Here is a 57,671-nt window from a genome sequence, read left to right as displayed (position 1 = left end):
GAGCCCCCACGAGCTCTGCGCCGACGAGTCTCAGGACGCCGATCGGCGCACCATGCACCGCCACGCGGTGGAAGAAGCCCTCCGACCTACCTACTGTAGGTTCCCGCTCGAGATGGCGAGGAATGCCGCGATTCCACGGTAGTTGGCTGGGGTTTCGGGTTCAGGATTCCGCGAGTAGTGGCGGATTCTTACAAGAGCTCATGGCCGTCGCGGCGATCGGCTACACACCATGCAGCGTGTCCGAACCGGCAGCGACGCGCTCTCCCCGGCCGCAGCAGCGCCCCCCGACGTGAACGGGAATACTCTCGTCAATCGGGGAGCTCCGGCAGGCGTCATCCTCCGCCGGGCAGATGCTCGAGGTGCCCGATGGCCTCCTCGAGCAGTTCGGAGACGTGGTCGTCGAAGAGCGAGTAGTGGATGTGCCGGCCGTCGCGCGTGCCAAGGACCAGGCTCAGATGCCGCAGCAGCCGCAAATGGTTCGATGTGGTCGTCTGTCCGATGTGCAGCTGTTCGCTGAGGTCGGTCACGGTGCTCGGCTGAACACTCAGCGCGCTCAGAATGCGCAGCCGCACAGGTGACGCCAGTGCCTGCATGATCTCGGCGAGACGCTCAGCATCCGCTACGGACAGGGTGCCTGCTTCCCGACGCGTCTCAGTACCGGCCATGCTCACCATTGTGCCCTCCGACCACGATAATCATTCACAACTACAATATATCATGATCTTGTGATGTATCCTGGTCGCATGACTGCTTCTTCCCCGACGACTACCGCGCCCGCTGCGGAGACGCACGACCATTCCCACGGTTCGGCCCGGTGGGAGCTGTGGTTCGCGATCGCCGCGGGCGTGACCTACGCCGGCGGGATGATCGCCGAGTTCGCGTTGGGGCTGCCGATGGTCGGGTGGCCGTTGGTGTTCTTCCTCGCCACCTACTTCTTCGGTGGGTTCTTCACGTTCCGCACCGCGATCGCCTCGACGATGCGAGGGAAGTTCGAGGTCGACTTCCTCATGCTGGTGGCCGCGATCGGCGCCGCCCTCATCGGCCGGTGGGCGGAAGGGGCGGTGCTGCTGTTCCTGTTCAGCCTCGGCCACGCGCTCGAGGAATACGCCCTCAGCCGTGCCAGCAAGTCCATCGAGTCCCTGGCCGAGCTCGCTCCCCGCAGCGCCCTGGTGCGCCGCGGCGGGGACGAGCCGGTGGAGGTGCCGGTGGAGGAGATCGTCGTCGGCGACATCGTCGTCATCCGCCCGAACTCCCGCATTCCCTCAGACGGGTTCGTGATCTCCGGGGTGTCCGCAGTGGATCAGTCCGCGGTCACCGGGGAGTCGATTCCGGTGGAGAAGGAGCCGGTGGCCGACCCGGAGCGGGCGATGCGCACCGTCGACACCCTGCCCGCCGCCAACCGTGTGTTCGCCGGCACCGTGAACGGGTCCGGCGTGCTCGAGGTCGAGGTCACCGCGACCTCCGCGGACTCGACGCTCAGCAAGGTCGTCGAGCTCGTCCGCTCCGCCGACCAGGCCGCCTCCCCCACACAGCAGTTCATCGACCGGTTCCAGCGTTGGTACGTGCCCGCCGTGATCCTCGGGGTCGCCGTCACCCTCCTGATCTCCTGGCTCGCGTTCGCGCAACCGTTCCCCGACGCGTTCTACCTCGCCATGACCGTGCTCGTCGCCGCCAGCCCCTGCGCGCTCGCGATCGCAACCCCGGCCGCGGTGCTGGCAGGGGTCGCCCGTGCTGCGCGTGCCGGGGTGCTCGTCAAGGGCGGCGCCCCGCTCGAGACGCTCGGGCGGGTCAAGGCGATGGCGTTCGACAAGACCGGCACCCTGACCTGGGGTGCCCCCCGGGTGACGTCCGTCACCCCCGCCGCCGACGTGCCCGAGTCCGAGCTGATCCGCACTCTGGTCGCTGTCGAAGCGCTCAGCGATCACCCGCTGGCCGAGGCGATCGTCCGCGACCTCGAGCCCCGCGTCCCCCAGGCCGAGCGCCTCACCGCGACAGACCTGAACGCGGTCGTCGGGCGTGGCGTCACGGCGACGATCGACGGCGAGCGGGTCGACGTCGGCAACCTGCGCATGTTCGACGAGCAGCAACTCGCGCTGACCGGCACGCTCGCCGACGCGTACACGCAGGCGCGGGACTCCGGGCAGACGCTGATGATCATCCGCCGTGGCGACCGGTTCCTCGGCATCGTCGGCGTGATGGATGCGTCCCGCGCGGAGTCCGCCCAGGTGCTCAGCGCGCTCCGGGGCGCGAACGTGGGGCAGCTCGTGATGATCTCCGGCGACAACCAGCGCGTCGCCGACGCGGTCGGCCGGGAAGTCGGCGTCGACACCGCGATCGGCGAACTGCTCCCCGAGGACAAAGTCGCTCAGATCACCCGCCTCGCCGAAACCCACCGACCGATCGCGATGGTCGGCGACGGCGTCAACGACGCCCCCGCGATGGCCCGCGCCGACGTCGGCATCGCGATGGGCGCCGCCGGCTCCACCGTCGCGTTGGAAACCTGCGACATCGCGCTGATGAGCGACGACCTCGGCCGCGTCCCGTTCGCCGTGCGGCTCAGCCGCGCCACCAGCCGCATCATCCGGCAGAACCTCATCGCCAGCCTCGCGATCGTCGCGTTCCTCATCCTCGCCACCTTCCTCGGCCTGAACATCGGCGCGGTCGTACTCATCCACGAAGGCTCCACCCTGATCGTCGTCGGCAACGCACTCCGCCTGCTCAACTTCGAGCGCGGCAAAGAGCACCACGGCATCGACCACGAAGACAGGCCCACCGCTTGAGAGACTCAGCCGGCGCAGGCGACGGCCTCCCTTGCGCGGCTATGTGGCCCAGCAGGATTGCACGGTGCCGGTCGTTGCCTGCGCGACGGTCGGGATGGTCTCCACGAGTGCTCGTGTGATCTCCTCGGACGCGGGGTACTCGATGACCCGCCAACCGACGATGCCGAAGTCCTCATCCAATGCCTGCACCGCGCATGCGAACGACGTCCCAGCGGGTGGCGTGGCTTGGAAGGATACGGTCACGGTGCGCGCATCGACCAGCTCGTATCCGGTCTCGTCGAATCCGACGTCGTCGAGCGAGTTCGAGACAGTCAGCCACGAAAGCCCGGCGACAGACAGGATTGCCGCCGTCGCGACGGTGACCCAGAACACGCGGCGGCGGATGGGCCGCGGTCCCCGACCGTAGCGGTCGGCGAGCTCCTCTTTCGTCGTCACGTAGTGCGCCCTATCTGCGGCTGCGAGCATCGCGGTCGGCGAGCTCGGTGAGGCGTGCGTTGTAGGCCTCGAGCTCGGCTTCGCCGGTGCGGTCGGCGTGCCGGTCTCGCCGCTTGGTCTCGCGGTCGTCGCTGCGACTCCACTGAATCGCGACCGTGATCGCGAGGATCAGGGTGGGGATCTCACCGATCGACCACGCGATACCGCCGCCGGTGTACTGATCCTCGAGCGGTGTGACACCCCAGGTGCGACCCATCGACCCGAACCAGTCGGCGACCATCAGCCCCGACTGCATCATGATGGCGATGCCGAAGAACGCGTGCATCGCCATCACACCGATGAGCAGCAGCAGCCTGCCGGCGTAGGGAAGCCGCCACGGCACCGGGTCGATGCCGATCAGGGAGAGCGCGAACAGGTAGCCGGTGATGAGGAAGTGCGCGATCATCCACTGGTGGCCGAGGTGGTCGTACAGCGACCAGCGGAACAGGTCGGTGTAATAGAACACCCACAGTGAGCCGATGAACAGGGCGGCCGCGACGAACGGGTTCGTCAGGATGCGGGCGACGGGCGAATGCACCGCCCACAGGATCCACTCCCGCCCGCCGCGGGTGCCGTCGTCGCGTTTGCGGATCGCCCGGGCGGCGAGGGTCACCGGGGCGCCGGCGACCAGCAGCACCGGGATCGCCATCGTGAGCAGCATGTGCCCCACCATGTGCATGCTGAACAGGTAGTCCTGGTAGACGTTGACGACGCCGCCGGTGACCCAGACCAGCAGCACCATGCCGGCGACCCACATGATCGTGCGATACACAGGCCACGCGTCGCCGCGCCGGCGCAGCCGCCACACCCCGGCGAGATAGAAGAAGATCGCGAACCCGGCGAGCACCGCCCACAACATGTCCACGTTCCACGCGGTGACCCACCGTTCGATCGTGAGCTCCGGGGGCAGCGGGGCACCGGTGAGGCGTTCTGCCGGCGAGGGGATCTCGGGAAGCGGGGCCGGGTTCGGTGGCGGAGTGCGGGCCAGCGCTGCGGCGGCGCCGCTGGCCACACCCATCAGTGCCAGCTCGAACGCGATGAGCATCCAGAAAGGGCGGGATGCCGCGTCGGAGCTGCGCATCCTGCCGATCAGGCGGGTGCGGTACCACGCCCCGAAGAGGCCGAGGCCGACGAGCGCGACGACCTTGATGCCCAAGATCGCGCCATAGGGCGAGAGCAGATCGGACCACTCCTGCAGGCCGATGGCGGCGCGCACCGTGCCGGACACGGCGACGAGCACGAACGCGGCCAGAGCGATGCTCGAGTAGCGGGCGACGAGATCGGGGATGCGGCGACGGTCGAGGGCTGGACGGACGGCGATGAGCAGCAGGAGCCCGCCGAGCCACACCGCGGCGCCGATGATGTGCAGGATGAGCGCCATCATCGCCTCGTGGTGGAAGGCGTCATCGCCGGAGTGCCCCTGCGTGCCCATCGGCACGAGCGAGGCCACCGCCACCAGGGCGACCAGAAGCGTCCCGACCCAGGACCGCACGGCGAATGTCAGGACGGTGAGGGCGGCGCCGGCGACCGTCGTGATCAGCCATGTCCTGCCGACCTCGAGCTCGACGAGGAACCGGCCGAGCTGGGCACCGAACTGGGGGCCTGCGTCGATGGCCGGGTTGAACACGCTGAGAAGCGTGAGGAACCCGGTCGCGCCCGCGGCCACGGTGAACAGGGCTGCAGAGATCGACGCGGTATCGAGGGCGACGTCGAACTCGCGCTCACCGGCCCGCAGCGTGAACAAGGCGGTCACGAGCACACCGACCATGCCCGCGGCGGCGAGATTCACGACCAGTTTCGTGACCGGAAGCCCCCAGCGCACAACAGGGCCGGCGTCGCCGAGTGGGATCTGCGCAGCACCCCCACCGAACCACAACGCCCCGACCAAGGCGATGAGTGCGACCCCGCCGAGGATCGCAGGCCCTGCGACCCGCAAGACGCGAGGAGTCATTCCTGTCGCGGTCGGAGTGACCGCTGTCCGCGTTCAGTGGCATCCGCACCCGTGGTGGCGGGAATCGAGAGTATCGGGGTCATGTGCGTGCTTTCGGCTCGGGCAAGAGGGCGGGGCAGGGGTGCGGGGTCATGTGAGCCCGGAGTAGGAGTGGAGGCCCTGGAAGAACATGTTCACGATCGTGAAGTTGAACAGCACCGCGACGAACCCGATGATGGACAGCCAGGCGGAGCGGGTGCCGCGCCAGCCGCGGGTCGCGCGGGCGTGGATGTAGCCGGCGTAGAGCACCCAGATCACGAACGTCCACACCTCCTTGACATCGAAGCCCCAGTAGCGACCCCAGGAGTCGTTGGCCCAGATCGCGCCGGCGATCAGGGTGAACGTCCAGAACACGAACCCCACGATCGCGAACCGGTACGCGAGGGACTCGAGCACGTCGGCGGCGGGCAGAGTGCGCAGAAACCCAAGACCGTCGGCGCGGGCAGTGTCCGAGGATGCTCGGGTGCGGCGCTCCCGGCGGGCCTGCAGGAGCTGGGTGATGGAGATGCCGCAGGCGATCGCGAACAGGGCGGTGGCCAGGGACGCGACGAAGACGTGGATGACCAGCCACACGCTCTTGAGCGGATCCATCAGCGGAACGACCTCGACGTAGAACGAGACCGTCGCGCCACCCAGCAGCAGCACCACCATGCCGATCAGGAACGCACCGAGGAAGCGGAGGTCGTAGCGGCGCAGCACCAGCAGGTAGACGGCCACGATCAAGACCGTGCCGGTCAGCGCGAACTCGTACATGTTCGCCCACGGCACCCGCTCCGCGGCGATGCCGCGCAGGATGGTGCCGGCCAGGTGGAACAGGAACGCGAGGACCGTCAGCGACGTCCCGATCCGCGCCCACAGCAGCCGTTGACGCTGCGCGGGCGGCGTGCGAACACTGTCCACCGACCCACTCTGGGCGTTGTCCGTCTGCTGGCCCGCCCGTGCGGTAGCGCCGGCCAGGACCGGCTCCCGCTGCGGGACGCTGGCGGGGACGGAGCGCCCGGCCAGGTCGATGGTGTACGCGATGAACGCGAGCAGGTAGGTGGCGATCGCCGTCCACACCAGCAGCAGTGAGATGCCGTCGAGGGAGAGCGCGTCGGTTCCGGTCATGGCAGGGTCGTCCTCTTCGTCGTTGCGGTCAGGGGGTGCCCGCGAGCGGGGTGGCGCGGTAGATCCGTGCACATCGGTCAGCCCGCGTTCGCTTCCAGCCAGGCCAGCGAGTCCACGGCCGCGCTCAATGTTCCCGCCGTCAGCAGAGTGCGCCGGCTCACCCCGGCCCGGAATGCGCGGCTCTCCGCGGGCGTGGGCGCGCACCCACACTCCTCCGCCGTCAGGTCACCAGGAAGGGTGAGATCGCTGCCCGTCGCCAGCGTTCGCAGCGACCAGGCCAGTCGACCTCCGGCAGGCCTCATCCGTGGCGTGTTCATGGGTGCCTCCCCGGATCAGTCGAACGATCTGCGGCGGCCGCACGCGTGCGGGCACGGTGGGAGAACCCCGCCGCGGTGAGAGCGCCGGCGGCAGCGAGGACGATGAGAGCGGTGAGCCAGGGACCGAGGATCACCGCCGGGGTGAGTCCGGTGCGCAGCGGGACGGTGGTGATCGACGCGTCAACGGTGTCGACGCCGATGCTGTCGACGGTGGTGCCGTCCGGGGTGATGACCTGGCTGGTGCCCACCGTGGAGACGTTGACGACCGCGCGGCCGGTTTCGATGGCGCGCATCCGGGCGAACGCGAGCTGCTGCAGGTTCTCGTCGGTGCCGCGGAAGTCGGCGTTGTTGGTCTGGAACACGAACACCTCTGCGCCGGCGCGGGCACCGTCCCAGATCACGGCGTCGTAGATCACGTCGAAGCAGATCGCCAACCCCACCCCGACGTCGCCGACCTGCACGAGCGGCGGGTTGCTGCCGGGGGTGTATTCGCGTTGGATCAAGCCCACCAGGTCGGGGACGATCAGCTCGTAGAACCACCGGTCCGGCACGTACTCGCCGAACGGGACCGGGTTGACCTTGTCGTGCCACTGCCGGCCCGTGGGATCCGCGGTCCACAGCAGGGACGTGTTGAAGACATCGTCGCCGCGGGTGGTGGCGGCGTTCATCAGCAACGGCGCCCCGGCCGAGCGCACGACCCGGTCCAACGCCTCGGCGGCGGCGGGATCACTGAGCGGGTCGGCGTCGACGCCGCCCTCCGGCCAGGCCAGCAGATCCATCGGCTGCCCGTACAGCGGCACCGTGGCGGCGGTCTGCGCGGCCAGGACGTCGCCGGGCACCTTGTCGTCGAAGTACCCGGTGGGGCCGTTGCCCTGCACCCATCCCACGCGGAACTCCCCGGCCGGCGCGGTGGGGAACTGCGGCGCTATCACCAGGAGAGCGGCGACGCTCACAGCAGGGTGCAACCCGAGCATGAAGCGGATGCCGCCGGCGCGGATCCACTGCACCACAGAGGCGCACAGAATGACGATCAGCAGGGACAGGCCGGTCACGCTCGTCCACGACACGGCCTCCGCGAGCGGGCCGCCCACCTGGGTCATCCCGAGGCGCGCCCACGGGAACCCGGAGTACGGCCACGCACCCATCACCACCTCACGGGCCGTCCACAGAACCCCGATCAGCGGCGGTACCGCGAGCAGCTGCACGAGGCCGCGGGCCGGATAGCGGGCGGTCCACCGGTAGGCGAGCGCGATCGGCACCGCGCCCGCGCCGAACAGGACCGCTTCCAGCCCGGCGAGGGCAAGCCACGGCACCGGGCCGAGGAACTCCCCCACCCACACCAGATGGGTCGTGTAGAACACGGCGCCGAACACAGTGCCGACCAGCAGCGCCCCGCCGATGCTGCGGCCGATCAGGGCCACCAGGGCGACCGTGACACTCACGAACGTCAACGGCCACCACCCCACCGGTGCGGAGGCGAGATCCAGCAGCAGGCCGGCGGCCGCGGATGCCAGCACCGCCGCCCACACCGGCTGCGACCATGCCGCCACGGTGCGGCGCGGCGTCTCCTGCTCCGGCGCGGCGGCCGGGGCGGGTGTCGGCAAAGGCGTGCGCATCGGTCAGGTGTCTTTCTGGTGGAGTCGGGTGAGGTAGTCGTTGTACGCGTCGAGCTCAGGGTCGCCGTGTGCGTCGGCGCGACGGTCGGCGGCGACCGCTTGGGCGGTGTCGTCGCGGAACCAGCGGTGCATGACGTAGATGAGCATCAGCAAGGTGGGGGCCTCGCCGTAGGACCAGGCCAGCCCGCCGGCGAGGCGCTGGTCTTCGATCGGGTCGATGCCCAGCGCGCTCGTCGGGCCGGCGAACCCGTCGATGAGGGTAGTGGTGGCCATCATCAGGAAGACGCCGAAGAAGGCGTGCAGGGCGGCCTCGGCGAACACGTCCAGGGCGCGGCCGCCGTGGCTCATCCGCACCGGCAGCGGGTCCGACGACAGGATCGGGATGGTGAACAGCATCCCGGCGACCAGGAACCCGACCTCGAGGAGGGTATGGCCGGTGACGGTGGACAGGATCGGATCGGCGAAGTTCGCCAGGTACAGACCGTAGAACGCGGCCAGGTATAGCGGCACCGCCAGCCACGGGCTGAGCAGCCACCGTGCGGTGCGACTGCGTAGCCCGGCGTGCGCGGCGCGGAGCACCAGGAGACCTGGGCCGTGGTGCGGGGTGGCGCGCAGCAGCAGGGTGCCGGGAGAGCCGAGGACCAGCAGCGGCGGGATCGCCATCATCAGGGTGAGCTGCTGGAACATGAACACCGAGAACAGGGCGTACCCGAAGTTCTCCACCGCCAGGCCGGTGACCGCGGCGAGGGCGACGCAGCCGAGCAGGAAGCTGACCGTCCGCCACACCGGCCAGCCGCGGCCGCGGACCCACATCCGGATCGCACCGGCCAGGTAGGCGACCGCGAGGAGTCCCGCGAGGAGCGGTAGCACCGGAGCCGGAAGCGGGGCCGGGGTGAGGAACCCGCCGAGGGTCGGCGGGGCGTCCGGGATCCACACGGTCGTCACGGTGTGTCCTTCGCAGGCTGGTCTACGCCGAGGGCGTGCGCGTGGCGGGTCGCGAACTCGTCGACGGCGCGCGCCAGAGCGGGGTCTTCGCCGCGGGCCAGTCCCGCGTACTCGACGTGCACACCATCCGGGGTGGTGCGGGCTTTCACCCAGAGCCGGCGGCGGGGCACGAACAGGCCGGCGAACAGGCCGAGGGTGGCGAGCACGGAGAACGCGAGCACCCAGCCGCTGCTGGGGTCGCGTTGGATCTGCAGCGACGCGAACCGCTTCACCGGCTCCTCCGCCGTGACCTCCTCCCAGGTGATCGTGCCCCACCCGTTCGGCAGGTCGACGGTGGCGCCGGGGGTGAGCTCAAGGGAGTCGGCGGCGGTGTCGCCGCCGGTGTGCTGGGTGAGCCCGTCGACCTCGAGCGTGTACACCGACCTCGGAGTGCCGTCGTCGATGCCGAGATCCCCGCTGAACACGTTGAGAGTCAGCACCGGATTGACCACGTCCGGGTAGACGGAGGTGAACGCGCCGGAGGGCAGCACCCCCTGGGTGGGGTAGAAGAACCCGACCAGCCCGACCTGTTCGGGCAGCCCGTCCGGGATCTTGATGATGCCCAGCGAGGTCATGTTGGAGTCCTGCGGCAGGAACGGCTGCGACTCGCTGTACACCACCTCGCCGGCGGCGTCGCGGATCGTGAGGGTGGGGGCGTAGCCGTTGCCGAGCAGGTAGATGCGATCGCCGTCGACGGTGATCGGGTAGTTCACGATCACGCTCTGCGCCCGATCGTCCTGCCCGGGTTGGCGGATGGTGATGTCGGCGGAGAAGTCTCCGGCCTGGCCTGCGCCGGGGGTGCCGGGCAGCCGGTAGGAGACCTGGAAGTCGTCGAGGGTGAGCGAGTAGGGGGCAAGGCCCGTGCCGTCGACGAAACGGCCGGGGTTGAACGAGGAGTAGTCGCTGAGCGCGTTCACGAACGTGGTGCCCTCCACCACCACCCGCTGCCCGGTATACGCGAACGACCCGCCGATCGCGACCGAGACCAGCACGCCGACGAGGGCGACGTGGAAGATCAGGTTGCCGGTCTCGCGCAGGTAGCCGCGCTCGGCCGACACCGACGCGGCTCCGCGGGCGTCGTATCGCTCCACCCGGTATCCGGCCTTGCGCAGCTGCTCTGCCGCGACGTCGATCGCGTGCGCGGCCGGGTCGGTCCTCCCTTCCTCTCTCGGCAAGGTCAGTTCCCGGTACTCCGAGAGCCGCGACAGCCGGGCCGGGGTGCGAGGGGGGCGGGAGCGGAGCGCCTTGTAGTGGTGCTTGGCGCGCGGGATCACGCAGCCGATCAGGGAGGTGAACAGCAGCAGATAGATCGCGGAGAACCACGGCGACAGGTACACGTCGAACAGGCCGACCGCATCGGCGAGGGGGAACACGTCAGGGTTGTCCCGCTCCCACTGGATGACACCGTTGGGGTCGGCGCTGCGCTGCGGGAACAGGGACCCGGGGACGGCGGCGATCGCGAGGAACAGCAGCAGGACCAATGCGGTGCGCATGCTGGTCAGCTGCCGCCATGCCCACCGCAACCACCCGGTGATGCCCAGCGCCGGCTGGGTGATCTCCGTCGCGGATTCGCTGTCGGCGTGGTCGCCGGGGCGTAGCGGGTCGGCGGTGACGTCGATGCCGGTGTCAGAGCGGGAGGGGGACATTGATCACCACCTGTTGCAGCTGCGACATCAGTGCCGTCCACAGCCCGGTCACCATCAGCAGGCCGAGGGCGATGAGCATGGCCCCGCCGATGATGTTCAGGGCGCGGATGTGGCGGCGCAGGAACGTCACCGATCGGGACGCCCACCCCCATCCGGCCGCGAGGATCAGGAACGGGATGCCCAGGCCCAGCGAGTACGCGAGCCCGAGCAGGCCCGCGCGGGCGGGGTCACCGAGGTTCCACGACATGGAGATGATCGCTGCGAGCGTCGGGCCGATACAGGGGGTCCAGCCGACGCCGAGCGCGAACCCGAGAAGCGGCGCCCCGATCAGCCCGGTCCTACCCTGGGCGCGAGGGCGGAGGGTGCGCTGGGCGATGCCGAAGAAGCCGAGGAACACCAGGCCGAGGGCGATGATGACGACCCCGAAGACGCGAGTGAGCACATTGGCGTATTGCAGCAGCAGGTACCCGAAGGTGCCGCCGAGGATCGTGACGGCGACGAACACCACGGTGAACCCGGCGATGAACAATGTCACGCCCAGCAGCAGCCGCGCGCGCTCCGCCGTCACCGTGCGCCCCCCGTCCAGCGTGGGGGCCGCGGTCGTCGTGGTGGTGCTGCCGAGGTAGCCGAGGTAGCCAGGCACCAGCGGCAGCACGCACGGGGACACGAACGACACCAGCCCGGCGAGGATCGCGACCGGGATCGCGACCCACAGGGCGCCGTCGACGATCACCGCTCCCGGATTCATGAGCTGTCCTCGGCGAGGGTGTCGGCGACCAGGGTGGACAGGATCGACGCGCTGGCCAACTGCCCGATGATCCGCGCCGCGACCCGCCCCTCCTGGTCGATGACCAAGGTGGTGGGGGTGGCCTGGATCGGAGTGACCTGCGCGAACGCGAGCTTGACCCGTCCGTCGTTCACGTCGATCACGCTCGGGTAGGTGACGTTGTTGTCACGGGCGAACGACAGTGCGGTGGCTGGCTGGTCGTAGGTGTTCACCCCGAGGAACGCGACGCTCTGGTCCTGATACTCCTGCCAGACCTCCTCAAGCATCGGGGCTTCGACGATGCACGGCCCGCACGCGGCGTACCAGAAGTTCACCACCAGCACCCCGCCGCGGTAGTCGTCACTGGACACCGTCTCCCCGGTCTCGGTGACGCCCTCGAACACCACCGGCTCCCCGCGGTCGGCATCCGGGATCTCGACGATCTGGAAGTCACCGGCGATGTAGCCCTTCTCGCTTCCGTCCCGGTACTGCTGCGCGAGCGAGTCGCTGGACGTGCACCCGGCCAGCAGCAGCGCCGCGACCAGCGTCATGGCGGCAAGGACGGGGCGGCGGATCATGCGCGCTTGACCTTGATCAGGGCGCCGGCGACCAGGAACACGACCGCGGCGACCGGCTGCGCCGCAGTCCACACCGGGCCGGTGAACGGGAACGGGAACACCGGGTTCCAAATCACGGCGATCACGACGAACACAGGCAACCACCACCACTGCCGCGCCTGGATCGCGAACCACCCCACGATGACCGCGAAGATCGCGGCGACGAACAGCACAACGGTGAACCAGTCCCCGCCCATCAGTACCGGCGCGAGGAACAACACCGCCGCCGCGAGCAGCCCCGGCGCGAACGCGTTGCGCTGGTATACGGACGGGGTCCGCTGCTTCGCCATCATGACCCGCTCACCACGGAGCCCGTCGCAGGCGCCGCGCTGTCCGCGCTGACGCGGGAGCGGCGGTGTCGGGTCCACAGGCTCAGGCCGAGGACGATGACGCCGGCACCGAGGGCGACGTCGGCGAGGTTGCCGATGAACAGGTTCCCGTAGGCGAGGAAGTCGGTGACGTGCCCGACCCCGAACCCAGGGGGGGAGAACAGCCGGTCGATCAGGTTCCCGATCGCGCCCCCGAGGATCAGGCCGATCCCCATCGCCCACCATCCGGTCCGCGCCCGCGCGGCGGCGACGACCAGCAGCACCACGGCACCGACCCCGAGGAGAGTGAGCAGCCCGGTGACCCCGGCTCCGAGGGAGAGGATCGCGCCGGGGTTGAACGCGAGCTGCAGCCCGAGCAGATCCCCCAGCAGCGGGATCCGCTCCTCCTGACTCAACCCTCCCAGTGCGGCCGCCTTCGTCGCCTGGTCGACCAGGACCACCACAGCGGCGGCCAGGCACGCGACCGCGAACCGCCGGGTCTGCTCACGAACCATCAGCGGCTCCTCCTGCGTTCGCGAGGGCCGCTGATAACCCGGTCATCAGACCGGCTATCAGGAAGAGGTTTTTGGTGTCAGAAGTCGAAGAGGTCACCGAGGAACCCTTCCTTCCGCCGACGCCCGGAGCGACCGTGATGATCCCTGTCGCGGTCAGAACGGTGGTCGCCCTCGCGCGGATAGGGGGCGGTGCTGGTTTGCCGGCCGCCGCCGGCAAGGTCGGCGGCGCGGTCGATGATCTTGTCGAGCTCGCCACGGTCCAGCCAGACGCCCCGGCACTGCGGGCAGTAGTCGATCTCGACCCCGGAGCGTTCCGTGATCAGCAGGGCGGTCCCGTCGACCGGACATTTCATGAGGGGTTCTCCTTCTGTTGCTGGTCGTCGGCGGTTCCACCATCCGCGGCGGCCGCGGCCGCGGCTGCTCGGTCGCGGCGACGACGCTCTCTGGCCACCATGAGCACGACCACCAGCGCGCCGCCCAGCACGATTACGCCACTCAGGACCGCAAGGACGGGGAGGAGTTCCCAACCTCCGGATGGCCCGTTGTGAACCTCTCCGGACGTATTGGCGGCAGATGTGGGAGACGGGTCGGGTGTCTGCTCCTCGGTCGCTTCGGGGGTAGGGGCGCTGGTGGGGACGGTGACCGCTTCGACGGTGTACTGGTACTCGTTGCTGATCGGGTGCCCGTCGCTGGACACGACCCGCCACCGCACCGTGTGCACGCCCGCCTGACCAGGCGTCACCGCCTGGGTGACCGTGGTCCCGTCGATGACCGGATCCCCCGATGCGATGTTCTGCCCGTCCGGGGCGACCACCTCAATGATCACGGCGCTGAAATCGGTGAGGATCTCGCCGCTGAACGTCAGCGAAATCTCCTCCGGGACCACGCTGACCGTGGATCCGGCTTCCGGGGAGGAGGAGACGATCTCATCGTGCGCGGCTGCGGGCGCCGCGGTGGCGAACAGGAGCCCGGCGGCCAGCAGCAGCGTCGTCAGAGTGGACAGGAGGAGGATGCGTCTCCGTGAGCCGGATCGGTGCGGGTGTTCGTGGTCGGTGACGGTGGTCAAGGCGGTGGTCCTTTCAGGGCCGGTTGATGATGTGCTGGGCGATCGTCGTCGCGTCTTTCCAGACCCCGGCGAGGGTGTCGGAGCCGCGGCCGCCGTACTGCGGCATCCCCGCCACGAACAGCCCGGGCAGGCCGGTCAGGGTGCGCCGCGGCCGGTCGACGCGGGCCGGTTCCGGGAGCCAGTCGTCGCCAGGGGTGTAGCCGGTGGCGAGGATCACCGAGCGGGGGGATGCCTGCGTGCCATCGGCGAAGGTCACCCCGGCGCCGGCCGCGTCCTGCACCGCAGCTGCGATCGTGACCCCGACGCGGCGCAGCTGCTCATAGCTGTCGCCGAAGATCGGCTCGGGGCGACGCTCCCGCGAGAACAGCGGCACCCTCTCCCCCGCCGCGGCGGGATAGCTCATCGCGGGGCGATGCTGCCGCCGGGTTCGCACGGACAGCGTCACGGTGTGCGACGCGGACAGTTCGCGGGCCAGCTGCACACCGCTGTTCCCGCCGCCCACGATGAGCACGTCGCCGACGGGGATCTGCTTCGGGTACAGGTACTCGCTGCTGTGCAGCACCACCCCGGGCATCGTCAGCAGAGACGCCCACTCCGGAATCCGCGGGTGCGCGGCCGCGCCCGTCGCGCAGATCACGTTGCGGGTCTGCACCTCCCCTGCCGTCGTCGACAGCAGCAGAGTCGAGCCGTTCCCGCGATGCTCCACCCCGGTCGCCTGGATGCCCCAGACCGTCTCCACGCCCAGCCCGGCTTCCACGAAGGTGAGGTAGTCGGCCATCTCGTCCACTCGCGGATGCCGGCGCTGGTCACCCAGCAGCCGCCGCGGAGACAGCGCGCTATGCCGGGCGTCGCTGAGAAGCTCCATCGAATGCCACCGTGAGGACCAGGAACGCTGCCCCGTGCTGGCGGCGTCGATCACCACAAACTCGTGCTGCGGCCGCAGCCCTTCCGCGCTCAGGGCCGCGGCAACCGCGAGCCCAGACTGCCCGGCGCCGACGATGATCGCCCGCCGATGCGTCAAACCCGCCCGCATCACCGGCCACCGTTCACCGCAGCCTGGATGGCGTTCTCGAGGTCGTCCCACTCCTGCAGCTCGAGCAGCTCACCGTCGAGGAAGAACGTCGGCGTGCTGCTCACCCCGAGCGCCTGGCCCTCCTCGAAATCCAGCTCCACCCGCTCCGCCGTAGCCGGGTCCGCCACGGCGGCGTCATAGGCGGCCATGTCCAGACCGATCTCCTCCGCGAAGCCACGGAACAGGTCGGCGCGAGACTCCTGCGCCTCACCCCACTCCGCCTGCGTCTCGAACAACCGGACATACATGTCCTCGAACCGGTCCTGCTGCGCGGCCGCTTCCGCCGCGACCGCCGCGTTCTTCGAATTGAAGTGACCGGGCAGCGGGAAGTAGCGGACCACATACGTGATCTCCCCAGCGAACTGCTCCCGCATATCCTCCACGATCGGGAAGAACGCGCCACACGCCTCGCACTCGAAGTCGAGGAACTCCACCAGGGTGACAGCGCCCTCCCCGCCGTCGTCGAGGACATGCGAGCTCTCCCGCACCACCTGCGGGGATGCGTCACCGCCCCCAGATGAAGGTGGAGCGGACTGGCTCTGATTGACAAGGACATAGATCAACGCGGCGATCACCATCACCACCACAACGGCAATGGTGACGAGCGTCGCCTTCACAGGGGTTTTCATCGGGTACTCCAAACCAAGACACGGCACAGGACAGAACCCGGGCACGCAGCCCGGGACGAAGCGCCACCCGGAAAGGGTGGCGTGCCACAATGTCAGGTTCGGGAAAGACCCAACTGCGTCAACGAAAAGACAATCGGGTGAGCACGGGCAGCCGGCGCCGGAAGCAGCGAAGGCATCCGTGGCCCGTCACCGAGAACCGGAGGCATCCGCCGACGCCACAACCCCCGCAGCACCACCATGAACGTCAGCCCGCACAACACGCCCAACATGCACAGCGCAGCGCCCACCAACGCGTTCGGCCCAGAAACGACGCCACCGGCGACCGCCTCATGCTCGACTGGGGCGTCTGCCACGGGCTCGACGTGGGGGTCCATGAACCCAGAAATCACCAGCGGAACAGGAGTCGAACCGTCCGCCTCTGTGTGACCCGTCGCTGCCAGACCCAACATCAGCAGCAGCGCCAAACCGACGCTGGTAATGAGCCTCATTATCAACAATTGCTCATTCAGCGTCGTGGAGCGCGGAGTCCGGGCCGAAGAGACCATCGCCCACAGCCTACCGTGCGCACCTAAACCCATTCGGAGCCCGGTTCACCCGAGCACGGGAGCGCCGGCAGCGCCGGCCGGGTCCGGCGCGGCTAGCCGGTCAACCAGGACGATGACGACGGCAACGGTGGCGAAGGTGGCTTTGATGGGGGTCTTCACAAGGGCCGGTTCCAAGTCGGGCGGTGTTCTGCCACCGCGGGGCGAGGGGTCGGTGGTCAGGCGTGGGCGGGTTCGGGCTGGCGAGCGGGCACCGTGGCGAGTTGCCGTAGCGCAGCGGGGCGACGGGCGGCGCGGACGCCACGAGCAACAGCGACGATACTCACTCGACGTACCAGGAAGCCGCGGCTGCACCGTGGGGACTCGAACTGCGAACGGTCTGGGCGAAGTCCGAGGGGTATAGCTATCCCGCTGCAGTCGAGCTGCTAAGCCTCGATCCACCGATGTGGTGGGGTGAGGAACGGGCGTCGTGACACGGAAATGCCCCTCGGATCAGGGAAAATAGAGCTTGTCAAGGTTCTAAGTCCCAGAAACGAGAGGCATCTCGTAGATGCAATTCAAGCACGCTCCGGCCGCGGTGTCAGCGGTCTTCGATGACCCGAATCTCGTGTCCGCGGCCGGGCTGGTCCCGATGCTCCGGCTCGCGCAGCGCGCGGGGCTCGCGCAGCTGGCTCAAGTCCGGTTGAGCGTCCCGACGGACAGAGGCGCCAACGCCGGCTCGAAGGTGATGGCGCTGGTGGCGGGGATGCTCGCGGGGGCGGACTCGATTGACGACATGAACCTGATCCGCCATGGCGGGATGGGCCGCCTGTTCGACCGGACGTATGCCCCGTCGACACTCGGGTCGTTCCTGCGGGAGTTCCGGTTCGGGCACGTCCGACAGCTCGACGCGGTCGCCTCCCGGGTCCTCGCCAATCTCACTGTCGACACGCCGCTGCTCCGAGCGAACGATGACGCACGGGTGATGGTCGATCTGGACGACACCATCATCGAGGTCCACGGCTACCAGAAGCAGGGCGCCTCGTTCGGATACTCCGGCGTCCGCGGCCTGAACGCGCTGCTCGCGACCGCGTCGACGACCTCGTCGGCGCCGGTGGTCCTCGCCCAGCGGCTGCGGCAGGGGAAGACAGGATCCCCGAAAGGCGCCGCACGGATCGTCGGCGACGCCCTGGCGACTCTGCGCCGCACCGGCGTCGCCGCCGGGGCTCGGCCGTTACTTCGTGCGGACTCTGCCTTCTACGGGTACGCCACCATCGGCACCGCGATCACGGCCGGCGCCGACGTGTCGGTGACTGTCCGGATGGACCCTGCGGTGAGGGCCGCGATCGCGACGATCCCCGAGGATGCGTGGACGATGATCGAGTACACCGACTCGATCCGTGACGAGAGCACCGGGCAACTGATCTCCAAAGCCGAGGTCGCCGAGGTTCCGTTCACCGCGTTCCGATCGAGGCGCAAGGCTGAGCGCATCGAAGGGCGGCTGGTGGTGCGCCGTATCCCCGATCTGAACCCGAACAAGGTGGAGCAGCCGACACTGTTCGACGTCTACCGGCACCACGCGTTCTTCACCACCACCAGCAACGACGACATGGGCACCGTCGTCGCGGACAAGACTCACCGCGGTCACGCGATCATCGAACAGGTCCACGCCGACCTCAAGAACGGCCCGCTCGCGCACCTGCCCTCCGGGGTGTTCACCGCGAACAGCGCCTGGCTGGTCCTCGCCGTGATCGCCTTCAACCTCACCCGCGCCGCCGGCGTGATCGCCGACCACACGGGACGCCTTACGAGAGCCACGACCGCGACCATCCGCCGCACCCTCATCCACGTCCCCGCACGGCTGGCGCGGTCCGCGCGCCGGATCACGCTACACCTCCCGAAGGCCTGGCCATGGCAGACAGCGTTCGCGCGGCTCTTCGCGATCACGCACGCGCCGCCACCAGTCGCTCTCGCCTGACCACCGCCGCGACCGCGGCACGACCGAGGACCACGTGGACGACCGGGATGCGACGCCCGGAACTCACCCCTGCCCCCGACACATCACCGCCCGCCGACCACCCCGGCCCGGGCCGCCCGAGGCTCATCGGTGGATCGAGGCTAAGCGTGGGCCCCCACGCAGTCCCCGCCGGGGTCGCCGTTATCGCGCGTACGTATCGCTCAGTGCCCCCGTTGACCGTCGACATCGATGGCAACCAGGTCAGCGCCGACCCTGAGACCCCGCAGAATCGCATGATCGATCGCGTGTTCAACCTGAATGCAATGCTCCCGGCAGGTGAATGACTCGCCCCGGCGTGTCCGGAGAGCGTTTTACTGGTGTCAGCCGGCTTTTCCGACCGGTTCGTTGCGAGCGTAGTCGAGCTGCTCGACCTCAAGGGGTGTGAGGTCGTCGATGGAGCCGTGGGTGCGCTCCGTGTTGAACCACAGCACCCAGGACGCGGTTGCCGCCTCGACCTGGTCGATGTCGCGCCAGGGCCCGTCGTGGTGGATGAGCTCGGACTTGTAGAGCCCGATCTGCGATTCCGCGAGGGAGTTGTCGTAGGCGTCGCCGACGGACCCGACCGAGGGGTCGATGCCTTCGTCGACGAGCCGGTCCGTGAAGGCAATCGAGGTGTAGACCCTGCGTTCAACCGGTCGTTGCAACACCGGGTTGTTGAAGCGAGCGTAGCTGCTCTTCGAACACCTCGGCGGGTGTCTTCCAGTCGAGGGCCTTGCGTGGCCGGTTGTTCAGCGCGAGAGCGACTGCTTCGAGGTCTTCCGCGGACCACCGTGAGAGGTCGGTGCCCTTCGGGAAGTACTGTCGCAGCAACCCGTTGGTGTTCTCGTTCGTCGGGCGTTGCCAGGGCGAGTGGGGATCAGCGAAGAACACCTTCGTGCCCGTCTCGAGCGCGAACTGGGCATGCGCTGAGAGTTCCTTGCCGCGGTCCCACGTGAGCGTCTTCCGGAGCTGTTCGGGGAGCTTGGTCATCGTCGCGATGAGCGCGGCGTTCATCGCGACGGCGCCGTAGCCGCCCAGCGCAGGACCGTTCTTGACCGGTGGGATCTCGCCATAGCCTTCCAGCCGCGGCAGATGCACCAGCAGGGTCGAGCGGCTCTTGCGCTCGACGATCGTGCCGATCGCCGACCGGCCGGTGCCGATGATCAGGTCGCCTTCCCAGTGCCCAGGGACGGCGCGGTCCGCAGCCTCTGCGGGGCGTTCGGAGAACACGACATCGGCGGTGACGTGCCCTTGCGGGCGGTTCTGCGTTCGAGCCCGTGGCCGCCGGAGCGCACGGCCGGTTCGCAGGCAGGTGACGAGCTCGCGTTTGAGCGCGCCACGGCCTTGGATGAACAGCGACTGGTAGATCGCCTCGTGGCTGATGCGCATGGACTCATCATCCGGGAAGTCGATCTCCAACCGATGCGAGATCTGCTCCGGGCTCCACGCGATCGCCCACCGCCTGTCCTGCCGGTGCGGCTTGTTCCGCCCCTTCCATGCCAGCGGCTCCGGGCCAACGACGACGCTGCCATCAGGCCGGCGAACGTTGCCGGCGAGACGGTCCTGGACGTACTCGCGCAGCCTAGCGTTGGTCACCAATCTCGCCGCCTTCGGTCGTTTCGCCGCCTGCTGCGCCTTCCACTGCGCCACCAGCGCCCGGTATTCCTGCTTGCCGCTGCGCGTAGCGGCATTGCGGCGTAGCTCGCGGGAGATCGTTCCCGGGTCGCGGCCGATCCTGCGTGCGATCTCACGCACCCCGACATCCTTGGCGCGTAACAGCGCGATCTCCTCGCGCTCTTCGAAGGACAGGTAGCGGCCGGTGGGCTCGGCCAGTGAGATCGGTGGCATGCCGCCAGCGTGACGAAACCAACGGGTCCCGACCGGCACGGACACGCCCACCTTCAGCGCCGCCTCGGCCGAGGTGATGCCCGTCGCGATCAGACACCAGAACTGCCGCTGCACCGCCCGCGAGGGCTCAGGTCGTCCAGGCGAACGCATCGGCGGCCGCAACGCTCGATCCGCACGCCACTGCCGACGCGCACCCTCAGGAACCTCGCTCGTCTTCGCGAGCCAATCCTTTGTCGCCACTGCTGAACACCTCCACGATCAAGGTGTTGCGACGACCAGTTGAATTCGCCGGGTCTGTGGTGATTGTAGTGATGCAGCCAGGTCTCGTATGCCGCGGCTCGCTCTGCTTCGCTGGCGTAGGGCTTGGCGTAGGCCCATTCGGCGGCGAGGGTGCGGTTGAAGCGTTCGACCTTCCCGTTGGTCTGCGGCCGATACGGCTTTGTCCACTTGTGCTTCACACCGTCGCCGAGCGCGTCCGCGAACGCGTGTGACCGGTAGCACGCGCCGTTGTCTGTCATCACGGCGGTGACCGTGACTCCGAGGCTCGCGAAGAACGCGTTCGCGCGGGTCCAGAACCCTGCCGCGGTCTCCTTACGTTCGTCGTCGAGGATCTCCGAGTACGCGACTCTCGAGTTGTCGTCGACGGCGTGGTGCAGATACCGGTAGCCGCGGGAGCCGGCCGCTCCTGCCCGTGCGGCCTTGTCACGGACGGATCCCGCGGCACGGTCCTGCGCCGATCCGCGGCCGAAGGCGCGCCAGCCGCCGCCATCAGGGATCCGGCCCTGCTTCTTGATGTCGACGTGGATCAGCTGGCCCGGTCTTGCGACCTCGTACCGCTTCGGCGTCGGCTTGCGGACTGGCAGCCCGGTGGCCTGATCGATGTTCACGAGCTTCGGCATCCCATACCTGGCCAGCACCCGGCCGACCGTCGAGCGGGCGAGGCCCAGGTGATACGCGATCCGGTGCGGACCCCACCGGCGGGTGAACCGCAACGACACGATCCTCCGCTCCGTCTTCCGCGGGAGCCGGTTCGGCGAGGTCTGCGGCCTGAAGCTGCGGTCCGTCTGTCGACGGCGCTTGAGAACTGATCGATAGCGGCGCTCGAAAAGTGGACACTCAACGATTGGAGAGTGATCACTTTGGAAGACTGGGCGCTGATCAGGAGGCTGGCTTCGGACGGGGTTCCGAAAGCGCAGATCGCGGCGCGGTTGGGGATCTCGCGGACGACCGTGATCAAGGCGGTGAACTCCGACGGGCCGCCGAAGTATGAGCGGTCGCCGCGGCCGACGTCGTTCACGCCGTTCGAGGTGCGGGTGCGGGCGTTGCTCGCCGAGCATCCGCGGATGCCGGCGACGGTGCTCGCGGAGCGGGTTGGTTGGGAGGGCTCGATCCGCTGGTTCCGGGACAATGTCGTGAGACTGCGACCTGAGCATCACCCGGTCGACCCGGCGGATCGGCTCTCGTGGGCGGCGGGCGATGCGGCTCAATGTGATCTCTGGTTCCCGCCGCGGAAGATCCCGCTCGAGGACGGCACGACGGCGCTGTTGCCGGTGTTGGTGATCGTCGCGGCGCATTCGCGGTTCGTGACTGCGCGGATGATCCCGACCAGGAAGACGGAGGATCTGCTGCTCGGGCACTGGGATCTCATCCAACGGCTCGGCGCGGTCCCGCGGCGGCTGATCTGGGACAACGAGTCCGGCATCGGGCAGCGCGGCCGCCTCGCGCAAGGTGTTGCGGCGTTCGCGGGGACCCTCGCGACGAAGGTCGTGCAGCTGAGGCCCTACGACCCGGAATCGAAAGGGATCGTGGAGCGCCGCAACGGCTGGCTCGAGACCTCGTTCATGCCCGGCCGCACGTTCACTTCCCCGGCGGACTTCAACGCCCAGCTGGAGGGCTGGCTGGAGAGAGCGAACGCGAGGGTGGTGCGGACGATCAAGGCACGCCCGGTCGATCTGATCGGCCACGACCGTTCACGGATGCTCCCGTTGCCGCCGATCCCGCTGCAACTGGGCTGGCGAGAACGAGTCCGCCTCGGGCGGGACTACTACGTCCGCCTCGACGCGAGCGACTACTCCGTCGATCCCGCCGCGATAGGCCGGTTTGTCGACGTAATCGCCGATCTCGACCGTGTTCGGGTGCGCCTGGAGGACAGGCTGGTCGCTGACCACGCGCGGGTCTGGGCGCGCGGCTCCACGATCACCGATCCCGCACATCTGGAGGCCGCGAAACGGCTGCGGCAACAGTTCCAGACCCCACGTCCTGATCCCGTTGATGACCTGGCGCGTGATCTCGCGGACTACGACCGGGCGTTCGGGATCGAAGGAGTCGCCTGATGGCTACCTCGAAGACCAGCGAGTCGGTGAAGCAGATCACCTACCTCGCCGGCGCACTCAAGGCACCCCGGATCACGGAGGCCGCAGCCCGGATGGCGGACCAAGCACGCGACGCCGGGTGGTCGTTCGAGGACTACCTCGCCGCCGTCCTCGAACGCGAAGTGAGCGCTCGCAACGCTTCCGGCGCGGAGCTGCGGATCAAAGCGGCCGGGTTCCCGAGCCGGAAGACGCTCGAGGACTTCGACTGGGACGCGCAACCAGCCACTCGGCAGCAGATCGCGGCGCTCGCTTCGGGAGGGTTCCTCCTCGAAGCGCAGAACGTGGTCCTGCTCGGCCCTCCCGGAACCGGGAAGACCCACCTCGCGACCGCGCTCGGAATCGTCGCCGCCCGCCACGGGCACCGAGTGCTGTTCGCGACCGCGACCGACTGGGTCACCCGCCTCACCGACGCCCACCGGCAAGGCAACCTCCCGAAAGAGCTCGCCCGGCTGCGGCGTTACGGGCTGATCATCGTCGACGAAGTCGGCTACCTCCCGTTCGAACAAGACGCAGCGAACCTGTTCTTCCAACTCGTCTCCAGCCGCTACGAGCACGCGTCACTGATCCTGACCTCGAACCTGCCGTTCTCCAGCTGGGGAGGGGTCTTCGGCGACCAGGCCGTTGCCGCCGCGATGATCGACCGCATCGTTCACCACGCCGACGTCCTCACCCTCAAAGGCGCCAGCTACCGACTCCGCGGCCGCGGCATCGACAGCCTCCCCAGCATCCGCACCACCACCGACGAAACACCTAGCTAGACTGCCCGCAACCGTTCACTTTTCGAGCGCCGAAAGCGTCCAGAGTTCGAGCGCCGCCGACACCGTCAACGGCAGCCCAGCCCGATACCGGTCGACCCACCGTTTCGCCGTCGCGGGCGAGCACTGGAACCGTTCCGCTACCCGCCGCAACGACCAGCCCCGATCCACGACGAGGACAGCAAGACGACGACGCCCTTCCGGCGTCAAAGGCGCGTTAGCGTGAGACACGAAGACCTCCGTGGTCAGGATGCGAGTGTGGTAACCCACATCCTGCCCGGAGGTCTTCGCCTACCTCACCCGTTCACAACCTCCCGGGGAAGTACAGTTAGCTCGTCGGAAAGTCGGGTCCGAAGACGACGGCCCATTGGCGCTTAGCCTCCGCGTGGTCCGCACGCTGCTCCGCCGCAATCGCATTCGCCGCGCGTACCCGCGCCGACTCTAGGGCTTGCACGACGTCCTGGTGCGCAGTCCATGACAAGTAGCCGCTCAGGTTGCCGCTCTGCCCTCCCGGATCCGCCACTGCCAACCTCGTCTGTGACCACTCGAAGAAGCGCAGCACCGCGACGCGATGATCAGTCCCGAGCTGCCCGAAGACCGTCGCGGCTACCGTCTCGAGATGGAACGACCGCAGTCGTCGTGAGTGTGCGCGATTCCACGCCTTCAGGAGCCGAATCACGGGCGACAACTGGTAGCCAAGATCACGGTGGCGATCCGCGTACCAGTTGGAAGCGACGAACGGAGCGGTGCTAATCCATGTGCCGTCACCCGCAGGCAGCTTGTAGACCCCGCCGCCGACCTCGAATACGGGAGCGATGTCAACGTGACCACCTCCCTCATAGAACACGCGCACGGCCTGCCCCCGAGTCCCGACCTGTTGAACTGAAAGCCCACTGTAGGCCGCACGGATGCGATAGATGAAGCTCTGCGAGTCCCACTGATACGTGTTCCACGCGTTCTTCACGTTCGAGAACACTGCCAGGACGTCGACATCGTCAAATGGTCGGATGATCGTGCCCTTCGCGGCAGAACCCATCATCTTGCACTCGGAAAACGGAAGATCGGACGAGGATGGGAAGGCTCCACTCAAGCGCTCCTCAACGCCTCGCCTCCTCGCCGGAATCAACGTTCCAGTCTGGTAGGCCGTGGCCGTCAGGCTCTCCTGAAAGCTCGCGAACGCCTGGGCTGTCGTCAGCGTCACACATCCTCCTCGTTTGGCCGCCCCATGGTCAGATCATCAGCGGCGGCATACATCGCCGCTTCGTTCCTCGGCCTCAACAGTCGGTAGAGCCAGTTGGGGATCTGCGGCGTGGTCTGGCGGAGCTCGTAGATCCGTTCCTGCCAGACCAGCAGCTCCTGACCATCCACAGGAGCTGCTCCGGTAAGCAGGCGCGACTCGATGGTCGCGGCGAGATCCCGGCGATCTCGGGCAGCCAGGAATGTGCTGCGGATGTACTCAAATGCATCGAGGCACGCTGGCAACACGGGGAGAAGCACTCCCACGAGGAACGTACCCAAGCTGAGTCCCGCCGCCATGCTCACGATCGTCATCAACAACGCCCACCCGAGGCTTGCGCTGGCCCAGACGGCCACGGTGGCACGAAGTAGACGATCGGAGTACGCAGCGTTTGCTCGCTGGGACACGGCGACCGACGTGGCCCCTGACGCGCCGGGACTGATCGGATACCAGTCGAGAAGCTTCTCTCGTCGCGCGATGGCGAGGGTCTGTGCACGATCTCCGGCTATGGCGGCGATGTCCTCGCGGGTTGGCGCTGTCGTTCGGGCAATCGTCACGGGCATGGCGAAGACGTAGCGATCGAAGTCCTCCTGGACCGCAGCTGCCCTCCCCATCTTCAGGGTCTCACCCCACGCGAATGCTGTCCGTCCAAAGAAGAGCCAAGCTCCCGCGACGGCGCCGACGACGACCGCTGCCTGTGGGACGATGATGGCCAGCACGGGCGCTGCGATGCCAATGATCATCACGCCGACCCATCGAGCGGACTGCCATCGCTTCGCGACGCTGTATATGCGACGTTGCGCGATCAGCAAGCGGAGCGCGTCCATGTGATTCTGCCGCTCGCGCATCGTGGCGCTCGTTGGCGGCGTATAGTCGCGGCCCGCGTGCGAAGCCGTCATTGGTTGAATAGAAGTTTGAGATCGTCGATGGACTCGGCGCTCTTGCCGGCGACCCAGTGCGCCTTGGCACGACCCGCGCGCGCTACTGCTGTGTTCAGTTTCGAGAGAGCGTCCGCCGTGTTCGTGTCGGATGAGCACGCGGTGAAACGCGAACCCAGTCCTGTCGGATCGTTCATCGCGGCCAGCCCGACATCCTGGAGATGCTTCAGCGCGCCATGGAGATCCCAGACCGCCGAATACGTGTCCTGCCCATCCATGTACTTCGCGGCCCGCATCTCCAGGTAGCACGAAGAGATTGGAACGTTGCGCTTGTACTTCCAGACCTTCAGCTCGCGCGCCAGCTTCTTGACGGCACCACTGTGCCGACTGTTCACCCCGTTGACGTACGCGTTGTGGTCCTTGGGATGTGTGAGCATCCACCCCCCGGAAGGATGCGCGATCCAGTGGCCGGTCGTTGCCGGGTAGCCCGGCACGACTTCGACGGTTCCATCCGAGAACTTGCATACGACGGCGGGTCGACGCGTACTGATTGTGGTGCTCGGAAATCGCCTCTCCAGACTGCTCTTCACCTTCTCGAGCATGGTCCAGATCGACTCCGGACGGATCCCCTTGAGCGACACCAGGTAGTCCGCATCGCTGTAGATCCAAACGCCGGTCCCATGTCGTAGCGATCCAATCTCAAACATCTCGCGCACGCCAAGGTCGCTGTCGAGCCGCGACTCGATGGACGCGCGATGCCCTCGGGCCGCGTCGAACTGGGTCGAGCTCGGCGTGTACTTCGCGTTGAGGTCAGAGAGCCAACCGATGGGGGTGTCGCCCACCTATCAATCCTTCCGTCCACAGCAAATGGCAGGGATGCCAAGTGCCTGCCAACTACCCGTGGAATATGTCATTTCGGCGTGGAACCTACACCTACCCGAAGTCCCCTGGCGCCATGTCCGTGAACCGGGAGAAGTGTCCCTGGAACGCGACCGTGATCGTGTCTGTGGGGCCGTTGCGGTGCTTGGCAACGATGAGGTCGGCCTCGCCGGCGCGGGGGGAGTCCTTCTCGTAGGCGGCCTCGCGGTGCAGCAGGATGACCATGTCGGCATCCTGCTCGATCGAGCCCGACTCGCGCAGGTCGCTGATCGCCGGCTTCTTGTCGGCGCGCTGCTCGGGTCCACGGTTCAGCTGCGACAGCGCGATGACCGGCACCTGCAGCTCCTTCGCGAGCAGCTTGAGCGCGCGCGAGAACTCCGAGACCTCCTGCTGTCGGCTCTCGACGCGCTTGCCCGACGTCATGAGCTGCAGGTAGTCGATCACGACCATCTTGAGCCCCACCCGCTGTTTGAGCCGGCGACACTTCGCGCGGATCTCGACGAGCGTCATGTTGGGGCTGTCATCGATGAACAGCGGCGCGTCGTTGATGCGGCCGCGCGTCATCGCCATCGTCGTCCAGTCGCGGCTGTCGAGCGAGCCCTTGCGCATCGACTGCAGCGGCACCGACCCTTCGGCACTGAGCAGGCGCATCGCGATCTCGCTCTTGCCCATCTCGAGCGAGAAGAAGATCGTCGGCATGTTGTGCTTGATCGCCGACGCGCGTGCAAAATCGAGCGCGAGGGTGGAGTTGTGAGTCGGGATCATCGACCGTCCCGCGAGGTACATGTGGTCGTCGTTGTCGACCTGCACACATCGCACCGGCACGCTCGCGATGGGGCGAACTGCGGTGACGTAGCGCTTTCCGATACGCACCGTGCCGGTCGGCCGCTCCTGCTCGTGCAGCGCACGTTTGCGCTCAAGCCAGAAGACGTCGTCCGTTGCCGAGAAGTTGAGGATGTAGCACGTGGATGACGCCTCGGATCGCCCGTTCACGCGCTTGGTCGTACGCCCGCAGCGATAGCCGAGGCTGACGATCAGCTCGTACACCGAGTCGGCCAGGCGCTTGTTCGTCACAGCAAACTGGCATGAGCCGACACCCTTGACGACGGTGCCGTCGGTGTCGAGAAGGCCGGCCAGCAACTCACGGCGCTGCGCCTCAGACGCCCGCAGATACTGCGCGGGCACATGCTTGTCGCCCAGCACACCGACCTTGCGCAGAAGCGCCGTGAACGATCCGTGGTCCCTATGGCAGGCGGCGCACCGCTGCGCTTCGCCGGAGTACGGTTCGCCGCAGTCGGGGCAGGACAGACGTTCGGGATGCGCACCCTTGTTCTTCGGACCGCAGGTGCGACCACAGGTCCGCACGTGCGGGTGGCGAGCCGTGAACGCGGAGCCGCACACTTCGCACGCGCGCACCGACTCCTCCCGCTCAAGGAGCTGAATCGAATACAGCATCCCTCCGCGGGCCTGGGTCCGCAGGCCTCCACGCGCGATCAGCGACGGGATCTCGTCGGTCTCGCTCGTCATCCTGGCACTGTCGCTGTGTCCGTCGCCCAACCAGGCCCCGAGAGCGTAGGGGGCTATGGGCAGATCTGCCTCGGGCGCCTGCAGCGCCTGAGCGTTGCACACCGCATGGTTGGCGCGCGCCTCAGAGCCCACCGTGAGCGTCGCGTGCATCTGCTCCGTCGTGACGATGGACGCCCCGACCCGACCGCCCCGCCGGGCGGCTCGCGTCTCGGTCAGCCACTGGTGCTCGGCATCGGCGATGATCACCGAGCCGTCGGAGAACTCGACCTCATAGCAGGGCCTGTCGTACATGACCTCCGTCGTTGCGACCACCCGCGTAGGGCGACCGTCCGCGCCATACAGCTCATCGCCGACCTCGACCGCTCCCATCGTCGTCCAGCCGGTCGGCGTCGGCAGCGGTGTGTCCAGGGCGAGGGCCTTACCCATCGCAGGCCGCGCCGCGACGACGATCATCTGCCCCGGGTGCAGGCCGTTGGTGAGCTGGTCGAGACCCTCGAAGCCGGTGGGGATGCCGGTCATCTGGCCGTCACGTCCGCGCGCGGCCTCCATCTCCTCGACGGCCGAATCGACCGCGATCTGCAGCGGCACGTAGTCCTCTGCCTGTTCCTCGCCCGTGACCGAGTAGATCTCGGCCTGCGCGTTGTTGACGAGGTCGACGGCGTCGCCCTGTCCGTTGTAGCCCATCTGCACGATGCGCGTGCCGGCCTCGACGAGGCGGCGCAGCAGCGCGCGCTCGCTGACGATCGACGCGTAGTAGCCCGCGTTCGCGGCCGTCGGCACGATCGACGTGAGCGAGTGCAGGTAGTCCACGCCACCGGCGCGCATGAGGTCGCCCGACTTGATGAGCTCGTCGGTCACGGCGACGACGTCGGTGGGCTCGCCGTGCGAGTACAGCGACAGGATCGCCTCGAAGATCAGCTCGTGCTTGGGGATGTAGAAGTCCGTGCCGCGCAGCGTCTCGATGACATCGGCGACAGCGTCCTTCGACAGCAGCATGCCGCCCAGCGCGCTCTGCTCCGCGAGCAGGTCGTGGGGCGGTGTGCGCTCGTGCTCCCGACGTCCTTCGAGCGGCCCTCCGAGTCGCTCCTCCGAGATGTCGGAGATCGACATGGCTCCCCCTTCCCCGGCCCTGCGTGGAGGCCTCCCGACACGTTAGGTGGGGGTTCCGACACCCGCAAACACCCCTGTGGATAACCCTGGGGAAAACGTGCGAGAAACGCCGCCCTCCCTGTGCAAAGCTCCTGTGGAAAACTACCCTCTCGCAGGGAGATGAGAGAAATTAAATCCCTTACGACCTGGGGTTCCTGTTTCCACACCCTGTGGATGGGAAACCTGCTTGAAGTACCACTTGAGGGTTGCGTGGGTGTGGATCAAGCTGGGGAAAATGTGACGTTTGTCAAGTCCTGCAACGACGAATGCCGTGAACCCCCGGAGAGGGTCCACGGCATTCATGTGAGGGTGCGGCGGAGGCTTCGATACGCCGCCTGCGGCGGCTGCTCAGCCCCAACGCGCGTCTACTTGGCGGCGACCACCTGAAGGGTGATCACGGCGGTGAGGTCGTCACGCAGGCGAACGGTCGCCTCGTGCTCGCCGACGGCCTTGATGACGGCCGGGAAGTGCACCTTGCGCTTGTCGATCTCGCCGAGACCGGCGGCCTTGACGGCATCCGCGACGTCGGCGGTCTTGACCGACCCGAACAGGCGGCCTTCCTTGCCGGCCTTGACGGCGACCTTGACCTTGGTGCCCTCGAGGGTGTTCTTGAGGGCCACGGCCTCTTCGTGGTCGTGGATCGCACGGGCCTCGCGGGCGGCGCGGATCGACGCCACCTGCTTCTCGCCGCCGCGGCTCCAGGCCACGGCGAAGCCCTGCGGGATGAGGTAGTTGCGGGCGTACCCGTTCTTGACCTCGATGACGTCGCCGGCGCTACCGAGCCCGGCGACCTCGTTCGTGAGAATCAGCTTTGCCATGTCGGTGCTCCTTAGCGGCCAGCGCCGGAGTAGGGCAGGAGCGCCATCTCGCGGGCGTTCTTGATCGCCTTCGCGATCAGACGCTGCTCCTGCACCGAGACACCGGTGATACGACGGGCGCGGATCTTGCCGCGCTCCGAGATGAACTTGCGAAGGGTTGCGACGTCCTTGTAGTCGATGACGCCGACGCGGATCGCCTTCGCGGGGGCCGCGTTCTTCGCGCCCTTCCGCGGCTTGCGGCGATCGCCGGTTGCCTTTCCAGCCATGTGTGTTCCTTAGATAGAAGAAGTGGATGCCGGTGTTGCTGGCATCTGCAAGATTGAGGGTTTCGATACGCCGGGCTTGCCGGCTGCTCAACCGAGGTGACGAGGTTTCGATACGCCGGGCTTCGCCCGGCTACTCAACCTTGAGCCGCAGTCGCATCAACGCCGCTACGCGGCATTGATCCGCCTCGGCTCAAAACGGTGTGTCGTCGCCGTAGGCGCCGGGCGCGGCCCAGGCGTCGGGCGCGGCGGAGCCAGGCGTCGACCAGGGCTCGTCCTGAGCCTGCGGACGCGCCTGCTGGCCGCCACCGTAGTTGCCGCCGCCGACCTGACCGCCGCCGCCGAAACCGCCGCCGTAGTTGCCACCGCCGCCGCCGCCCGAGGCCGCGCGCGTGACCTGTGCGGTCGCGTAACGCAGCGAGGGGCCGATCTCGTCGACCTCCAGCTCGATCGCCGTACGGTTGTTGCCCTCACGGTCCTGGTAGGAGCGCTGCTTGAGGCGACCGGTCGCGACGACCCGCATCCCCTTGGTCAGCGAGCCTGCCACGTGCTCGGCGAAGTCGCGCCACACGCTCGCGCGGAGGAACAGCGCTTCGCCGTCCTTCCACTCGTTCGTCTGACGGTCGAAGTTGCGCGGCGTCGACGCGATGGTGAAGTTCGCCACGGGCAGGCCGTTCTGCGTGTACCGCAGCTCGGGGTCTGCCGTGAGGTTCCCCACGACGGTGATGATGGTCTCACCGGCCATGAGCGCTACGCCTTCGCGGCCTTGCGGGCGGCCTTCGCCTCGGCGCGCTGCTTCTCAGCGGCGACCAGGGCGATGGCCTCTTCGGCGCGCAGGACCTTCGTGCGCATGATGCGCTCGTCGAGCTTCAGCTGACGGTCGAGCTCCTGCGTCGCAGCGCTCGTCGCGGTGAAGTTGACGACGGCGTAGATGCCCTCGGTCTTCTTCTGGATCTCGTATGCCAGGCGACGCTTGCCCCAGACATCGACGTTATCGATCGTGCCATCACTGTCGGTGATGACCTTCAGGAACTTGTCGAGGTTGGGGGCGACCTGACGCTCGTCGATCTCAGGGTTGAGGATCACCATGAGTTCGTACTGGTGCGTGTGCGTCATTGACCCACCTCCTTCGGACTAGAACGGCTGCCGGGCGTTTCCCGGCAGCAGGAGGGTTGATGCACGTGCCTGCAGAGCAGACAACCACAACAGTCTACCCGATCCCCGGCATCCCCCGCTCCCCCGCATCCACCCCTCCCCCGCATCCCTCGTCCCATCTCCCCAACCGCGGCAAAGCGCGGGTGCCCACACAGCGCACCCGCAACATGCCGCGGTCGAAGTGAGAGGCCCTCCGCCCAACCGCGGCGATGTGCGGGTGCGGGGATGCCACACCCGCACATCGCCGCGGTTGGAGATCGGGCCGCCAGACAGGCGCGCCGGGCGGGCGCCGGGCAGGCGCGCCAGGCAGGGATGCCGGTCAGGGGGCGAGCACGGACTCCAGGCGGGCGTACGAGGCCTCCATGCCGTCGACCATGCCGGTGGCGAGGATCATGTCGCGCGTGGCGAGGTCGGGGTACTCGACGATCAGGGTGAGCAGCGTGGCGCCGTCCTCCTCGTAGAACTGCAGGTCGTTGATGTTCGTGGGACCCTCGGTGCCCGTCATCCGCTCCGTCGTCACGGCGCGGCGCGGGGCGTCGATGAGCAGCACCTCGCCCTCGAAGCCGAACGCGGTCTCGGGCGCGCCCTCCTGCTGCCACTGCCAGCGATAGCTGCCGCCGACGGTCTCGCTGGGCTCGGCGATCGACATGATCCAGCCGTCGGGCCCGAGCATCCACTTCTTCAGCAGCTCCGCGTCGTGGTGGGCACGCCACACGAGATCGCGAGGGCCGTCGATGAGGCGCGTGATGCGCACGTGCGTGTCGTCCAGCACCTCCAGGCGCGTCCCCTTGCCCTGCGCGTAGGCGCGCAGGTCGAGCAGCACGGCGTCCAGCTGCGCCATCGCCATCTTCGTGCCCTCGACGGCACCCATCGCGACGGCCTGCTCGAGGCCCTCGAGCGAGGTGAAGTAGGTCGTGCTGCGCAGGCGCGAGCCCGTCTCGGTCTCGTCGAAGTCGAACACCATGCGCATCGCGGGGAAGCCCTCCATCGACTCGCCGGCCTCGTCGACGAAGTAGTCGAGCACCTCCAGGCGGCGGCCCTCGTCGATCGAGAGGAACTCCCAGGCGCCGCGCGACGGCTCCCCCTGCGGGCTGGTCATGTGGTAGATCGCACGGCCGCCGGCCGTGAACTCGAACTGGGTGAACGTCGCCGGCCACCCGGGAGGGCCCCAGAAGCGCTCGAGCTGACGCGGGTCGGTGTACGCGCGCCAGAGCCGCTCGACGGGGGCGTCGAAGTCGGCGATGAGGCTCATCGTGAGGTTCTCGGGGTCGGTGACGAATTCGGTGACAGGCATGATCGGTCCTTTGATCTGGGTGGGTTTCTGGATCAGGGCTCTTCGGCGAGCAGCGCATCGAGCCGGTCGATGCGCGCACGCCAGAGGTCTTCGTATCGGGCGAGCAGGGCGCGGGCACGGGCGATCATCACGGGGTCGGCGCGCACGAGGCGCTCGCGCCCCTCGGCACGCTTGACGATGAGCCCGGCCGCCTCGAGCACCGCGACGTGCTTCTGCACGGCCGCGAACGACATGTCGTAGTCGGCGGCGAGCTCCGACACCGAGTGCTCCTGCTGCATCGTGCGACGCAGGATGTCTCGGCGCGTCGCCGTCGCGAGCGCGTGGAACACGCGGTCGATCTCGTCGTCGGTGAGTTCTCGTTGTGCAACCATTTGGTTGTACGTTAGCGCGCGGGAAGGACGCCGTCAAGAGCCCGTCTGTCGGGAACGCGTTCCGGTGACACAACCGCCCTTTGGATGACACAAGGTTCCGATGGAGTGACACCGTGTGTCACGAAACGCCGAAGTCTTGCAGAAGTTGCGCCTCTCGCGGGAGGAACATCAGCGGCAGATACAGGAGCGATGGGGCTCCGGTCGCCCCTTCGTCTTCGCATCATCCGAACGCGGATACACGTGCGAGAGGGGCTGCGATGCGGCCAGTAGATGAGGCAAAGCCGATCAACCCCCGACGGCGCACGTCGTCAACCGAACTGCACTGGATCCCTCGTACAGACAACGGCCGCACGACGGCCGGTCTCCACGAGTGGGCAGTCGTCGATCGCGAGCTCGGTGACCGGGACTGGGCGTCGATTGATCCGATGAGGGTTCGCAAGTCGAAAGGCGTCTGACATCAGTTCACACCAGCGATGTACTACTGGCAGCGCACTCGATCTCATGTGTGGTGCGAGTCGCAGCAAGAGCGTTGGGAAGTCCTGTGGCTGGACTGCGGCGGGCAGGTGGAACTGCTGTGTGCGCAGCCGCTGACAATCGCCTTCGGGCACGGTTCCCGATTGTCGGGAGATTCACACGTCCCCGACTTCCTCGCCCAGTTCACAGACGGAAGCCTTGGGCTTCTCGATTACGACCCGCAAAGCGCGTTGATGACCATGCGCGCGTCCAGTTTGAGGAAACGGCAACGATCTGCGGCGCACTGGGCTGGCGCTACAAGGTGTTCGCGGGCCACGACAATCGCGCGACGGCCAATCTGGACTGTCTGTCGGCATCGCGCCACGACCGCTGCCTGCCCCACGGGAGACTGAACTGCGGATCTTGGAGATGGCCGTCGACGGTCGCACGCGCGGAGAACTTTGCCGCATAGTCTCCCCCGACTGTCCTCCTCCCGCGTGCGCATGGGTCGATAACCTGGCCTGGCGCCGCTTGCTCGACGTCGGCCTGGCGGCGGTTTTCAGCAGCGAGACCGTCTACACAACGGCTGATTCACCCTGCGAGGAAGGGCGGCGTGATGTCTGACGAGTACAAGCTTCGGCTCGGCGATACCGTCGAGATCGCGGAGGAACTCTGGGTTTGGGAGAGCGTCCGGCGCGGAAACGAGACCAGGCTGCGCCGCGACGGCACCGCCGATGATTGGCTCAGCGTCTCGATGCCGGAATTTCTCGCTCATGCAGGCACCGCTCGGCGCGACTCGAGCACGCCTCTTCGAAAGAGCTCCGGTGACTGGCCGACCGACGTGCTCGACATGGAGAAGCACCTGCAGGAAGTGTTCCGTGGCATTCCGATGGATCCGACTGCCACCGCTCCACGCCCGCAGTACGACCTCGCCCTGACGACGCAGGAACAGCGGATTGCATCGAAGATCGCGGAGTTGGCCGGCACCTCTCTGGGCCGATCACGGAAGGCTCTGTTCAACTTCTGGAGCGATTACCGGTCGGGGGGAATCGCTGCCGTAGATGCGCGACTGCATCCGAAAGGCAAGAAGAGGTTAATGATTGCGAAGGCTGATCCACGCCTGGTCGCCGTCATCGACCGGGAGCTGGACAGTCGGGTGAACATGCCAACGAGCAGCCGGCGCCATTGCGCCGACCTCGTTCGGCGGGCCTTGCGAGCCATGTACCCGGGGCGACCCGATCTGCGAGATCAAGGGAACCACGCTCCAGGGGTACATCAACGAACGCGATGCGGGCCGCTACAGCTTCGGTAAGGCTACGACCCGCCGCACAGCATCCAACAGCCCCGATCGTGAGTACTTTTCTGGCAATGCGCACAGGCTCGGCCAAGTCTGCGAGATCGATTCAGCCGAGCTGGACGTGCAGGTGTGGGATGAGAGAGGCAACATCTTCCGCCCCACGGCAACGGCGCTCTTCTGCGTGGGTAGCAGGGTTCCGTTGGCCTGGGCGATCCACGCTGATTCTCCTAACGGCTACGATCACGCCCTGCTGCTTGCGCGGGCGATCGTCGGACGAAGGGCCATTCCCGGCTCCGCTGCAGCGACTCTCTCCGGCTCAGCGACGCTGCCCGTCGAACTCATGAAGAAGATCAATCCGTACCTCGACGACGACTCCCTCGCTGTGCCATGGATCTTCCCGCACTCGATCACCATCGACGGAGGCGCGGATTTCCGTTCCGCCACGTTTGAGGCAGCCTACCGTGCATTCGGAATCAATCTCGTCCTTGCGCCGCCCAACGCGCCGACGGTCAAACCCCACGTGGAACGCAACTTCGGTACGACCTCCTCGGACTTCGCCACGTGGTTGGCTGGCTCTACTGGCAATGCTGTTCCTAACCTCGGGAAGCGCGATGCTCCGATTCTCACACTCGACTCCGTGCGGCTCGCCTTCGATGTCTGGATGACGACCGTTTTCCTGAACACGCAGCACGGCGGACTGAGGTCGCCACTGTTCCCCGGGCGAAAGTGGACGCCAAACCAGATGTACGCGGCGCTGTTCGAGGTTGGCCCGGGCGTTCAGCTTCCCTTCCGCGCAGAAGACTTCTTCGCTCTGCTCCCCAGTAAGCCCCGTGTCATCGGCAAGGAAGGAATCGCGTTCAAGAACCGCATGTACGACTCACCGTTCTTGGATGATCTACGCAATCGCTCATTAACTGGCTCGGCAGCCGACTCTCGCCAAGCCCGGCAGTTCGACATCAGATACGACCCCTACAACTTGAACGCCGTCCGGGTTCAACACCCCGAGACCGGGGAATGGATCGAATGCGGGGACAAGCTGATCGACGACCGGGGCGCATGGATGGTTGCCGAAGCACAGGTGAAGCTCGTCGAGCGCTTCGGCACTGGTCAGCCCGGGGAGATCCCGAAGACTGCAGAGTTTCTCGATGAGATCGAGCGGCGGGCGCGCAGTGACAAGAAGGCACGCAAGCGCTATCTGCGGGAAGCTGCCGCCAAGCCCCCGAGTGAGCAAAATCTGGAGCCCCCTCTGACCGAGCCTGTGCCGATCAAGCTTCGGGAATGGAGCAATCCCGCGGATGTCGACGACATTGACTGGAACTCGTCAGCGTACGACATCGTCACGGTGAAAGAGATCCGACCATGATCGTCGAGCCGCTCGTCCTCCATCACGACACGAAGACAACCCTCCCTGGACTTCGCGAAGCGCTGACCGCGCTCCCCGCGGTTCCGCCCACCATCACGTTCGCGGACTACACGGCGATGCCTGAGCCTGAGCGCAACCTCTATGACCAAGCGCCCGACGATTTTCTGCGGCTAACGCTTCGGGTACCGACACCCGAACAAGATCTCAGCACCCGGATTCTCGCCAAGCACATCATCTCAAACCCGCGCCGCAAGAACTCGCGCCGAGGCCTCATGGTCTCGGCTCCGATGTTCTACGGGAAGACAGAGCTCGCGCTACTGCTCGCGCGTTCGGTGGAACAGGATCATGCCAGGAGGTTTCCCGGCTACGCCGACGACGGGGAAGTGCCCGTCGTCTGGGTGGAGGTGACCGACCACGCGACTGGCAAGGCGCTGCTCAGCCAGATCATCCGGTTCCTCGCTCCGACCATCACACTGCCGACGCAGATCACGACAGACAACCTCCGGCGGCGAGCCGTCGAGTTGCTACATGCCCATCACACGAAGCTGCTCGTCATCGATGAGGCACACAACCTCGGAGGCAGTGAGCCGTCGAGCGTGATCAAGGCGCTGCAGAACGAGTCTTCGGCCACCGTGGTGCTTGTTGGTATCAATCTCGCCAGTGGCAAGGCGTTCGGGTCGGGCGAGGGCCTTCAGGTCACGATGCGATGCGATCTGGTAGAGCTCCGGAGGGTCGACATCAAGACCGAGGAGGGCATAGCGCTCTGGCGTCGGTGGGTCGCGATTTTCGACCGAAACCTGCCGCTGTGTGAGCACGTCCCCGGCACGCTCACAAGAAACGCGCCGGCTCTCCACGCCGCCGCAGACGGCCGCCTCTCGGTGCTCGCGATGATCATCGAGCGACTCATGGCCTCGATCCTCGATGATCCCAACCGCACCAGCGAGAAGGTGACCCGCGAGCGGTTGTTCGCTGTCTTGGACGGTCTTCGGCAGACCACGAGGATCCGGCACAAGGTTCAGATCGGCGATCTCGTGGAGGCTGCGTGACCGACGCCCGGGCGTGGCCCATTCGGCCGAAATGGCACAGGTTCGAGACGCCGAAATCGTACGCGCAGCGCCAATGCGCGGCCGCAGGCGTTCCGTTCGACTACGTCGAACGCGGACTTACGACCGAGGCCCGGCCGTACATCTACCGCGTTTGGGTCAACATGGATGCTGCTGCGAGGACAATCGAGGCCGCAGCCGAGCGTCCCGAAGGCCACTACCTCCGCCTCAAGCGCATCGCTCAGCCCGATCCGGCTCAGAGCTACTCCGAACGATTCCTCTGCCGCCTGTGCGCCGCGGGCGAGCGAGTGAAGCAGATTCCCCACGATCGCGAGAACTGGTGTCTACGACACCCCGGTCAGCTCGTCTGGGTGGGTCCTGGTACCACGCCCGAATCGCAGATCATCATGCCGTTCGACCGTCAACTGGCGAAGGCCGAGCGCACTTTCAGGCGCTTAGTCGCGACTGGCCGCGTTGACGCTGGATTGCACGCCCGAGTCTGGGAGATGGTGCGCGACAACGCCTGGCTGACCGAACCCGCCGGCTGGAAGACGTCGCTGCTCGAGTGCCTCGACGACCGCGAGATCCGTGGGCGCGCAGCGTTGTTCGTCGAGACAATCGCCACCTTGACGGTGCTGTCCAACGAGGACGATGTCGCACGGTGGATCTCGCTTCCTCCAGACGAGCTCCGCCCCGCTATTGTCGACGCGCTACCGCCGATGCACGGGCCGACTCAAGTTCTCGTCGAACGGATTGTGCTGTGGCTTCGCCCCCATCGCCGGGAGGTTCGACCAACTCGCATCGATGCACTCAACGTGCCCCTGGACATCGTGGACACCTCCGCGATCGTCGACACGACTGCCGCATACCCACTATGGATTCAGCGTCGCCCGCACGCGATCTCGGAATGGGACTGGAGCCGAAACGATCCTGTTCGCGACCCATGGGAGCCCTCAGGCACGTCGGTGAAGGCGTGGTGGCTCTGTGATGCAGGACATTCCTGGGAGTCGACCCCGTACGTGCGTGCGGTTGCCGGCTGCCCCTATTGTTCTGGCCTCTCTACCTGGCGAGGACAAACCGACTTGGGGACGCTATTCCCCGCTCTCGCGGTCGAGTGGGACGATGCTCCTGGTGCAAACGCGGGCGACCCTGACCACGTAGGTCCGGGGTCCAACCGCCGCATCCGGTGGATCTGCAGTAAAGGGCACCGCTGGATGGCCACCATCAACAACCGGGCGCGGAATGGTTCTGGCTGCCCGTACTGTGGCGGCAGTCGTGCGACGCCAGGCGAGTCGGACCTCGCGACCCTCCACCCCGATCTGGCGGCCGAGTGGGACTACGAACGAAACGGCAAGCTGACGCCGGAGACTATCGGCGCGCGCACAACCACGCGAGTCTGGTGGGCCGGTCGATGCGGTCACCGCTGGCAAACGGCGATCGCAAATCGCACGAAAGGCGGCACAGGCTGCCCGTACTGCGCTGGCAAACGCGCTCTCCCCGGCGTCACCGATCTCGCAACTCTCAGGCCCGATCTTGCTGCTCAATGGCACAGCGACAACGAACTCCGCCCCGAGCAAGTTGTGCCCGGCGCAAGGCGGAAGGCGATATGGCAGCGCGCCAAAGGGCACGTATGGGAAGCCGCCATTTACAGGCGTTCCACTGGACTCGGCTGTCCGCACTGTTCCGGGAAGTTCGTCGCTCGCGGAGAGACTGACCTCGCGACGATGCGCCCCGACCTCGTCAGCGAATGGGACGCATCCAACCTGCGCACGCCTCAAGAGGTGACCACACACTCCAACTATCGCGCCACGTGGAGATGCAAGCAGGGACACATCTGGGTGGCTGTGGGGTCGAGCCGAACGAGTCGGCGCCCAACCGGATGTCCGAGTTGCTTTGGGCTGCAGGCCGTGCCCGGCGTGAACGATTTGTCGACCTTGAGACCAGATCTCGCCGCCGAGTGGGATGACAGCAACCTCGGGTCACCTGACCGATTGAAGCTCACGTCGAATCGCACGGCCAGATGGCGTTGCTCTGGTGGGCATGTCTGGGAAGCAACTGTGGCGAACCGATCCAGTGGTGACGGATGCCCTTTCTGCCAGGCGGGCGTCAGCATCAAGGCGCAGAACGAAACGGCCCACTTCAGCGACTCCGCAGATCGGGGACGTCGTCGGGGATGAGGTCTTCGACGACGACGCCCAGCACCTGCGAGATAGCTAAGACCGTGCGCAACGTCGGGTTCGCTGGTCGTCCAGGCCGCGACTCGCCCTTCTCATACTTCTGGTACGTGTAGCGCGTGAGCCCTGCGCGATAGGCCACCTGTTCTTGGCTGAGACCGGCATCCTCACGGGCGCGGCGAAGCGCTGTGGCCAACCGCTGAGCGTAGGCAGCCCACTCCCTGTCAGCGATGTCGTCTCCGTGACCCACCTCCTCAGCATCCCGATCCCGCCGTATCTGTATGGCCTATTCCGTATGGCATAATTTCGGAGGCCATACGAAACAATCAACGCCCCATCGGACTCCTCCGCTTCCTTGCACGTGTGCTGCCCAGCCCGATGACTGCCGGTCGCGTCGCGGGCGAGGCCCGTGCAGCGACCGCGAATGTGACTGCGGCCATGGCATCCGACTCGTACCCCATCTGGTGGCGGGGCATCGAAGTACCACCGCCTGCGGAGTGGACCTACATGTTCGAGTCCTTCACGGGCGACGACACAGGTGATGAATGGGCGCTGGCGGCAGCGATCTTCATCGCGCAGACGCGGCGCCGCACCGGCCTCGGCCCGACGTTCGCGGAACTGTTCACGCATCTCATGCCGGACAGCAATGGCCTACCTGCCCCCTTTCCTCGCGAGATGGAGTTCATCGAGCGGCGACGCGCTGTCGCCGCTTTCCGAGGTCACGTCACCATCGATTGGCGCCGGCGGGGACTCATCAGCTTCAACAATGGCGTCACCCGCAGCTTGCGGGTCGGGCGAGCATTCCGCGAACGATCGCAGCATCGACAACTGGCACGCCTTGCCGGGGTGTCGAGGCTTGAGAACGGAATGTCGGCTCCCACGACTACTAATGAACGCAAACGCGGAGCGCCAATCGAAGACACGCGATCGGAAGGTGAGTGATCGGAACGATGGAACAGAGCGAGTATCCACCCGACATGCAGCGCCTGATCGACCGCGTCGCGCCGGGATGGCCGCCGATCCTCGACGTCAGCCCCGGCTGGTACCCGCTGCTGGTACGACTCGACGCTCACCTGAGCACGATCGCACCGGGATACGTCCTACAGCAGTGCAAGTCGAAATTCGGTTCGCTGTCGTTCTACGCCTCCCCCTCGGACGACGCCAGCGACTACAACGACGAGTTCAACGAGGCCATCCGCGCTGCCGAGTGGGAGAGCATCGAGACCTGTGAGGTGTGCGGGGTGCCCGGCGCCCAGTACGTCATCAACTTGTGGGTCTCGGTGCTGTGTCCTGAGCACCACGACAGAGCGACCGGCACCACCGACCGCGCGGACACCAAGGAGCCTGCGGAGGACTTGGCGATTCCGCCTCGCTCGCCATGGCATCCCCGTCAACCGCGCGTTTGGGAGGACGTATGCCCGATCGACGCCGACGTCGGAGCTCTGCAGCATGCTCAGATGCCGTCCACGACCGGACTCGCGTAAGACGGGAGCCCGAGTACAAAGCCCGAGACGTCGAAAGCGTTGCCGGCGCCGGGCTGCGGTGGTGAAGGTATCTGCGGCCACACGATTCCTCATCACCCGAAGTCAGGTTCGCATGCCAGATCTGCTCCGCGCCAAGGCATCAGTTCCAGCCGCGCAGGTGGCTACGGAGAAGCTCTTCGCCCTCGCGCCTATGGCATGCAACGAAGCTGTCGCCCGAGTCCTTCAGTAATCGCGACGTGCGTCGAGACACCGCGCGGGTGTCGCACGAAATCGTGCGGATCCATTGCCTGCGCTGACGTGCTCGGCGAGCTACTCTGAAGTGACCCCGTTCCGCACTGAAGGGACCCCGCATGAACCGGATTCATCGGCGCGATGACAGCCTTGTCATGCCCGCGAACTTCATCCGCGCCGTCCGAGAATCTGGCTACCTGAGCGTGTCGAGCGCTCTTGCCGAACTCGTCGACAACTCCCTCCAGGCTGGCGCGACGCTCGTCGACATCCGGGTCGATCGAGACGCCGACCGCAACCTGCCCCGGATCAGCATCGAAGACAACGGCGGCGGCATGGATACTGCAGAACTGGCAGCGTGTCTGCGCTTCGGGGGCTCATCGCGGTTCGATGCACGCGATTCTTTCGGCAGGTTCGGGATGGGACTTCCCGCCGCGTCCCTCAGCCAGGCGCGACGAATCGAGGTCACCGCATGGCGGCCGGGATCCACCGCGCAGTCCGTGACGCTCGACGTCGACGCCGTCGTGACTGGCCACCCCGCCGATCTCGCCCCGTCGCCAGGCGCAGCCGGCGAGTCGCCGTCGGGCTGCCGGGTGGTCTGGCACGACTGCGACCGCATCGAGTACCAGCGCCTGGCGTGGCTGGAACGCGCTCTCCACAAAGACCTTGGACGGATGTTCCGTCGCTTCCTCACCGGCGCGTTCACGCTGCGCATCAACGGCAGCATCGTCGAGGCGTGCGACCCGACGATGCGGTCGACGACGCTCCACGGACACACCGCGCGGCCCGCGTTCGAACCGCTCCACTACGAGATCGCGACCGCCACCGGATCGACCAGCCATGTCACGGTCACCTTCACCATGCTGCCGGTCGCGCAATGGCACAACCTCGACAACACCACAAAACGTCGCCGCGGCATCGTCGGAGGCGGCGGCGTATCGATCCTCCGCGCGGGACGAGAGATCGCGAACGGTTGGCACCTGATGGGCGGTAAACGCAAGGAGAACTACGACGACTGGTGGCGATGCGAGATCGAGTTCCATCCGGCGCTTGATGAGCACTTCGGCATCACCGTCAACAAGCAGGGGATCCGCCCCAGCGCCACGCTCCGAGAAGCCCTCGAGCCGGAGCTCGAGTCTGTCGCTCGGATCCTGAACGCCCGGGTGAGGCAGGCGTTCGAAGAGGTAAAGTTTGAGGCCGCGGTCCAAGGCTCCTGCCGAATCGCCGGTGCCGCGGATGCGGATCTGCCCGTGATCCGCTCCCGCGGGCGTGCTCACGGCGCGCTGAGCTACCGCCTGGGCGCCAACCAATTGGCCGGAGATTCCATGTTCGACCTGACGCTGCGGCAACGCCTCCTCGACGTCACAATGAACACCGATCACCCGGGCTACACCGCGCTGTACCGGCCCCTGCAGGAGATGGGCGACGCCGCCGCGCCAGTACGGACCGCCCTCGACCTGCTTCTGCTGTCCTTCGCACGATCCATCGCCGCCGCCGGCGCCCACGAGGAGGACTACCGAACCCTGCTGCTGGAATGGGGCACCACATACGGGCGGATGCTGGAGAAGTCGTGACTGACGAAGACGAGACGAAATACGTCAACATCTCCCTCCCGGCCGGAACATCACGGACCGAACGCGAGGGATTCCTCCGCCTCTGCAAGGTGCTCTCCACCGCGCCCCTCGATCCCCGGCGGCGCGTGGTCCGAGAGCGCGTGTTCGCGGAGGCAGAGATCACTGATCTCTACAATCGCCCCACGCTCGGCGCGGCCGCGCACACCCTCATCGACCTCGCCGAACAAGGGTGGACACTCAAGCTGTACCGGCACGGCCCACTGCTCATGCCCCCTCCATCGCACCCCGATCCCGAGACGGAGAAGGCCCGCATCCGGCGGCAGGAGCACCTTCGACGTGACCCCCAGCTCCGCCAACCGAGCGTGCGCCGATTCATCGAACGCATGGAGAAGCCTCGCGAGCATGCCGGCGGGCTGGTGTCGATCTTCAACTTGATGCGTGATGGTCGAGAGCTTGCCGACGCGCTAGAGACCGCGGATAACCCGAGCGCCGTGATCCAGCCGTACGTGCAGGTCGTCGACAGCGGGAAATGCGAGCACACCGGACTCGCCCTCCACGACATCTGGCGGTACTTCCGCCACACCTGGTCGAACGCGTATTTCACCGTGCCGGGACGGTCCATGCCGATCCTGGTCCGCGACGCCGCCACCGCGCACCATGCGGTCATCGGACTCGCCGCCATCTCCAGCCCCGTCGTTCAGATCGCCGAACGCGACCAGTGGATGGGATGGGACACCGACACCTTCCTCGAATCGATCCGCGAGACGCCGACACAGAAGGTGGCGCAATGGCTGTCCGCGCGCATCGACACACAACTCCACGAGATTTATGTCGAGGACCTGCTCAATGACGACGTCCTCCAGCCCACGGCACTGCAGCAGCCCACCCTCGACGCGGTCGCGCTCCTACGCGCCGACGCCGAGCGACACCGGCAGAAGCACCACCGCACACCATTGCGGGAGGTTCGGCAAATCGAACGAGACGACTGGGCTGAACGGGCCCGAACTCCGCTGTTCCGCAGCAAACGGGCAACGGCACTCGCGGACACGCTTGAGACTGCTCTCGTCCTGAATCCCTATCTGCAGCCCACGCCGACCGCCGAGGGTCTCGCTGCGGCGTTGAAGGACAGTAAGGCGAGGACGCAGGTACGTCGGCTTGTGCGTCGCGCGCGCGGCGAAAGGGTCGGGACGGTCATCGCGGACCTGACGGTGTGCGGGGCGGTGGCGCCGTACAACGCTCTGGCTGCCGGCAAACTCGTCGGTGCGCTAGCCGTCTCCCCGAAAGTGATATCCGCCTACCGCACCAAGTACGCGCGGCCCAGTGAGATCGCGTCCGCGATGGCCGGACGAGGCATCGAACGCGAGTCGCGCCTCGCCTTTATCAGCACCACCTCGCTCTACGGAAGCGGATCCAGTCAGTACAACCGGCTGCGGTGGCCGGCTGAGGTTATGGGTGGACCGAGCGACCAGCAGATCAGCTTCCATCAACTCGGACGCTCCCGGTCCTTCGGCACGTCGCAGTTCACGGACGACACCGTCGACGCGCTCGTCAGACTGTCCCGACTGCAAGGCGCGACCGTCCGGGTGAACAGCCTGTTTGGTGAGGGCGTCAGCCCGCGGTTGCGGAAGGTTCGGCTCGGTCTTGCTGCGCTCGGATGGTCAAGCAACGAACTACTCAAGCACGGCCGCGAAAGAATCGTGTACGGGGTGCGGTTAGTAGAGAATCTCCGCGACTACTCGCTCGGCATCGACCCGGACCCTAGTTATCTCGTGGATCCCGAGCAGGTTGAAGGGGAAGCCGCGGTCGCTCAGTGGTGGTTCGAACGCTGGGGGCATCGCCGTGCCCGGCAAGCCGCTGTCGCCGAGTCGATGCGCACCCACCGGTTGGTGCGCCCCCTCCGGCACGGGGCACGCGTGTCACTTCCCGACGTCGAGGATGCGCCGTCCGAGCAGACTCCGCCGGCGACCGCCCAGCAGGCTTGACTATCGGGACACCACTGACAGGATCTCGGAGCTGCTGGTTACTGAGGCGATCAGAGCACCCGCCTCGTCAGGGTCGATAGTGCGTTTCACACCCAGGATCCGCACCTGCTCACCGACCGGCAAGGTGAACGACGGGCGGGGCGTACGCACGAGTAGGTCGCTGCCAGTACGCCTCTCCCGCAGCACCCAACTCTTCACGCCGTGCTCCCGCAGCACCGTCCCCTCCACGTCGTACCAGCCGCCGTCGACAACATCCATGGTCTTCGACGCGCCCCCTTTCCAGTACGCGTCGCATAGGCCGCGCACGTCACACGCGCCGCACTGCTCCCCCACGACGGCTGCCGGACGGTCCGCGGCAACCATAGTGTCGGCGCGACCGACCCTGGCGGTCACCTCCGCGCGGAGCTCCGCGAGTTCCGCCTTCGTCGGGACGGCCACCATCACATCCCGGTGCGGGTAGGCGACAACCAGCGCGGTCACCGGGAGAGCGTCGGGGTTACTCTCGCGGTCATCCGTCCACAACAGAGCGTACAGCCGGAGTTGGTCGCGGTGGGTCGGGGCCTCGGCGCCTGTCTTCGTGTCCGTGATCTCCGCGCCGTCGGCGTCGACGCTTAGCAGGTCGACGCGACCTTTCACACGCAGGTGCGCGGCCACCAGTTCGCGTTCGGGATGGGTACCTCCCCGAATCGGGTAGAGCTTCACGGGTAGCCGGGTCGGCGCACCGGCCGGCGCCGGCGTGGGATGCGGGTGCAGCGTCATGCGGTTGAGGTAACTCTGGATCTGTTCGCGCGCCTCCGGCAGCCAGTCCGAGAGGGCACGGTCGACCTGCTCTCGCCGGTCCGCTCTGATCCGAGGGTTGCCATCGAGTCGTCGTAGTTGTTCGTCGAGGGTGCGCTGCGCGACGGCCGTGTAGCGTCCGAGATCCCGCAGCACCGTGACGGCGTCGGCGGTCCGCGGCGAGACGCAGCCCGCCGTGACCAGTGCGGTGACGATGATCTGCAGCGCCCCGTGCACCACGTCACCCTTGATCGCGGGCAAGTTCGGCAGCCGCGGGTACCCGCGCTGCTTCCACAGATCCGGGTAGTCCGCTCGCGCCAGGGCGAATCGGCGCGGGCAGGTCTCGGCTTCCTTCAGTGAGGAGTAGCTCCACATCGCCGGCACGGCCGGCAGGACCGCCGAACCGTGGCTGATACCGGTGTCGTAGAGTCTCGTCTCGTTCAGCTCAGCCACCGCAGCACCTGCTGGCTCGCGACGGGCAGGTTTCGGGTGACGACGATGTCGTCGATCGGGTGGATCGGTACACCACCGAGTTCTTTTGCGTCCCAGAGTTCCTGCGTGGGCGGGGTGTCCCGGGTCAGCGGACTCTGGATGTAGAAGATGCGGTCACCGCCGTTGCCGCGAGCGAGAATCGGGGCCGTGACCGACCCGATCCCCGGGATGAGCGCCGGTTCGTTCTTCAGGAACTCGATGCCCGCGATGTCACGGCTCTGCAGGTCGGCGAGGAGCTTGTCGATCGACTGGCTCATCCGGACCTCGTTCAGCACCGGGCTGGTGCCGTCCAGGACATACCGCAACAGGGCGGCACCGATCTGACGGTCGAGCAGGCTGTGCTCGAACCGGTTGCGGAAGCTGCGCAGGCACCGGTAGCAGGACGCGTCACAGTCGGCCGGGCAGTGTTCCAGGCGGTCCAGCGCCTTCCGGAAGATCGATTCCCCGTACCCGTGCACCCGCCGTGTGAACCCGGCACCGCCGGCGAGCGTGTCGTACAGGTAGATCTCCGCCTCCTGCCCGTGGTTACCGCCCGGTGTCAGCGCGGGGCGGTACTCGGCCTGCAACTCGCTCGCGTCCACGTCGAGTTCACCTGTCGCGGCAATCGTGAGCGCTTCCGCGACGGTCCGAAGCGCCACCTGTGTGGACAGTAGCTCCGGGCGCAGGGTGAGTGGCTTCTCGACGCGCAACCGCACGAGCAGCACATCGGAGATGAAGTCGGTACCCAGCACGAGACCCTTCGTCGAGCCTGATCCTTGACACTCTTGCTCGCGCTCGTCGGGGAACGGCTTGGTGTGGGGCCCGGCGACGATGCCCGTGGCACCATGCGTCGGTTCGATCAGGCCGCATTTCGTGCAGTATGTGTATCCCTCGCCACGCGGACCGGTGTTGGTGACCAGCAGTGTGTCCCGCCGGTAGGTCTGCTCGAGGCGGGGTGTGACGTGATCCCAGGCTTCTTCGCGCTCCGGGCCCTCAGCGACAAGTTTGGCGCGCGTGGCGTAACTGTTCGCCGGTGCGTCGTCCGGGCTGGTGCCGGGATCGTCATTAGCGCGGTGAGCGAACCCGGGCGGTCGCATCCAGTTCATCGCCTTGCCGAACTTGCCGGGCGCGCCGCACGCGTCGCAGTCACGCTCCTCGCCGCGCTGGGCTTGGTCTGCCGGGACGTGCTTGGCGTAGTGGCACACCTGGCATTCGAAGTAGAGCATCTTGTCGCGCCACGCTTGAGCTCGTTCTTTGTGCATCGGCGCGTAAATGGCGCCGGAGGTCCATTCCTTGTTGTCGATCCACACGACCTTGCCGGGTGCGTACTGGGTCAACGCGACCGGCAGGCCCTGGCTCGGCGCATACCGGAACTCGGTGTGGAACCGTTCCGACTTGGCACGGTCGAAGACGTGGAACGCCACCACATCGGTCGGGAACGCGTACCTCGGCAGCACCCCCTTGTAGAGGAGGCGATCGAGCAGATTCGACTGGCTGCGCTGCTCGGTGGGCACCTCGGCGCCGTCCTCGCCGGCATCGCCGTCCTCGACCACGACCTCTTGTGGGGCGGCGTCGCCATCTTCCGGTTCGGGCAGCTTCCCATCGGCTTGCAGGTCGAGCGCGTCATCGATCGCGTCGAGGGTCGCTGTGATCAGGCCGTCGAGGAGACGCGATCGGTCCGTCGCGGTCAGCTCCGCCGGCAGCCACGACGCGATGTCGTCTCTCAGCACGGTCTCATGCTCGGTCAGCCACCCTTCGAAGTCGGTGCGGTTCAACGGTGACGTGGTGCCCACGAACCCGCGGACGGTGCCGAGCACTTCGAACAGTTGCGGCTGATCCTCCGGGTCGATCTCGGGCAACCTGTCCTGGTTGTACCGCTGCAGCAGGTAGGCGATGACATGACGCCGGGCGATCTCGTCGTTGTCCAACGTCAGCACCGGGTCGTCCACGTCGCCGCGGATCATCAGGTGCGGGTTGCGGAAGTAGTGGTCGTCGTGCGTGTCGGCGCTGCCGAATGCGACGACCGTGGCAACCGCGTTGCCGCGACGACCCGCCCGTCCCGCCCGTTGTTGGTAGTTGGCACGCGATGGCGGCATGTTGCGCAGGGCGACACCCGACAGGCTGCCGATGTCGATGCCGACCTCCATCGTGGTGGTGCATGAGAGCACGTCGATCGCGGCGCGTTCCTGTTCCCCCGGTCGGGGCAGTCCGACATCGATGTCCTGGAACAGCAGTTCGTACTCCTCGGCACGTGAGAAGACCGCGTCGGATTGGGCCGCATTCAATTGGGCGGTGTGCTCCGCGGCGATGATGCTGAGGATGGGTCTGTGGGGAGACTGCAGGGCACGTTCGGCGCTCTGCCGGTAGTAGCCCTTGCGCGCCTGGAAGACCTCGTCGGTCGTGGGGTCGAGGGTGCGCACCTGGTTCTGGTTGCAGTTGACGCAACGGGTTGCTCCCGGGAAGGGCCGCTGGGTGAACCGGCACCGCTCGCAGTATCCCCACAACCCGCCCGACTCCAGTGCGACCGTGCCGGCGAGCAGCCGATACTTCGCGCCCTCCAACTCGCAGAACGCGGGAAGCAGCACCGGAAGCCACTCCTCCTTGAACTTCTTCTTCGCCGCCAGCGTTCCCAGCCAGCGGTCGACGGCCTGGAATCTGCCGGTGTGGGGCTTCACGCCGCCCTTCTGCCGCCACCACTCCGAGGTCATCGTCGGGAACCAGATGCCGCGTGTGGGCGTCGCCCACTGCGCGAGCCACAGCCGGACCAGGGCGAGGCGCTGCTCGTCGGTCGTGGCGACACCATCGATGGCTGGCAGGTCCGCGAGGAGATCGTCCCGCAGGCTGGCCTTCTCCCGGATCGACGCGAGTCCCAGAGACACCAGTCCGTAGTGCTTGTCCGTCAGGGCCAGGTAGATCGCGCGCAACAGGGCCTGCGGGGGCGGGGAGGTGAGCATCAGCAGTTCCCCGCGCGCCTCCTCGTTGCCCGTCAACGCCCCGTTGTCGAGCGCCTTGCCGACCGCTTTTAGAACGTGCAGGGACTCTGCTTCCCGCAGTTCCGGACGCAGCCGCACCTCGAGTTGCTTGGCTCCCACCATCACCGCCAAGTACAGACGCTCCAGGCTCAGATGCTTGCCAATGCCCGGCTGGGCGGACAGTTCTTCCCACCCCTTCAGGATCAGCGGCCGGATCACGTCTCGCATCGAATACGCCTGCAGGTTGGGCGCCAGACGTGCGGCGACCTGTCGCGAGTCGGAGAACGCCAACACCTTGCGGCCGCGCAGCGGCGCGAACGTGGAGTACGGGGCGCTGGGCGGCTGCACCTCGATCTGTCGGGTTACCAGTGCCTGGAACGGCTGGTCGCCCTTGGTCTGGTGGTCCTGCACAGAGGAGCGGCCGAAGAAACCCGCCAACTGTCCGCAGACACCGCACGGTTTGAATTCGCCGTCCGCTTCGGCGTGGTCGTCGCCGTCATCGCCATCGTCGTCGCTGGTCACCTTCTCACCGCTGCGCAGCTTCGGGAGAAAAACGACGCGGCCGCGGACCGGCGGCTTGTCCGGATCGAGCCGGCCGGTCACCAGGTCGATCTCGGCGACCTGAACCTCCCCGGCCTGCGGTTCTTCCAGCAACAGATCGAGGGGAAACAGTTCGGGGACCGCGCCGGCGGTGGTCTGGAATGCGCCGCCGCTCTCATGCCACAAGAACGTCGGATGCTGCAGATCATCGGTGTAGCCGCGCGCGTAGGCCGAACCGCAGTGACGGCAAGTGTAGAACTCGAACACCCGCGCCCCGCAGTCGCAGGTGGCCTGCGGTTGCGGGTACAGCTTGCCGATCGGTCCGACGCCCGGCGGCAGATCGTCACGGTCTACGGCTCCGCACTCAGGATCGATACATGCCCACAGTCCGGGAAGCCCTCGGAAGAACGCATGCACCCGGCAAGGCAGCAGGCCCGCTTCCTCGGGGGCAGGGCGTGCGGCGCTGCCCAGCGCGACGAGGGCGGTAACCGCCTTGTCCGCCACCTCGGTGGCAACTCCGGGGAACACCGCGGTGCCAAGCTCATGCAACGGTTGCGCCTTCTGCATCGTCTCGTTGATGAGCAGGTTCATCGGCTCGTAGCCGGTCAGGGCGTCGTGCAGCAACGCCGCGACGGGACGGTCCCGGTCGTCCACACCGCGGTCGGTAAGCAGGTCGGCGACCGCGACCATGCGTGCCGGTTCCGTCTCGGCGTTGTAGAAGTCCGTGAGCGGAAGGCCGGCGAGCAGCGTCGCCGCAGCCGCGGTGCCCTGTGCGGCATTGGATCGCAACGCCGGTTTGCTGGTGACCGTCCGAAAGTCGGCTTCGTCCTTACCGGTCAGTTGCGCGGCGAACGCGCGAGCATACTCGGGGGTGCTGAAGCTCGCGCTCGTTGTGATCACCTGGACACGATCCGGTGTGATCCCCAGCCGGGATCGCAACCGGCGCAGCAGCAGTGCGACCTCGGCGCCCGCGGCTCCCCGGTACAGGTGCGCCTCGTCGACGATCAGTAGGAACTTCTCCTCCGGGTTGTCCGCCAGCCACTGCCGGGTGTGGTCGAACACCGGCCGCTCGAGCGGCCTCATCAGCATGTACTCGAGCATCGAGTAGTTGGTGATGAGCACGTCCGGGGGTGCGGCGAGGACCTCGTGGCGGGTGAGGAGTTCCGGGTCATCCGGCCCCATCACGGCCCGCACGAACCGCCCGCTCTTCGCGTCCTTCCACTTCGAGCCCTTGGGCCCGAACCATGCCTTCAGGTCGGGTTTCGCGGGCCACTTGCCCCGCGCCTCCAGCTTCTCCTTGAGCTTCTTCGCCTGTGCGTGCCCGGGCGCTTTCGGATCGGCAGCTTTGTCGATCAGCAGCAGGTAGAAGTCCTCGATCGATCCGAGCCGCTTCTGGTCCTTCTTCACCGTCCGCACACCCGGGTACAGGGTGCGGCTGGTGTAGCGGGCAAAACGGGCGGGGCGCCCCGCCCAGGCATGGAACTGCGTCGTCAGCCGCGGGTCGCCCAGCAGCAGCCGCAGACGCCCCAACTGGTCGTTGACCAGCGCGTTCATCGGGTAGAGGATCAGCGCGCGCACGGCGGGGGCAGCGAACGAGCCCGGTCGGTGCTTGGCTTCGGTGGCCAGCTTGGCGAGCATCGGCAGCAGGAACGACTCAGTCTTCCCAGAGCCGGTGCCGGTCGTGATGGCGAGGCTGTTGCCGTCGCGGGCCGCCCACTCGATGGCTTCTGCCTGATGGGTGTAGGGCGGATCGTGCAGCAATCGGTCGAGTGCGCCGACCTTCTGAGTGAGCGGAGTGAACAGGTCGTGGACGGCGCCGTCGACGTCGAGCTCCGCGAACGTGCGGTTCGTCTGATACCGCGGGGTGCTCTCGATGAAGGGAGCTTTGAACAGAACCCCCTCAGTCAGCAGCAATTGGCGGCGCTGCTCGATGATCGTGGGGTGACCGACGTGGTAGGTGGCCTCGATGTACTCACGTAGAGCCGACTGGATATCGTCGATCGTCTCGGCAATCGTGGGAGCGTCAGACGCCATGTGGTGCCTCCTCTTGTGTCATCCACAACATGTCAATCAGAAAGGTTCCGACGCCGTCGGCCGCAGCGGCGGGCACACGGAACGAGAACAGCGCACCCCTCGTCTTCCCGAGCGGCAGCCCGACAAACTGCAGGTAACGTTCCGCGAAACCCGGCAGCGGCGAGAAGAAGTCGAAGACGACGTCACCGCCGGCTACGTCGCCCGCGCGGCGCCGGAATCGTTGCGGCACGCCACGGGCAGCGTCGACGGCCGCCTGATAGCGCCATGCCTCGTCGCGACCGGGCAGGACCGGGTTATCGACCGGCCACTCCAGCAGACGCGACGGCACGCCGCGCTCACACCGAGCCAGACACCATAAGTCGGCGCCGTAAGCCTGCGGCCGGCGGGCGATGAAGTCTCCGGTGTCGGAGGCCGCCGGCGGCCGCCAACGGCCCGCGTAGTACCGGACTGAGGATGCCGGGTCGAGGATCTGGATGTCCTTGAGGTGGCCGGCGAGGGCGGCGGTGTCGAGGCGCACCCGAAAGTGATCGAGAAATGCGGTCGGAGTTTCGATGGCCGGTCGGGCTAGCCAACGTTCTCTAGCAACGCAACGCAGTCCCCGGTCGCGGAGTTGCGTCGGCCCGTCCTCCGCATCGAGGCTGATCGACCGTGTCGGGCCTTCATAGTTGATCGTCTGGGCGAGATCGTCCAGGATCAACGGCACACCGAACGGTCGTATGCCGGTGAGCAGGTAGCGGCCCGGGTGTCGTTCGATGAACGACGGCGGCGCCAAGTACAGCAGCCGCGCCGACTGGCCGTTGTCACGGCGAAGTTCCAGCAGGTCCCCGGAAGCGACCAGTTCATCCAGGATCTCCCCGATGCCCGACCGGGTGACCGCACCGGCACCGGCGAGGGGCTGCACGGCGCCGTACACGGCATCGGCGAGTCGTCCCGGACTCGTCGGGCACAGGAACGACGCGGCCCGACGCAGCGCGGCGGCCAGCGCCTCGAACGAGGTGAGGTCGATGATGTCGGGGTCCAGGCCGAGAGTTCGTATCGCCGCGACGGCGGCCGTCTCGGCCGTGAGCTGGCTGATCTGCATCAGAAGCTCCGTTCCACGCCGTCGGCGTCGTTGAGGGCCCGGGTGCCGAGAACCGCGAACCGTGCGGCGCGGTAGAGCACCGGAGTCTGCATGACCTGCTCGAGCAGGAACGTGATCTCGTCCTTGGGCCACTGGAGAAGATGCCCGGGGCGGCCGGCGAGCATCAGCAGGAAGCGGGACACGGCCGGGTGATCGCCCAGCCCGCTGCTGGCGAGGTGCGGTGCGATGACGGTGTCGAACCCGCGCAGCAGACTCCCGGCCGACAGCCACTTGTACAGGCTGTACGCGATCGCGGTCGCGAGATCCTTGTGGGACGTAGAGATCCCGACAGCCTGCTGCATCTCGGCGAGCAGGTCCGCGACGTCCTGCGCGCGAGCGACCTTGCGTTCGATGGCGACCCAGTGGCTCCCTCCGATGATGGTCCCGATCGCGCGGGCGATGGCGTCGCCGATCACCTGCTGCTGATAAACGACGAACGCGTCCGCAGGCAGTTCCGCGTTCAGCCACCGCGCGTGTGCGTCGACCAGCTGGCGGACGTCGGTCGAGGTGCGGCCGGCGGTCGGCACCGCGGGGCACAGGGCGGGTTCCTGGAGGAGCGCGTTCGGTTCGGTGGGGAGGATGAGAGACGCCGACGCGTCACCGGCGCGGGCGACGACAAGTCCCCCGCGCGTCGGGGCGATGATGTCGGCGCCGACCGGCCGCGGCACGGCGGCGGTCGGCGACTGCACATCGTAGAACTCGACGGTCGTGGCGTCGCCGTCGGTGCGGTCCACAAGGCGAGCGTGGACGTGTCCCTCGTGACTGCGCGCGAAACGCCACCGCAGCGGCTGGAAGCCGCGCTCACAGGTCAGGGTCGCGAAACCGACACCGGCGCGAGCGACGGTGATCACGCAAGACTCTGCGTCATCGTAAGCGTCGCTGAAACGGTGATCCCTACGGATCGCTTTGGCGAGCGTAGTCCACGCTTCCTCGTCGAGGGGCAGGTCGATGGACCGTCTCAGGTCCGCGATCGACTGTCCATGCTCGCCACGCAGGCTCACCTCGATGTCCGCCTCGGCACCGGCGGGCCCATCGATCACGAGTTGGGCGCGCTCGTCCCACAGTTCGCTGAGGGTCGGGCGGGCGGGGGTGGCGAGCAGACGGATCCCCTCGCCGACGGAGGCACCCTCGGGGCGGATCTGTGGGTCTCGAATCGTGATCACGAGGGAGCCGACGGTCATCGGGCGGTCATCGTCTCCCAGCAGACTGACACTCGCGACGTGGGTGCCGACGCTCAGGCCCTGCAGGGAGAACAGCAGTTCGGCCTGCCCGGCTGGCCAATCAAGGAAGTACACGTCCCCGCCGATCGTCAGCCGGCACCGTTGCGGGGCCAGTTCGGATCGGATCCCGAGGATTGCCGGTTCCCCCGCAACCCATTCGGCTTCGCCCTCACCGTCCCATGCGCTGGCGACGATGCCGACCGGGCGGATGGCGACGTGAGTGAGCACAGCGATGCCGCCGGCGGTCAGCGCGGCGGCGTCCTTCTCGCTGACCTGCTCGGGGACCGTGAGCTCGTAGCCGCGCACCCCCTCAACGTTGATTCCCACCTCGGCGATCCACGGCACCGTCGGCGGGGTCAGCGAATTCGCCCCGATCAGCAGGTAGCGGTGCCCGGGGCGAACCAACTTGCCCTTCACTTCGGTCGCCAGGCCCGCGCCTTGGCGGCGAAACAGCCACCACGGCCCCGGGGTGATGACGCACTGGTCTGCCAGGATCCGGTTGGTCTCCGCCTGCGCCCGGTCCAGCCGCAGGAAGGCTTGATCGGTACGCGGCCACGTCGCGAACTGGACCGATTGGCCGGGGTAAAGCAGTCCGCTCGGCGGCACGTGCCGGTCGGCGCCATTAACGAAAGCCCGCGACACCCGTAACTGCCGGAACACGTCGGGCAGCCCCGCCCCCAGCGGCGTCAAGTCGGGGAGCTCCGCATGGGCGTTCCACTGGTCCCCCAGACGCAGATACAACCGCGGATCGGTCGCGCGTGGCTGCGTGTGCGGCGCCGATGCTGTCTGCCCCTGAGTCGCGGTCGGGCGAAAACCACGCGCCCGGTGCGCGGACCGCTGGGCCGTTCGCAGCCAGTGATGCGCCTGCTGCTCCTTGGACAGATCAGTCACGATCCGCTCGAGCGTGGAGTTGAGAAGGTACGGGCTGGGTGAATCGTGCCCGGACAACAGCGCGGCGGCGACCTGCCCGACAAGGGTGGTGTTCTCGCAGAAGATGCGGAATCGCTCGGTGTACGACGCTGCTCGTTGCGCCAGCCTCAGGCCGAGGGCGGGTGGGTTATCGAGCAGGTCCGAGGTGAGGGCGGCGCTGAACTCGTACAACAATTGGGCCAGTTGTCGCTGCAGGTAGGTCGGCAGCACGCCGTGCGTGATCGGCCAGGCGATGATCGTGAACGCCGCAGCGAAGGCGCCCGTCGGCACGGCCCCGCCATATGCCGCCGCGAACTTCGTAAACCACGACTTGATCAAGGCGCGGTGCTCAGAGCGCCAGCCGGGCGTGCGCTGCTCGAAGCTTCGCCAGTACTCATCCCCGACATAGTCGTAGCCGGCCTCAGCGGCGTATACGACGAACGGCAACCACCACCGGCGATGGCGAGAGCCGAGACCTTCGGCCACCACTGTCCGCACCGTCGCGATCAGCAGATCAAGGTCTTCGGCAGAAAGCTCATGTTCAAGGGCGAAAACGGGCGCAGCGACTTCTAGGAGCGCGCGCTCGTCCCGCATCCTGCTGAAATGGGTGTCAAGGCGCGCGTGAAGATGCTCCAACAACTCGTCGACCGTGCTCGACGCCACCTCAGACATGGATGCCCCCTCCCACATGTCGCGCTCCGCTGTATCCATATCAGTGTGGTCGAAACCTCCGACGTTGCCCCAACTCTCGCCACTCCGACACGAACTTTCTGCACTGCCAGGCTCCCGGCGCCGAGGAACCGATGGAGAACGCGGTTCCCGGTCACCCATCGCATACTTTCGTCTACCGAGAAGTTACCGTCCCGTGTGAGAATCGGACCCGCATGCAGCATCACTGTCGCTTGCGGTCTGGACCCTCACCCGAGCGGAGCGAATGTTGACATCGCATACTTCCCACCGCAGGCCGCAGCCATGAGCGGACGCTGGGAGGGTGGTTGAGTATGCCGCCAGCGCCGCGGCTCGCCGCCGGCGCGACGGGCAGTAGGATCGTGCTGGCGCGCACCTGTGCTGTCCGCGGGCGATCGGAGTGGCATGACAAACGACTGGATGTTCGACAAACGGACCTCCTGCTGGTCCTACATGACGACCATGCCTGTTCGCGACTATCTGGAGCTCGCGAGCGAGGCCCATGCCGCTCAAGGCGGGTTGTCTGGTCAGCGCGGTGTCATGGCGACGACAACCGCAAAGCGGATTCGAGACCGAATGGTCGAGGATCTGAAGAAGGGAGCCACCCTCCCGCCAGTGGTAATCGGAGCCGTTCTGCCTCTGTCGGACTTCGAGGATCTGCCGCCGCGCGACAAAGGTGGCGATCCCCTTCGATTCTTGCCGAAGGATCGCTCGAACCTGTCGATCATTGACGGCATGCAGCGCACGGCCGCACTTCAGGAGGCCTTCGCCGATCGACCCGAGCTAGGCGATGGAGACGTGAGAGTTGAGTTTTGGCTCACTAATAACGTGCGAGCCATGATCTACCGCATGCTGATCCTAAACACGGGTCAGGTGCCCTGGACGATCAGTCGACAGCTTTCCGTCGTTTACGCTCCGCTGCTTTCGGAGATCAAGGAGAAAGTGCCGGAGATCGACAAGATTCCCACTCCCGACCAGCCAGGGCGCCGCGTCGGACCCGCCCAGTATTCAAGCGATGCCCTCGTGGAGCTGTACATCGCGTTCTCGTTGCGGAAACCAGCCGTAGACACGAAGGAGGCATTGTCCGACGAGTTTTCCCGCTTGGACTTTGTTGACAATCTCGCTAACGAGGGATTCCAGGATCAGTTCTACGGAGTCCTGTCGATGCTTAGTCGGCTCGACAAGACATTCTCACGCTTCGAGGGCGACGAGGGGATCCCAAGCGGCCGCTTCATCTTCGACCGTCAGCCGGCACGTGTCGGCTTCATCGTGGCGCTTGGCATCGCCATTCTCGGGCGCCCTGGAGCGGATCGTCCGCAGGCAGAGCGAGTCGCTCGCTTGGAAGAGTTGGACCGGTCGGCCACCAGCTTGATTTCTCACCTAGACGATATGCATCCCGAAGACCTCGGCGCGTTCCTGAAGACCGACGTGTTGCAGGAACTTCTCGATAGGCGGGTTGGTCAGGTGGGCAGGTACGAGCGCGGCGTCTTCACCGAGGCATTCAAGGTTCTGATCGAGGAAGACTTCTCGGTCGCAAACTTGGAGCAGTGCTGGCGAGCGAGCTGACGTGGTTCGGAACATGATCGCCGCGAACAAAACTCTGCTCGGGCGCCTCACCGACTTCGCCGCACAACGGGACTACCCGGTCCCTGATCCGTCCGCTGCGCGGTGGGTTCACGCAAACCCTGCCGCGGACGAGGTGCTCAAGGTTGCGGTACTGCGTAGTTCCATGAGCTTCGGACGATTTCGCCACCTCGCGTGGCTCGAGGTCAACGAACAACACTTTGTTGCAACCATCGGTTTTGACTACGAGGTTGATGACCCGGGCTTTGAGCTACTCGAGGACATCCAGGGCTACGACGTCTGCCTACTGACTGAACTTCCCGTGTCTCCGAGCGTCTCGGCCGCTGAGGTGTACAACGTGGTAGCCGCCAACAGCCGTGACTCTGACCCCGAGTATCACGGGCACGACAACGCGCAGATCATGAGCTTATTCCCACTGATTCGGGTGTTCGTCAGTGCTGAACCAATCACTGAGGAACTCATTTGGCCGATCTTCCTCAGCATCAGTTCGGAAGAGTCTCGTACTGGAGGTTCGTGGATCGAGAGCGAGCTTGCCGATTGCCTGTCTGCCCTTGCGGAAGCGAATGTAGACCTGTTGCCGTACAAGGAACTCTGTCGTTCCACTTTGGACCTCGATCCACGAAGCCTCTTCATGAGTCTGTACCGGTGCGTCGAAGCAACCTACGCGCACGACAAGGCTACGAAGCTCAAGAAAGACCTTTCAATCGAGCACGAGTGGCACAAGATCGCTGAGGTCCTGGAGAACGCAATGTCCTGGCGTCCACTTGAGGCTTCCAGCCTGAACGTCGTTCTCGCATTCGCAAAGGAGG

The 57,671-nt window shown here is 66.8% G+C and carries 47 protein-coding genes and 2 pseudogenes (1 of these 49 only partly in view); 14 read left to right on the top strand and 35 right to left on the bottom strand.

Annotated elements, in window-relative coordinates; all coding sequences use genetic code 11:
- Positions 1-332: 332 nt before the first annotated feature.
- Positions 333-665 carry an ArsR/SmtB family transcription factor gene (locus tag AOA12_RS01225; RefSeq protein ID WP_045246029.1) on the bottom strand — a complete coding sequence of 111 codons (333 nt, stop codon included), beginning with the start codon at positions 663-665 and terminating at the stop codon, positions 333-335.
- Positions 666-743: 78 nt separating this feature from the next.
- On the opposite strand from AOA12_RS01225, the gene AOA12_RS01220 reads away from it, so the two are divergent.
- Positions 744-2,780, top strand: a complete 2,037-nt coding sequence (locus tag AOA12_RS01220; RefSeq protein ID WP_048809453.1) for a heavy metal translocating P-type ATPase — start codon at positions 744-746, stop codon at positions 2,778-2,780.
- A gap of 39 nt (positions 2,781-2,819) precedes the next feature.
- On the opposite strand, the gene AOA12_RS01215 is transcribed toward AOA12_RS01220, so the two are convergent.
- From AOA12_RS01215 to AOA12_RS01145, 15 genes are all read right to left on the bottom strand, one after another.
- Positions 2,820-3,215 (bottom strand): DUF4307 domain-containing protein, encoded by a 396-nt coding sequence (locus AOA12_RS01215; protein ID WP_045246023.1) that lies wholly within the window; start codon positions 3,213-3,215, stop codon positions 2,820-2,822.
- A gap of 10 nt (positions 3,216-3,225) precedes the next feature.
- The gene (locus AOA12_RS01210) at positions 3,226-5,205 is read right to left on the bottom strand and encodes a cytochrome c oxidase assembly protein (protein WP_045246025.1); all 1,980 of its coding nucleotides are present in this window, start codon (positions 5,203-5,205) and stop codon (positions 3,226-3,228) included.
- A 129-nt stretch (positions 5,206-5,334) separates the two neighbouring features.
- Complete coding sequence (gene ccsB, locus AOA12_RS01205; protein WP_045246027.1) at positions 5,335-6,351, bottom strand: c-type cytochrome biogenesis protein CcsB; 1,017 nt, start codon at positions 6,349-6,351, stop codon at positions 5,335-5,337.
- A gap of 313 nt (positions 6,352-6,664) precedes the next feature.
- Entirely contained in the window at positions 6,665-8,284 is a 1,620-nt protein-coding gene (gene lnt, locus AOA12_RS01200; RefSeq protein WP_156366343.1) for an apolipoprotein N-acyltransferase, read from the bottom strand.
- 3 nt (positions 8,285-8,287) lie between these two features.
- Complete coding sequence (locus AOA12_RS01195) at positions 8,288-9,229, bottom strand: cytochrome c oxidase assembly protein (RefSeq protein WP_045246896.1); 942 nt, start codon at positions 9,227-9,229, stop codon at positions 8,288-8,290.
- Positions 9,226-10,914, bottom strand: coding sequence for a cytochrome c biogenesis protein ResB (resB, locus tag AOA12_RS01190; protein ID WP_045246897.1), 1,689 nt, complete (start codon positions 10,912-10,914; stop codon positions 9,226-9,228). Before resB ends, AOA12_RS01195 begins: the two co-directional genes overlap by 4 nt.
- On the bottom strand, positions 10,895-11,662 hold the full coding sequence (locus tag AOA12_RS01185; protein WP_045246898.1) for a cytochrome c biogenesis CcdA family protein: 768 nt from the start codon (positions 11,660-11,662) through the stop codon (positions 10,895-10,897). Before AOA12_RS01185 ends, resB begins: the two co-directional genes overlap by 20 nt.
- Entirely contained in the window at positions 11,659-12,258 is a 600-nt protein-coding gene (locus tag AOA12_RS01180; RefSeq protein ID WP_054679003.1) for a TlpA family protein disulfide reductase, read from the bottom strand. Before AOA12_RS01180 ends, AOA12_RS01185 begins: the two co-directional genes overlap by 4 nt.
- Positions 12,255-12,590, bottom strand: a complete 336-nt coding sequence (locus tag AOA12_RS01175; protein ID WP_054679000.1) for a DUF6804 family protein — start codon at positions 12,588-12,590, stop codon at positions 12,255-12,257. Before AOA12_RS01175 ends, AOA12_RS01180 begins: the two co-directional genes overlap by 4 nt.
- Positions 12,587-13,120 carry a signal peptidase II gene (locus tag AOA12_RS01170; protein WP_045246901.1) on the bottom strand — a complete coding sequence of 178 codons (534 nt, stop codon included), beginning with the start codon at positions 13,118-13,120 and terminating at the stop codon, positions 12,587-12,589. Before AOA12_RS01170 ends, AOA12_RS01175 begins: the two co-directional genes overlap by 4 nt.
- 77 nt (positions 13,121-13,197) lie before the next feature.
- A complete protein-coding gene (locus tag AOA12_RS01165; RefSeq protein WP_045246902.1) occupies positions 13,198-13,473 on the bottom strand; it encodes a TFIIB-type zinc ribbon-containing protein in 276 nt (91 codons plus the stop codon).
- Entirely contained in the window at positions 13,470-14,186 is a 717-nt protein-coding gene (locus AOA12_RS01160) for a copper resistance CopC family protein (RefSeq protein ID WP_054678997.1), read from the bottom strand. Before AOA12_RS01160 ends, AOA12_RS01165 begins: the two co-directional genes overlap by 4 nt.
- Before the next feature lie 13 nt (positions 14,187-14,199).
- Entirely contained in the window at positions 14,200-15,219 is a 1,020-nt protein-coding gene (locus AOA12_RS01155; protein ID WP_054686734.1) for a flavin-containing monooxygenase, read from the bottom strand.
- Entirely contained in the window at positions 15,219-15,887 is a 669-nt protein-coding gene (locus tag AOA12_RS01150; RefSeq protein WP_045246904.1) for a DsbA family protein, read from the bottom strand. The genes AOA12_RS01155 and AOA12_RS01150 overlap by 1 nt, the downstream gene beginning before the upstream one ends.
- 92 nt (positions 15,888-15,979) lie before the next feature.
- Positions 15,980-16,432 (bottom strand): hypothetical protein, encoded by a 453-nt coding sequence (locus AOA12_RS01145; RefSeq protein WP_045246905.1) that lies wholly within the window; start codon positions 16,430-16,432, stop codon positions 15,980-15,982.
- Between the two features lie 547 nt (positions 16,433-16,979).
- Here AOA12_RS01145 and AOA12_RS01140 point away from each other — a divergent pair.
- Positions 16,980-18,386 carry an IS1380 family transposase gene (locus AOA12_RS01140; RefSeq protein ID WP_054678479.1) on the top strand — a complete coding sequence of 469 codons (1,407 nt, stop codon included), beginning with the start codon at positions 16,980-16,982 and terminating at the stop codon, positions 18,384-18,386.
- A gap of 359 nt (positions 18,387-18,745) precedes the next feature.
- Here the strand turns inward: AOA12_RS01140 and AOA12_RS01135 are convergent, their stop codons facing one another.
- The 3 genes and pseudogenes from AOA12_RS01135 to AOA12_RS01125 form a co-directional block, all read right to left on the bottom strand.
- Positions 18,746-19,069, bottom strand: coding sequence for an integrase core domain-containing protein (locus AOA12_RS01135; RefSeq protein WP_442922260.1), 324 nt, complete (start codon positions 19,067-19,069; stop codon positions 18,746-18,748).
- On the bottom strand, positions 19,053-20,402 hold the full coding sequence (locus tag AOA12_RS01130) for an IS30 family transposase (RefSeq protein WP_442922258.1): 1,350 nt from the start codon (positions 20,400-20,402) through the stop codon (positions 19,053-19,055). The genes AOA12_RS01135 and AOA12_RS01130 overlap by 17 nt, the downstream gene beginning before the upstream one ends.
- Before the next feature lie 140 nt (positions 20,403-20,542).
- Positions 20,543-21,316 (bottom strand): annotated as a pseudogene (locus AOA12_RS01125) (IS481 family transposase); the annotation flags it as partial.
- A 66-nt stretch (positions 21,317-21,382) separates the two neighbouring features.
- Between AOA12_RS01125 and istA the strand changes: the two are divergent.
- Positions 21,383-22,585, top strand: a complete 1,203-nt coding sequence (gene istA, locus AOA12_RS01120) for an IS21 family transposase (RefSeq protein ID WP_082405821.1) — start codon at positions 21,383-21,385, stop codon at positions 22,583-22,585.
- Positions 22,585-23,382: an IS21-like element helper ATPase IstB gene (istB, locus tag AOA12_RS01115; protein ID WP_054678490.1), complete on the top strand. Its 798-nt coding sequence runs from the start codon at positions 22,585-22,587 to the stop codon at positions 23,380-23,382. Before istA ends, istB begins: the two co-directional genes overlap by 1 nt.
- Before the next feature lie 69 nt (positions 23,383-23,451).
- Here istB and AOA12_RS22440 read toward each other — a convergent pair.
- The 11 genes and pseudogenes from AOA12_RS22440 to AOA12_RS01065 form a co-directional block, all read right to left on the bottom strand.
- Positions 23,452-23,610, bottom strand: a pseudogene (locus tag AOA12_RS22440) (helix-turn-helix domain-containing protein); the annotation flags it as partial.
- A 97-nt stretch (positions 23,611-23,707) separates the two neighbouring features.
- Positions 23,708-24,580: an SMODS domain-containing nucleotidyltransferase gene (locus tag AOA12_RS01110; RefSeq protein WP_054678985.1), complete on the bottom strand. Its 873-nt coding sequence runs from the start codon at positions 24,578-24,580 to the stop codon at positions 23,708-23,710.
- On the bottom strand, positions 24,577-25,515 hold the full coding sequence (locus AOA12_RS01105; RefSeq protein ID WP_156366342.1) for an S-4TM family putative pore-forming effector: 939 nt from the start codon (positions 25,513-25,515) through the stop codon (positions 24,577-24,579). Before AOA12_RS01105 ends, AOA12_RS01110 begins: the two co-directional genes overlap by 4 nt.
- Positions 25,512-26,336, bottom strand: a complete 825-nt coding sequence (locus tag AOA12_RS01100; protein ID WP_054678980.1) for an SMODS domain-containing nucleotidyltransferase — start codon at positions 26,334-26,336, stop codon at positions 25,512-25,514. Before AOA12_RS01100 ends, AOA12_RS01105 begins: the two co-directional genes overlap by 4 nt.
- Positions 26,337-26,427: 91 nt before the next feature.
- Positions 26,428-29,010, bottom strand: a complete 2,583-nt coding sequence (gene dnaB / locus AOA12_RS01095) for a replicative DNA helicase (RefSeq protein ID WP_054678978.1) — start codon at positions 29,008-29,010, stop codon at positions 26,428-26,430.
- Between the two features lie 404 nt (positions 29,011-29,414).
- The gene (gene rplI, locus AOA12_RS01090) at positions 29,415-29,867 is read right to left on the bottom strand and encodes a 50S ribosomal protein L9 (protein ID WP_054678975.1); all 453 of its coding nucleotides are present in this window, start codon (positions 29,865-29,867) and stop codon (positions 29,415-29,417) included.
- An 11-nt stretch (positions 29,868-29,878) separates the two neighbouring features.
- Positions 29,879-30,133 carry a 30S ribosomal protein S18 gene (rpsR, locus tag AOA12_RS01085; protein WP_054678972.1) on the bottom strand — a complete coding sequence of 85 codons (255 nt, stop codon included), beginning with the start codon at positions 30,131-30,133 and terminating at the stop codon, positions 29,879-29,881.
- Between the two features lie 190 nt (positions 30,134-30,323).
- Positions 30,324-30,875 (bottom strand): single-stranded DNA-binding protein, encoded by a 552-nt coding sequence (locus AOA12_RS01080; RefSeq protein ID WP_054678969.1) that lies wholly within the window; start codon positions 30,873-30,875, stop codon positions 30,324-30,326.
- A 5-nt stretch (positions 30,876-30,880) separates the two neighbouring features.
- A complete protein-coding gene (gene rpsF / locus AOA12_RS01075) occupies positions 30,881-31,246 on the bottom strand; it encodes a 30S ribosomal protein S6 (protein ID WP_054678966.1) in 366 nt (121 codons plus the stop codon).
- A gap of 358 nt (positions 31,247-31,604) precedes the next feature.
- Positions 31,605-32,579: an SRPBCC family protein gene (locus AOA12_RS01070; RefSeq protein ID WP_054678964.1), complete on the bottom strand. Its 975-nt coding sequence runs from the start codon at positions 32,577-32,579 to the stop codon at positions 31,605-31,607.
- A 32-nt stretch (positions 32,580-32,611) separates the two neighbouring features.
- Positions 32,612-32,950, bottom strand: a complete 339-nt coding sequence (locus tag AOA12_RS01065; protein WP_054678960.1) for an ArsR/SmtB family transcription factor — start codon at positions 32,948-32,950, stop codon at positions 32,612-32,614.
- A gap of 1,069 nt (positions 32,951-34,019) precedes the next feature.
- Here AOA12_RS01065 and AOA12_RS01060 point away from each other — a divergent pair.
- The 4 genes from AOA12_RS01060 to AOA12_RS22435 all read left to right on the top strand — a co-directional run bounded on the left by AOA12_RS01060 (position 34,020) and on the right by AOA12_RS22435 (position 39,283).
- Positions 34,020-34,715, top strand: a complete 696-nt coding sequence (locus AOA12_RS01060) for a hypothetical protein (RefSeq protein ID WP_156366341.1) — start codon at positions 34,020-34,022, stop codon at positions 34,713-34,715.
- Positions 34,716-34,899: 184 nt separating this feature from the next.
- Positions 34,900-36,063 (top strand): Mu transposase C-terminal domain-containing protein, encoded by a 1,164-nt coding sequence (locus AOA12_RS01055; protein WP_156366340.1) that lies wholly within the window; start codon positions 34,900-34,902, stop codon positions 36,061-36,063.
- A complete protein-coding gene (locus AOA12_RS01050; protein ID WP_054678951.1) occupies positions 36,060-37,109 on the top strand; it encodes a TniB family NTP-binding protein in 1,050 nt (349 codons plus the stop codon). The genes AOA12_RS01055 and AOA12_RS01050 overlap by 4 nt, the downstream gene beginning before the upstream one ends.
- Positions 37,106-39,283, top strand: coding sequence for a zinc-ribbon domain-containing protein (locus AOA12_RS22435; RefSeq protein ID WP_082405845.1), 2,178 nt, complete (start codon positions 37,106-37,108; stop codon positions 39,281-39,283). Before AOA12_RS01050 ends, AOA12_RS22435 begins: the two co-directional genes overlap by 4 nt.
- Here the strand turns inward: AOA12_RS22435 and AOA12_RS01045 are convergent.
- Complete coding sequence (locus AOA12_RS01045) at positions 39,246-39,476, bottom strand: helix-turn-helix transcriptional regulator (RefSeq protein WP_231637154.1); 231 nt, start codon at positions 39,474-39,476, stop codon at positions 39,246-39,248. The two genes, AOA12_RS22435 and AOA12_RS01045, sit on opposite strands and share 38 nt — an antisense overlap.
- A 242-nt stretch (positions 39,477-39,718) precedes the next feature.
- Here AOA12_RS01045 and AOA12_RS22910 point away from each other — a divergent pair, with 242 nt between their 5' ends.
- From AOA12_RS22910 to AOA12_RS01030, 4 genes are all read left to right on the top strand, one after another.
- A complete protein-coding gene (locus AOA12_RS22910) occupies positions 39,719-40,222 on the top strand; it encodes a hypothetical protein (protein ID WP_156366339.1) in 504 nt (167 codons plus the stop codon).
- Positions 40,223-40,230: 8 nt separating this feature from the next.
- A complete protein-coding gene (locus AOA12_RS01040; RefSeq protein ID WP_054678945.1) occupies positions 40,231-40,764 on the top strand; it encodes a hypothetical protein in 534 nt (177 codons plus the stop codon).
- Positions 40,765-41,114: 350 nt separating this feature from the next.
- Complete coding sequence (locus AOA12_RS01035) at positions 41,115-42,566, top strand: ATP-binding protein (RefSeq protein WP_054678942.1); 1,452 nt, start codon at positions 41,115-41,117, stop codon at positions 42,564-42,566.
- Positions 42,563-44,548 (top strand): Druantia anti-phage system protein DruA, encoded by a 1,986-nt coding sequence (locus AOA12_RS01030; protein ID WP_197281029.1) that lies wholly within the window; start codon positions 42,563-42,565, stop codon positions 44,546-44,548. Before AOA12_RS01035 ends, AOA12_RS01030 begins: the two co-directional genes overlap by 4 nt.
- Here AOA12_RS01030 and AOA12_RS01025 read toward each other — a convergent pair whose 3' ends face one another.
- The 4 genes from AOA12_RS01025 to AOA12_RS01010 are packed head-to-tail and all read right to left on the bottom strand — an operon-like array spanning position 44,549 to position 55,263.
- Positions 44,549-45,778 (bottom strand): PD-(D/E)XK nuclease family protein, encoded by a 1,230-nt coding sequence (locus AOA12_RS01025; RefSeq protein ID WP_156366338.1) that lies wholly within the window; start codon positions 45,776-45,778, stop codon positions 44,549-44,551.
- Positions 45,766-51,342, bottom strand: coding sequence for a DEAD/DEAH box helicase (locus tag AOA12_RS01020; protein ID WP_054678930.1), 5,577 nt, complete (start codon positions 51,340-51,342; stop codon positions 45,766-45,768). Before AOA12_RS01020 ends, AOA12_RS01025 begins: the two co-directional genes overlap by 13 nt.
- Positions 51,332-52,423 carry a hypothetical protein gene (locus AOA12_RS01015; protein WP_054678927.1) on the bottom strand — a complete coding sequence of 364 codons (1,092 nt, stop codon included), beginning with the start codon at positions 52,421-52,423 and terminating at the stop codon, positions 51,332-51,334. Before AOA12_RS01015 ends, AOA12_RS01020 begins: the two co-directional genes overlap by 11 nt.
- On the bottom strand, positions 52,423-55,263 hold the full coding sequence (locus AOA12_RS01010) for a hypothetical protein (RefSeq protein ID WP_156366337.1): 2,841 nt from the start codon (positions 55,261-55,263) through the stop codon (positions 52,423-52,425). The genes AOA12_RS01015 and AOA12_RS01010 overlap by 1 nt, the downstream gene beginning before the upstream one ends.
- A 420-nt stretch (positions 55,264-55,683) precedes the next feature.
- On the opposite strand from AOA12_RS01010, the gene AOA12_RS23485 reads away from it, so the two are divergent.
- A complete protein-coding gene (locus AOA12_RS23485) occupies positions 55,684-56,844 on the top strand; it encodes a hypothetical protein (RefSeq protein WP_197281028.1) in 1,161 nt (386 codons plus the stop codon).
- 13 nt (positions 56,845-56,857) lie between these two features.
- On the top strand, positions 56,858-57,671 hold the 5' portion of the coding sequence (locus AOA12_RS01000) for a hypothetical protein (RefSeq protein ID WP_156366336.1). The gene runs 140 nt beyond the window's last position; the window shows 814 of its 954 coding nt (coding positions 1-814); the start codon lies at positions 56,858-56,860; its stop codon lies beyond the right edge, outside the window.

Source organism: Microbacterium sp. No. 7 (assembly GCF_001314225.1).
Lineage (GTDB): Bacteria > Actinomycetota > Actinomycetes > Actinomycetales > Microbacteriaceae > Microbacterium.
Note: the sequence above shows the minus strand (reverse complement) of the source record. Positions and strands in the feature narration are given on the sequence as shown.

Excerpts from the sequence above, each read along its gene's own strand:
- AOA12_RS01225 (WP_045246029.1), bottom strand. The coding sequence starts at position 665 with ATGGCCGGTACTGAGACGCGTCGGGAAGCAGGCACCCTGTCCGTAGCG.
- AOA12_RS01220 (WP_048809453.1), top strand. The coding sequence starts at position 744 with ATGACTGCTTCTTCCCCGACGACTACCGCGCCCGCTGCGGAGACGCAC.
- AOA12_RS01210 (WP_045246025.1), bottom strand. The coding sequence starts at position 5,205 with ATGACTCCTCGCGTCTTGCGGGTCGCAGGGCCTGCGATCCTCGGCGGG.
- ccsB (WP_045246027.1), bottom strand. The coding sequence starts at position 6,351 with ATGACCGGAACCGACGCGCTCTCCCTCGACGGCATCTCACTGCTGCTG.
- lnt (WP_156366343.1), bottom strand. The coding sequence starts at position 8,284 with ATGCGCACGCCTTTGCCGACACCCGCCCCGGCCGCCGCGCCGGAGCAG.
- resB (WP_045246897.1), bottom strand. The coding sequence starts at position 10,914 with ATGTCCCCCTCCCGCTCTGACACCGGCATCGACGTCACCGCCGACCCG.
- AOA12_RS01185 (WP_045246898.1), bottom strand. The coding sequence starts at position 11,662 with ATGAATCCGGGAGCGGTGATCGTCGACGGCGCCCTGTGGGTCGCGATC.
- AOA12_RS01180 (WP_054679003.1), bottom strand. The coding sequence starts at position 12,258 with ATGATCCGCCGCCCCGTCCTTGCCGCCATGACGCTGGTCGCGGCGCTG.
- AOA12_RS01175 (WP_054679000.1), bottom strand. The coding sequence starts at position 12,590 with ATGATGGCGAAGCAGCGGACCCCGTCCGTATACCAGCGCAACGCGTTC.
- AOA12_RS01170 (WP_045246901.1), bottom strand. The coding sequence starts at position 13,120 with ATGGTTCGTGAGCAGACCCGGCGGTTCGCGGTCGCGTGCCTGGCCGCC.
- AOA12_RS01165 (WP_045246902.1), bottom strand. The coding sequence starts at position 13,473 with ATGAAATGTCCGGTCGACGGGACCGCCCTGCTGATCACGGAACGCTCC.
- AOA12_RS01155 (WP_054686734.1), bottom strand. The coding sequence starts at position 15,219 with ATGCGGGCGGGTTTGACGCATCGGCGGGCGATCATCGTCGGCGCCGGG.
- AOA12_RS01150 (WP_045246904.1), bottom strand. The coding sequence starts at position 15,887 with ATGAAAACCCCTGTGAAGGCGACGCTCGTCACCATTGCCGTTGTGGTG.
- AOA12_RS01145 (WP_045246905.1), bottom strand. The coding sequence starts at position 16,432 with ATGGTCTCTTCGGCCCGGACTCCGCGCTCCACGACGCTGAATGAGCAA.
- AOA12_RS01140 (WP_054678479.1), top strand. The coding sequence starts at position 16,980 with ATGCAATTCAAGCACGCTCCGGCCGCGGTGTCAGCGGTCTTCGATGAC.
- AOA12_RS01130 (WP_442922258.1), bottom strand. The coding sequence starts at position 20,402 with ATGCGTTCGCCTGGACGACCTGAGCCCTCGCGGGCGGTGCAGCGGCAG.
- istB (WP_054678490.1), top strand. The coding sequence starts at position 22,585 with ATGGCTACCTCGAAGACCAGCGAGTCGGTGAAGCAGATCACCTACCTC.
- AOA12_RS01105 (WP_156366342.1), bottom strand. The coding sequence starts at position 25,515 with ATGACGGCTTCGCACGCGGGCCGCGACTATACGCCGCCAACGAGCGCC.
- dnaB (WP_054678978.1), bottom strand. The coding sequence starts at position 29,010 with ATGTCGATCTCCGACATCTCGGAGGAGCGACTCGGAGGGCCGCTCGAA.
- rplI (WP_054678975.1), bottom strand. The coding sequence starts at position 29,867 with ATGGCAAAGCTGATTCTCACGAACGAGGTCGCCGGGCTCGGTAGCGCC.
- rpsR (WP_054678972.1), bottom strand. The coding sequence starts at position 30,133 with ATGGCTGGAAAGGCAACCGGCGATCGCCGCAAGCCGCGGAAGGGCGCG.
- AOA12_RS01080 (WP_054678969.1), bottom strand. The coding sequence starts at position 30,875 with ATGGCCGGTGAGACCATCATCACCGTCGTGGGGAACCTCACGGCAGAC.
- rpsF (WP_054678966.1), bottom strand. The coding sequence starts at position 31,246 with ATGACGCACACGCACCAGTACGAACTCATGGTGATCCTCAACCCTGAG.
- AOA12_RS01070 (WP_054678964.1), bottom strand. The coding sequence starts at position 32,579 with ATGCCTGTCACCGAATTCGTCACCGACCCCGAGAACCTCACGATGAGC.
- AOA12_RS01065 (WP_054678960.1), bottom strand. The coding sequence starts at position 32,950 with ATGGTTGCACAACGAGAACTCACCGACGACGAGATCGACCGCGTGTTC.
- AOA12_RS01060 (WP_156366341.1), top strand. The coding sequence starts at position 34,020 with ATGTCTGACGAGTACAAGCTTCGGCTCGGCGATACCGTCGAGATCGCG.
- AOA12_RS01050 (WP_054678951.1), top strand. The coding sequence starts at position 36,060 with ATGATCGTCGAGCCGCTCGTCCTCCATCACGACACGAAGACAACCCTC.
- AOA12_RS22910 (WP_156366339.1), top strand. The coding sequence starts at position 39,719 with ATGGCATCCGACTCGTACCCCATCTGGTGGCGGGGCATCGAAGTACCA.
- AOA12_RS01040 (WP_054678945.1), top strand. The coding sequence starts at position 40,231 with ATGGAACAGAGCGAGTATCCACCCGACATGCAGCGCCTGATCGACCGC.
- AOA12_RS01035 (WP_054678942.1), top strand. The coding sequence starts at position 41,115 with ATGAACCGGATTCATCGGCGCGATGACAGCCTTGTCATGCCCGCGAAC.
- AOA12_RS01020 (WP_054678930.1), bottom strand. The coding sequence starts at position 51,342 with ATGGCGTCTGACGCTCCCACGATTGCCGAGACGATCGACGATATCCAG.
- AOA12_RS01015 (WP_054678927.1), bottom strand. The coding sequence starts at position 52,423 with ATGCAGATCAGCCAGCTCACGGCCGAGACGGCCGCCGTCGCGGCGATA.
- AOA12_RS01010 (WP_156366337.1), bottom strand. The coding sequence starts at position 55,263 with ATGTCTGAGGTGGCGTCGAGCACGGTCGACGAGTTGTTGGAGCATCTT.
- AOA12_RS23485 (WP_197281028.1), top strand. The coding sequence starts at position 55,684 with ATGACAAACGACTGGATGTTCGACAAACGGACCTCCTGCTGGTCCTAC.